The 51,053-nt window shown below is 71.4% G+C and carries 45 protein-coding genes, 1 tRNA gene and 4 pseudogenes; 26 read left to right on the top strand and 24 right to left on the bottom strand.

What is annotated here, in order from left to right; genetic code table 11:
- Positions 1-98 precede the first annotated feature (98 nt).
- Together ABZS97_RS20930 and ABZS97_RS20925 are read right to left on the bottom strand one after the other, a co-directional pair.
- A pseudogene (locus ABZS97_RS20930) lies at positions 99-2,624 on the bottom strand (FtsX-like permease family protein); the annotation flags it as partial.
- A 78-nt stretch (positions 2,625-2,702) separates the two neighbouring features.
- Positions 2,703-3,473, bottom strand: a complete 771-nt coding sequence (locus ABZS97_RS20925) for an ABC transporter ATP-binding protein (protein ID WP_356139773.1) — start codon at positions 3,471-3,473, stop codon at positions 2,703-2,705.
- 390 nt (positions 3,474-3,863) lie between these two features.
- On the opposite strand from ABZS97_RS20925, the gene ABZS97_RS20920 reads away from it, so the two are divergent.
- From ABZS97_RS20920 to ABZS97_RS20910, 3 genes are all read left to right on the top strand, one after another.
- A tRNA-Leu gene (locus ABZS97_RS20920) sits at positions 3,864-3,946 on the top strand.
- A 177-nt stretch (positions 3,947-4,123) separates the two neighbouring features.
- Complete coding sequence (locus ABZS97_RS20915) at positions 4,124-5,299, top strand: 4-hydroxybenzoate 3-monooxygenase (protein ID WP_356139772.1); 1,176 nt, start codon at positions 4,124-4,126, stop codon at positions 5,297-5,299.
- 211 nt (positions 5,300-5,510) lie between these two features.
- Positions 5,511-6,410, top strand: coding sequence for a Bax inhibitor-1/YccA family protein (locus tag ABZS97_RS20910; RefSeq protein ID WP_356139771.1), 900 nt, complete (start codon positions 5,511-5,513; stop codon positions 6,408-6,410).
- Between the two features lie 90 nt (positions 6,411-6,500).
- Here the strand turns inward: ABZS97_RS20910 and ABZS97_RS20905 are convergent, their stop codons facing one another.
- Positions 6,501-6,731 (bottom strand): DUF4287 domain-containing protein, encoded by a 231-nt coding sequence (locus tag ABZS97_RS20905; protein WP_026178224.1) that lies wholly within the window; start codon positions 6,729-6,731, stop codon positions 6,501-6,503.
- Positions 6,732-6,831: 100 nt separating this feature from the next.
- Between ABZS97_RS20905 and ABZS97_RS20900 the strand changes: the two genes are divergently transcribed.
- Positions 6,832-7,143: a hypothetical protein gene (locus ABZS97_RS20900; protein WP_356139770.1), complete on the top strand. Its 312-nt coding sequence runs from the start codon at positions 6,832-6,834 to the stop codon at positions 7,141-7,143.
- Between the two features lie 57 nt (positions 7,144-7,200).
- Here ABZS97_RS20900 and ABZS97_RS20895 read toward each other — a convergent pair whose 3' ends face one another.
- From ABZS97_RS20895 to ABZS97_RS20885, 3 genes are all read right to left on the bottom strand, one after another.
- A complete protein-coding gene (locus ABZS97_RS20895) occupies positions 7,201-7,983 on the bottom strand; it encodes a hypothetical protein (RefSeq protein ID WP_356139769.1) in 783 nt (260 codons plus the stop codon).
- A 320-nt stretch (positions 7,984-8,303) separates the two neighbouring features.
- Positions 8,304-9,524, bottom strand: coding sequence for an acetyl-CoA C-acetyltransferase (locus ABZS97_RS20890; protein WP_356139768.1), 1,221 nt, complete (start codon positions 9,522-9,524; stop codon positions 8,304-8,306).
- A 236-nt stretch (positions 9,525-9,760) separates the two neighbouring features.
- Entirely contained in the window at positions 9,761-10,783 is a 1,023-nt protein-coding gene (locus tag ABZS97_RS20885; protein WP_356139767.1) for an SGNH/GDSL hydrolase family protein, read from the bottom strand.
- A 142-nt stretch (positions 10,784-10,925) separates the two neighbouring features.
- Here ABZS97_RS20885 and ABZS97_RS20880 point away from each other — a divergent pair, with 142 nt between their 5' ends.
- Positions 10,926-12,320 (top strand): cystathionine beta-synthase, encoded by a 1,395-nt coding sequence (locus tag ABZS97_RS20880; RefSeq protein WP_356139766.1) that lies wholly within the window; start codon positions 10,926-10,928, stop codon positions 12,318-12,320.
- A gap of 432 nt (positions 12,321-12,752) precedes the next feature.
- On the opposite strand, the gene ABZS97_RS20875 is transcribed toward ABZS97_RS20880, so the two are convergent.
- Complete coding sequence (locus tag ABZS97_RS20875; protein WP_356139765.1) at positions 12,753-13,583, bottom strand: helix-turn-helix transcriptional regulator; 831 nt, start codon at positions 13,581-13,583, stop codon at positions 12,753-12,755.
- Positions 13,584-13,729: 146 nt separating this feature from the next.
- Here ABZS97_RS20875 and ABZS97_RS20870 point away from each other — a divergent pair, with 146 nt between their 5' ends.
- Positions 13,730-14,491 carry an SDR family oxidoreductase gene (locus tag ABZS97_RS20870; protein WP_356139764.1) on the top strand — a complete coding sequence of 254 codons (762 nt, stop codon included), beginning with the start codon at positions 13,730-13,732 and terminating at the stop codon, positions 14,489-14,491.
- A gap of 30 nt (positions 14,492-14,521) precedes the next feature.
- Here ABZS97_RS20870 and ABZS97_RS20865 read toward each other — a convergent pair whose 3' ends face one another.
- From ABZS97_RS20865 to ABZS97_RS20845, 5 genes are all read right to left on the bottom strand, one after another.
- Positions 14,522-14,950: a hypothetical protein gene (locus ABZS97_RS20865; RefSeq protein ID WP_356139778.1), complete on the bottom strand. Its 429-nt coding sequence runs from the start codon at positions 14,948-14,950 to the stop codon at positions 14,522-14,524.
- Between the two features lie 96 nt (positions 14,951-15,046).
- Complete coding sequence (locus ABZS97_RS20860) at positions 15,047-15,982, bottom strand: ABC transporter substrate-binding protein (protein WP_356139763.1); 936 nt, start codon at positions 15,980-15,982, stop codon at positions 15,047-15,049.
- 13 nt (positions 15,983-15,995) lie between these two features.
- Complete coding sequence (locus ABZS97_RS20855; protein WP_356139777.1) at positions 15,996-16,658, bottom strand: ABC transporter permease; 663 nt, start codon at positions 16,656-16,658, stop codon at positions 15,996-15,998.
- Positions 16,658-17,299, bottom strand: a complete 642-nt coding sequence (locus tag ABZS97_RS20850; protein WP_356139762.1) for an ABC transporter permease — start codon at positions 17,297-17,299, stop codon at positions 16,658-16,660. The genes ABZS97_RS20855 and ABZS97_RS20850 overlap by 1 nt, the downstream gene beginning before the upstream one ends.
- A complete protein-coding gene (locus ABZS97_RS20845) occupies positions 17,296-18,330 on the bottom strand; it encodes an ABC transporter ATP-binding protein (protein ID WP_356139776.1) in 1,035 nt (344 codons plus the stop codon). The genes ABZS97_RS20850 and ABZS97_RS20845 overlap by 4 nt, the downstream gene beginning before the upstream one ends.
- A gap of 168 nt (positions 18,331-18,498) precedes the next feature.
- On the opposite strand from ABZS97_RS20845, the gene ABZS97_RS20840 reads away from it, so the two are divergent.
- The 3 genes from ABZS97_RS20840 (at position 18,499) to ABZS97_RS20830 (ending at position 21,604) form a co-directional block, all read left to right on the top strand.
- Complete coding sequence (locus ABZS97_RS20840) at positions 18,499-20,007, top strand: aromatic amino acid ammonia-lyase (RefSeq protein WP_356139761.1); 1,509 nt, start codon at positions 18,499-18,501, stop codon at positions 20,005-20,007.
- Complete coding sequence (locus ABZS97_RS20835; protein WP_356139760.1) at positions 20,004-20,876, top strand: MurR/RpiR family transcriptional regulator; 873 nt, start codon at positions 20,004-20,006, stop codon at positions 20,874-20,876. Before ABZS97_RS20840 ends, ABZS97_RS20835 begins: the two co-directional genes overlap by 4 nt.
- A 143-nt stretch (positions 20,877-21,019) precedes the next feature.
- Positions 21,020-21,604, top strand: a complete 585-nt coding sequence (locus tag ABZS97_RS20830) for a hypothetical protein (protein ID WP_356139759.1) — start codon at positions 21,020-21,022, stop codon at positions 21,602-21,604.
- A 21-nt stretch (positions 21,605-21,625) separates the two neighbouring features.
- On the opposite strand, the gene ABZS97_RS20825 is transcribed toward ABZS97_RS20830, so the two are convergent.
- From ABZS97_RS20825 to ABZS97_RS20805, 5 genes and pseudogenes are all read right to left on the bottom strand, one after another.
- Positions 21,626-22,000 carry a hypothetical protein gene (locus tag ABZS97_RS20825; protein WP_356139758.1) on the bottom strand — a complete coding sequence of 125 codons (375 nt, stop codon included), beginning with the start codon at positions 21,998-22,000 and terminating at the stop codon, positions 21,626-21,628.
- Positions 22,001-22,016: 16 nt separating this feature from the next.
- Complete coding sequence (locus ABZS97_RS20820) at positions 22,017-22,589, bottom strand: roadblock/LC7 domain-containing protein (protein WP_356139757.1); 573 nt, start codon at positions 22,587-22,589, stop codon at positions 22,017-22,019.
- 962 nt (positions 22,590-23,551) lie between these two features.
- Positions 23,552-24,259: pseudogene (locus ABZS97_RS20815) on the bottom strand (hypothetical protein); the annotation flags it as partial.
- Positions 24,256-24,654 carry a hypothetical protein gene (locus ABZS97_RS20810; RefSeq protein ID WP_356139756.1) on the bottom strand — a complete coding sequence of 133 codons (399 nt, stop codon included), beginning with the start codon at positions 24,652-24,654 and terminating at the stop codon, positions 24,256-24,258. The gene ABZS97_RS20810 and the pseudogene ABZS97_RS20815, both read right to left, overlap by 4 nt.
- A 189-nt stretch (positions 24,655-24,843) precedes the next feature.
- The gene (locus tag ABZS97_RS20805; protein ID WP_356139755.1) at positions 24,844-26,274 is read right to left on the bottom strand and encodes a diaminopimelate decarboxylase; all 1,431 of its coding nucleotides are present in this window, start codon (positions 26,272-26,274) and stop codon (positions 24,844-24,846) included.
- A gap of 116 nt (positions 26,275-26,390) precedes the next feature.
- Here ABZS97_RS20805 and hutU point away from each other — a divergent pair, with 116 nt between their 5' ends.
- Genes hutU through hutI form a run of 4 tightly spaced genes read left to right on the top strand, consistent with a single transcriptional unit; the run spans position 26,391 to position 31,880 of the window.
- Complete coding sequence (gene hutU / locus ABZS97_RS20800; protein WP_356139754.1) at positions 26,391-28,055, top strand: urocanate hydratase; 1,665 nt, start codon at positions 26,391-26,393, stop codon at positions 28,053-28,055.
- Complete coding sequence (locus ABZS97_RS20795) at positions 28,052-29,269, top strand: allantoate amidohydrolase (protein ID WP_356139753.1); 1,218 nt, start codon at positions 28,052-28,054, stop codon at positions 29,267-29,269. The genes hutU and ABZS97_RS20795 overlap by 4 nt, the downstream gene beginning before the upstream one ends.
- Positions 29,266-30,627 carry a formimidoylglutamate deiminase gene (locus ABZS97_RS20790; RefSeq protein WP_356139752.1) on the top strand — a complete coding sequence of 454 codons (1,362 nt, stop codon included), beginning with the start codon at positions 29,266-29,268 and terminating at the stop codon, positions 30,625-30,627. The genes ABZS97_RS20795 and ABZS97_RS20790 overlap by 4 nt, the downstream gene beginning before the upstream one ends.
- Before the next feature lie 35 nt (positions 30,628-30,662).
- Entirely contained in the window at positions 30,663-31,880 is a 1,218-nt protein-coding gene (gene hutI / locus ABZS97_RS20785) for an imidazolonepropionase (RefSeq protein WP_356139751.1), read from the top strand.
- Here hutI and ABZS97_RS20780 read toward each other — a convergent pair.
- Entirely contained in the window at positions 31,822-33,429 is a 1,608-nt protein-coding gene (locus ABZS97_RS20780; RefSeq protein ID WP_356139750.1) for an RICIN domain-containing protein, read from the bottom strand. The genes hutI and ABZS97_RS20780 overlap by 59 nt on opposite strands.
- Positions 33,430-33,689: 260 nt before the next feature.
- Positions 33,690-34,619, bottom strand: coding sequence for an RNA polymerase sigma factor SigF (locus ABZS97_RS20775; protein WP_356139749.1), 930 nt, complete (start codon positions 34,617-34,619; stop codon positions 33,690-33,692).
- Positions 34,620-34,857: 238 nt separating this feature from the next.
- Here ABZS97_RS20775 and ABZS97_RS20770 point away from each other — a divergent pair, with 238 nt between their 5' ends.
- The 6 genes from ABZS97_RS20770 (at position 34,858) to ABZS97_RS20745 (ending at position 40,502) form a co-directional block, all read left to right on the top strand.
- A complete protein-coding gene (locus ABZS97_RS20770; RefSeq protein ID WP_356139748.1) occupies positions 34,858-35,226 on the top strand; it encodes an STAS domain-containing protein in 369 nt (122 codons plus the stop codon).
- Positions 35,227-35,517: 291 nt separating this feature from the next.
- Positions 35,518-36,072 carry an ATP-binding protein gene (locus ABZS97_RS20765; protein WP_356139747.1) on the top strand — a complete coding sequence of 185 codons (555 nt, stop codon included), beginning with the start codon at positions 35,518-35,520 and terminating at the stop codon, positions 36,070-36,072.
- A gap of 181 nt (positions 36,073-36,253) precedes the next feature.
- Positions 36,254-36,955, top strand: a complete 702-nt coding sequence (locus ABZS97_RS20760) for an LPXTG cell wall anchor domain-containing protein (protein ID WP_356139746.1) — start codon at positions 36,254-36,256, stop codon at positions 36,953-36,955.
- A gap of 48 nt (positions 36,956-37,003) precedes the next feature.
- Positions 37,004-37,951: a hypothetical protein gene (locus ABZS97_RS20755; RefSeq protein WP_356139745.1), complete on the top strand. Its 948-nt coding sequence runs from the start codon at positions 37,004-37,006 to the stop codon at positions 37,949-37,951.
- A gap of 53 nt (positions 37,952-38,004) precedes the next feature.
- Positions 38,005-39,186, top strand: a complete 1,182-nt coding sequence (locus ABZS97_RS20750; RefSeq protein WP_356139775.1) for a hypothetical protein — start codon at positions 38,005-38,007, stop codon at positions 39,184-39,186.
- A gap of 38 nt (positions 39,187-39,224) precedes the next feature.
- Positions 39,225-40,502: a hypothetical protein gene (locus ABZS97_RS20745; protein ID WP_356139774.1), complete on the top strand. Its 1,278-nt coding sequence runs from the start codon at positions 39,225-39,227 to the stop codon at positions 40,500-40,502.
- 73 nt (positions 40,503-40,575) lie between these two features.
- Here the strand turns inward: ABZS97_RS20745 and ABZS97_RS20740 are convergent, their stop codons facing one another.
- Positions 40,576-42,072, bottom strand: coding sequence for an oligopeptide:H+ symporter (locus ABZS97_RS20740; protein WP_356139744.1), 1,497 nt, complete (start codon positions 42,070-42,072; stop codon positions 40,576-40,578).
- 524 nt (positions 42,073-42,596) lie between these two features.
- Here ABZS97_RS20740 and ABZS97_RS20735 point away from each other — a divergent pair.
- Both ABZS97_RS20735 and ABZS97_RS20730 read left to right on the top strand, forming a co-directional pair.
- Positions 42,597-43,274 carry a response regulator transcription factor gene (locus tag ABZS97_RS20735; protein ID WP_107905766.1) on the top strand — a complete coding sequence of 226 codons (678 nt, stop codon included), beginning with the start codon at positions 42,597-42,599 and terminating at the stop codon, positions 43,272-43,274.
- A gap of 50 nt (positions 43,275-43,324) precedes the next feature.
- On the top strand, positions 43,325-44,599 hold the full coding sequence (locus ABZS97_RS20730; protein WP_356139743.1) for an ATP-binding protein: 1,275 nt from the start codon (positions 43,325-43,327) through the stop codon (positions 44,597-44,599).
- A 114-nt stretch (positions 44,600-44,713) separates the two neighbouring features.
- Here the strand turns inward: ABZS97_RS20730 and ABZS97_RS20725 are convergent, their stop codons facing one another.
- Positions 44,714-45,250: a GtrA family protein gene (locus ABZS97_RS20725; protein ID WP_356139742.1), complete on the bottom strand. Its 537-nt coding sequence runs from the start codon at positions 45,248-45,250 to the stop codon at positions 44,714-44,716.
- A gap of 197 nt (positions 45,251-45,447) precedes the next feature.
- On the opposite strand from ABZS97_RS20725, the gene ABZS97_RS20720 reads away from it, so the two are divergent.
- The 4 genes from ABZS97_RS20720 to ABZS97_RS20705 all read left to right on the top strand — a co-directional run bounded on the left by ABZS97_RS20720 (position 45,448) and on the right by ABZS97_RS20705 (position 49,569).
- On the top strand, positions 45,448-46,599 hold the full coding sequence (locus tag ABZS97_RS20720) for a 5-(carboxyamino)imidazole ribonucleotide synthase (protein WP_356139741.1): 1,152 nt from the start codon (positions 45,448-45,450) through the stop codon (positions 46,597-46,599).
- Positions 46,596-47,120 carry a 5-(carboxyamino)imidazole ribonucleotide mutase gene (gene purE, locus ABZS97_RS20715; RefSeq protein ID WP_356139740.1) on the top strand — a complete coding sequence of 175 codons (525 nt, stop codon included), beginning with the start codon at positions 46,596-46,598 and terminating at the stop codon, positions 47,118-47,120. The genes ABZS97_RS20720 and purE overlap by 4 nt, the downstream gene beginning before the upstream one ends.
- A 5-nt stretch (positions 47,121-47,125) precedes the next feature.
- On the top strand, positions 47,126-48,304 hold the full coding sequence (locus ABZS97_RS20710) for a dipeptidase (protein WP_356139739.1): 1,179 nt from the start codon (positions 47,126-47,128) through the stop codon (positions 48,302-48,304).
- A 131-nt stretch (positions 48,305-48,435) separates the two neighbouring features.
- Complete coding sequence (locus tag ABZS97_RS20705) at positions 48,436-49,569, top strand: dipeptidase (protein WP_356139738.1); 1,134 nt, start codon at positions 48,436-48,438, stop codon at positions 49,567-49,569.
- 19 nt (positions 49,570-49,588) lie between these two features.
- Here ABZS97_RS20705 and ABZS97_RS20700 read toward each other — a convergent pair whose 3' ends face one another.
- A complete protein-coding gene (locus tag ABZS97_RS20700; protein WP_356139737.1) occupies positions 49,589-49,984 on the bottom strand; it encodes a VOC family protein in 396 nt (131 codons plus the stop codon).
- Positions 49,985-50,048: 64 nt separating this feature from the next.
- Positions 50,049-50,408, bottom strand: a complete 360-nt coding sequence (locus ABZS97_RS20695; RefSeq protein WP_356139736.1) for a VOC family protein — start codon at positions 50,406-50,408, stop codon at positions 50,049-50,051.
- Positions 50,409-50,516: 108 nt separating this feature from the next.
- Here ABZS97_RS20695 and ABZS97_RS20690 point away from each other — a divergent pair.
- Positions 50,517-50,960 (top strand): annotated as a pseudogene (locus ABZS97_RS20690) (CGNR zinc finger domain-containing protein); the annotation flags it as partial.
- Here ABZS97_RS20690 and ABZS97_RS20685 read toward each other — a convergent pair.
- Positions 50,958-51,053, bottom strand: a pseudogene (locus ABZS97_RS20685) (class F sortase); the annotation flags it as partial. The pseudogenes ABZS97_RS20690 and ABZS97_RS20685 overlap by 3 nt on opposite strands.

Here is a 51,053-nt window from a genome sequence, read left to right as displayed (position 1 = left end):
GCCGCGTCGCACATCAGCAGCAGCTCGACGAGATGTTCCTGCACGGGCTTGACCAGCGGCTGTACGAGGAACACATCACGCTCGCGGCAGTTGGCATACTCCGACTTGATCGCCGTCAGCATGTTCAGCCGGGCCGCCCGCCGCGCCGGCCACAGCGCCGCCAGCACGCCGACCGTGGCCGCCAGGAGCAGGAAGACGCCCATCCTGGCCCAGGGCAGGACCAGTTCGTACGTCGCCATCCTGCTGCCCAGCAGCTCACCGGCCGCCCAGCCGAAGAACACGCCCAGGCCGATACCGAGCACACCGCCGAAGAGCGAGATGACCAGCGACTCCAGGCGGACCATCCGCTTGATGCCCTTGCGGTCGAGGCCGATCGCGCGGAGCATCCCGATCTCCTGCGAGCGCTCGAACACCGACATGGCCAGGGTGTTGATGACGCCGAGGACGGCGACGACGACGGCCATGGCGAGCAGGCCGTAGAGCATGTTCAGCATCAGCGTGAACATCTTCGCGATCTCGTTGGAGAGGTCCTTCTTGTCCTGGACCTTGATCGCGGGGTTGTCGCCGAGGGCCTTCTCCAGCTTGTCCTTGGCCGCGTCGGAGGTGCCGCCCGACGTCTTCAGCATGACCTGCATGTCGGCGGCGTCGCTCTCGTGCGGCGCGAGGGTGGCGGTGTCCAGCATGATGCCCTGGATCAGCTCGTTGCTCTCGTAGACCCCGGCCACGGTCAGCTGCTGCTTCTTGCCGTCCTCGTAGGCGACGGTGAAGTGCGAACCGGCCTTCCAGCCATGGGACTTGGCCGTCCCGTCGTCCACGACGACCTGTGTGCCGCCGACCTTGAAGGCGCCGCTGTCCACGGTGAGGTCGGTGAGCTTGCCGATGGCGTTGCCGTTGACGCCCGTCAGGTACTCGGTCGTACGGTCGATGCGCGAGGGCGCGTTGCGCAGCGGGCTCGTGTCGGTGACGCCGTCGACGTTCGCGAGCTTCTTCTCGACGTCCGGCGAGAGCGAGTTCCCGTTCGCCATCGACACGATGTAGTCCGCCTTGATCGCCGAACCGGCCATCTTGTCGATCGACTTCTGCAGGCTGCCCGCCATCACCGTCATACCGGTGATCAGGGTCAGGCCGATCATCAGCGCCGAGGCGGTCGCGGCGGTGCGGCGCGGGTTGCGCACGGAGTTCTGCCGGGCGAGCTTCCCGGAGATCCCGAAGACGCGCAGCAGCGGGGCCGCGGCCGCGATCAGCGGGCGGGACAGCAGCGGGGTGAGGACGAAGACGCCGATGATCAGCAGGACCGCGCCGAGGCCCATCGGGGCCTGCCCGTCCGAGCCGTTCATCGTGGTCGCGTAGAGGACGACGGCGACGCCCGCTCCCGCGAAGAGGGCGCCGATCGTGTTCCGTACGACGAGGGACTTCGTGGTCGCCTTGGCGTGCACGCTGCTCATCGCGGCGACCGGCGGGATCTTCGCCGCCCGGCGGCCCGGCAGCCACGCGGCGAGCATGGTGATGACGATGCCGACGAGAAGGGCAGTGGCGACGGTCCCCGGCGAGATCACCAGCGGGCCGTCCGGCACGGTGGCGCCCAGCGAGCCCATCAGCGAGCGCATTGCGGCGCCGATGCCGATCCCGGCGACCAGACCGGTGACCGCCGCGACCGCACCGACGAGGAAGGCCTCGAGGAGTACGGACCGGGTGACCTGACGGCGGGAGGCGCCGACCGCGCGCAGCAGTGCCAGTTCCCTGGTGCGCTGGGCGACCAGCATGGTGAAGGTGTTGGCGATGATGAACGTGCCGACGAAGAGCGCGATGCCCGCGAAGACCAGCAGGCCGGTGCGCATACCGCTGGTGGCCGTGGCGATCTGCTCGGCCTGGTCGTCGGCGAGCTGCCGGCCGGTGGTCGTGTACGTGGTGTCCTTCGGGAGGACCTTGTCGAGCGCGCCGCGCAGCGCGCTCTGGCTGGTGCCGGCCGCCGCCTTCACATCGATCTCGTCGTACTCGCCGACCCGGTCGAACAGTTTCTGCGCGGTCGCCGTGTCGAAGAGGGTGAGGCTGCCGCCGGCCGCGACATTGCCGTCGTCGGTGGTGAAGGTGCCGGTGACGGTCGGGGCGAGGACGGGGCCGTCGACGGACATGCGGACGGTGTCGCCGACCTTGTACCCGGCGCGCCTCGCGGTCTCCGCGTCGAGGGCGACCTCGTTCGCGCCGTGCGGTGCGCGGCCGCTCTTGAGCGGGTACCGCGGGTCCTTGTCCCCCCAGTAGTTGCCGCCCTGCGACTGGAAGCCGCCGCCGATCAGCTTGCCGTCCTTGTCGGCGACGGCGGTGAAGCCGGAGACGACGCCGATGGCGGAGGCGGCACCGGGAGCCTTCGCCGCCTTGTCCAGCAGCGGCTCGGTCAGCTTGCCCGTCCTGCCGATCGTGTCGCCCTTGTCCTCCTGGCTCTCCGGCCGGACGGCGACGTCGACCTGGTCGAAGCCCTTGGCGGAGCTCTTCTGGTAGGCGTCGGAGATCGTGTTGGTGAAGACCAGGGTGCCGGACACGAACGCGACGCCGAGCATCACGGCGAGCACGGTCATCATCAACCTGGCCTTGTGCGCAAGGACGTTGCGCAAGGCGGTACGGAACATGGGTTTCTCAGTCCAGGGAGAGTGGAGTCGGACGACGGAGGGCGGACGACGCAGGGCGGACCGGCGCAGGGCGCCGGGTCAGCTGGTGCGGCCCTTGGCGTCGAACTGCTTCATGCGGTCCAGGACCGAGTCGGCGGTCGGCCCGTACACCTCGTCGACCAGGCGGCCGTCGGCCAGGAAGACCACGCGGTCCGCGTACGCGGCGGCCACCGGGTCATGCGTGACCATGACGACGGTCTGGCCCAACTCCCGTACGGAGTTGCGCAGAAAGCCCAGCACCTCCGCGCCGGAGCGCGAGTCGAGGTTCCCGGTCGGCTCGTCGCCGAAGATGATGTCGGGCCGGGAGGCGAGGGCGCGGGCGACGGCGACGCGCTGCTGCTGGCCGCCGGAGAGCTGCGAGGGGCGGTGGCCGAGCCGGTCGGCGAGGCCGATCATCCTGATGACCGAGTCCAGCCACTCCTTGTCGGGCTTGCGGCCCGCGATGTCCATCGGGAGCGTGATGTTCTCCAGGGCCGTCAGGGTCGGCAGCAGGTTGAACGCCTGGAAGATGAAGCCGATCTTGTCCCGCCGGAGCTGGGTGAGCTGCTTGTCCTTGAGGGAGCCGAGCTCGGTCTCGCCGAGGCGTACAGAACCGGACGAGAACGTGTCCAGGCCCGCCACACAGTGCATCAAGGTCGACTTGCCCGACCCCGAGGGGCCCATGATCGCGGTGAACTCGGCCTGCCGGAAGTCGATGGTGACCCGGTCCAGGGCGACCACCTGGGTCTCGCCCTGTCCGTAGATCTTCGACAGTTCGGTGGCACGAGCGGCCACGGCGGTGGCCCGGCCGGCGAGAGGGGTGGTGGTCACGGGAGGGTGCTCCTGTCGGGACGACGACGCTGCGGGGGACTTGTTCCATCGTCGTGGCCGGTCGGGCCCGTGTAGTCAGCCGCTGATCCGGTTCCGGGGGCAGCCTCGAGTCGGACCGCGAACGCCCGCGTCATACCTGGGGATGACGGCCGTCCCTGAGGGGCGGGGAGCCGTGAGCCGGCGGAGGCGCTCGTTCGGACGGTGAAATTCCGTCATTCCGTATACGCGCCCGTGACTTAGCCGAAAGGCTATTGGCAAGTGCGGATGGCCCGTACCGGGGGCTGATGCACCCTCAGACGTCCATAAAATAAGACAACATCGGTCCGCCCGCCCGCTGTTCGGGGGACGCGCCCCGATAGGCTCGTAACCTCGACGCGGAGCCCATGGCCTGCCCGGATGGTGGAATGCAGACACGGCGAGCTTAAACCTCGCTGCCCCTCGCGGGCGTACCGGTTCAAGTCCGGTTCCGGGCACCTCCGACCCTTTCCTCCCTTCGCATTCGCTGCGCCCTTCATTGAAGACTTCACCGTCGACCGTTGACAGCAAGCGCATACGGTCGGAGACTCGCGTCAGAGGTTAGTGAAGTAAATTTCACTAGGCGAACATTAAGGAACATGGGCGAGCACAGAGGAACGCGAAGGGGCGTGCCGATGCGTACCACCGTCGGGATCATCGGGGCCGGACCGGCCGGACTGCTGCTGGCGCGGCTGCTGCACAACGCCGGGATCGACTCCGTCGTACTGGAGAGCCGGGACCGGGCGTACGTGGAGCAGCGCCAGCGGGCCGGGATCCTGGAGCAGGGGACCGTCGACGTCCTGCGGGCCGCCGGAGCCGCGGAGCGGATGGACCGCGAAGGGCTGCGGCACGACGGCATCGAGCTCCGCTTCGCCCGCACCCGCCACCGCGTCGACTTCCCCGCGCTCACCGGCGGCAGCTCCGTGATGGTGTACGCGCAGACCGAGGTGTGCAAGGACCTCATCGCACTCCAGCTCAAGGAGGGCGGGCCGCTGCTCTTCGAGGCAGAGGCGCTGGCGGTCGAGGACGCGGAGAGCGACAGCCCGCGCGTGCGCTTCCGGCACGAGGGGCGTGAGGACGTCCTGGAGTGCGACTACGTCGTCGGCTGCGACGGCTTCTGGGGCGTGGCCCGGCAGGCGGTGCCCGCCGGCATCTCGCAGGTCTTCGAGCGCACGTACCCCTTCGGCTGGCTCGGCATCCTCGCCGATGTGGCCCCCTCGCACGACGAACTCGTCTACGCCCGCCACGAGCGCGGGTTCGCCCTGCTCAGCATGCGCTCGCCCAGCGTCTCCCGCCTCTACCTCCAGGTACCCGACGGCACCGCGGCCGAGACCTGGGCGGACGAGGAGATCTGGGACGAGCTGGAGCGGCGCCTGGAGACGGACGACGACTGGCGGCTGGAGCGCGGCCCCATCACCCAGAAGTCCGTCACGCCCATGCGCAGCTACGTCCACGAGCCCATGCGCCACGGCCGCCTCTTCCTGGCCGGCGACGCCGCGCACATCGTGCCGCCGACCGGCGCCAAGGGGCTCAACCTCGCGGTCGGCGACGTCGTCACCTTCGCGCGGGCACTGGCGTACGAGAAGGAGACCGGCTCGGCGGAACGCCTCGACGCGTACTCCGAGACCTGCCTGCGCCGCGTCTGGCAGGCCGAGCGGTTCTCGTACGACATGACGACGCTGCTGCACCGCGCCCCCGACGCCACTGCTTTCGAGGACCGCGTCCAGCTGGCCCGGCTGCGCCGGATCGCCGGCTCGCGGGCGGCCGGGACCGACCTCGCGGAGGGGTACACGGGGTTTCCCCTCGACTGAGCGAGGTACTGACCCACGAGCCGCCCGCGCCGACCACCTAAGACCCGGCTAAGTGGCCGGTTACGGCTTCGTACCAGTGCTCGCAGGGCATCGGTCGCACGCGTACGGTGGCAGCACAAGGGAAAGATCCTCCCCAAGCAGTAGGGTCAATCCTTTGCCTACCTATTACTCTTGAGCCCAAGGCCACGCGAGGTGGCCATGGAGGAGTGAAATGAGGAGCAGCAACCCGGTCTTCTCGCGACGGGGCTTCAGCCGCGACAACGGCTACGCGGGGTTCAACGCGGCGCCGCAGGCCGGGGGACCCGCTGTCGGAACCCAGGGCAGCCCGTACGCGCAGGGCAACCCGTACGCCCAGCAGGGCGGCAACCCCTACGCGCAGAACCCGTACGCGCAGCAGGACCTTCAGAACGGCGCTCCGCCGCAGGCCCCGGCCACCACCGGCCGTATGACGATGGACGACGTCGTCATGCGCTCGGCCATGACGCTCGGCACCGTCGCCGTCGGCGCCGTCCTGGCGTGGGCGCTGCTGCCGGTGACCAGCACCAGCTACGGCCTCGCCATCGGCGCCGCCCTCGTCGCCTTCGTGCTGGCGATGGTGCAGTCGTTCAAGCGGACGGCCTCGCCCGCGCTGATCCTCGGTTACGCCGCCTTCGAAGGCGTCTTCCTCGGGGTCATCAGCGAGATGTACAACAGCCGGTGGTCGGGCGCGCCCTTCCAGGCCGTCCTCGGCACCATGGCGGTCACCGGCGCCACCCTGCTCGTCTACAAGGCGGGCTGGATCCGTGTCACCGCACGGTACGCACGCATCGGCATGGCCATCGCCATCGCCTTCGTGCTGACCATGGCGGTCAACCTGCTGCTCGTCGTCCTCAACGTCGCTCCCGACGGCGGACTGCGCAGCATGGGCCCGCTCGGTGCGGTCGTCGGCATCATCGCGATCCTCATCGGCGCGTTCTTCCTGACCCTCGACTTCAAGCAGATCGAGGACGGCATCGCGTACGGCGCCCCGCGCGAGGAGGCGTGGCTGGCCGCGTTCGGCCTGACCATGACCATCGTGTGGATCTACGTCGAGATGCTGCGACTGGTCGCGATCTTCAGCGGCGACGACTAGAAGCACGGTGACGACCGAAGGGCCCGCGAACCAGAGGCTGGTTCGCGGGCCCTTTGTCGTCGGATGCGTGGTCGTCTCGGTGGTGCGCGCTCAGAGCAGTTTGCGCGCGGCCCTCCTCAGGTCGTACTCGTGGATGATTGCCTTGGCGTGGCCGTACGCGAGGTCGTGTTCGGCGCGGAGCCAGCTGACCTTCTCCTCGAAGCGGAAGAGGGCGGGGCCTTCGTCTACCGTGCGCAGCCAGTCGGATACTTCACGACCGGTGCAGTGGGGGATGCGGGCGAGCAGATTGCGATGGGTCTCCTGGGAGAAGACTTGGGACATCGGCGCCTCCGGACGCGTGCGATGCGGTCGCTCTTCACGTCACCGTGCCTGAGGGTTGGCCCGTTGGCAACAGTCCAGGATGGACGCGTAGGGTCGCGTCGTGCTTGATACGACGCCGTTGACCCGTGCCGTGGACCACTTCGCCGACCGGTTGCGGGCCGCGCCGCAGAGCCGCCTGCAGCGGAGCGCGGCAGCCGAGGCACTGGGGCTGGCCAGGGAGTTGGCACTGCGTGCCCAGCGGCTGGAGGACCCGTCGGGCGAGCCGCGGGAGATGCCCGACGCGGGGATGTTCGCCGCCGCCGACCAAATCACTGTCGCCGCGCACGATTTGGCGCTCGTACTGAAGAACGAGGGCGACCTCGACGACGCGGTGCGCCTCGTGGTGGAGGCACAGCAGCGCGCCGGGGTCTGATCCGTTCGACCGACTCTTCGGGTGGGTTCCCGGCGCTTCCTACAGCTCCTACGGCTCCTACAGCGACGCTATGACGCGGTCCGCCAGGATGTACACGTTCTCCTCGCCGCACGCGAACGTCAGCGCGTACGCGCCCGAGACGCCGGAGCCGCCGAGCAGGACCGGGGTCTCGCCCGACCGCAGGGCCGCGGCCAGCCGCTCCGCGGTCTCGCGGTGGCCCGGGGTCATGCACAGGGTCGTACCGTCCGCGAAGACGTAGACGTCGAGGGTGCCCAGCGGGCCCGGGCGGACGTCGGCCAGCGCCGTGCGGGACTCGGCGAGTTCCTCAAGACAGGTCACCGTGCGCTCGTGGTCGTTCACGACAGGTGACTGGACCGGGACGAAGTCCGGGTGCGAGGGGTGGCGGCGGCGGGCCGCGGCCAGTTCGGCGGAGTCCCCGGCGAACTCGTCGGCCTCCAGGCCGGGCTCGGTCACCGGCTCCAGGTGCTCCAGGCCCGCGAAGTCCGACTGGCGCGGCAGAAACAGTTCGCTGTCGGGCAGGCCGAGCAGGGACGGGGTGTCAGAGGCGTCACGCGCCTCCTGGGCGGCCCAGAAGGCCCGCGCCTCGGCGAGCTCCCGCTCCCGCTCCTCGGCGAGCGCCTCGGCGACGGCAGCGCGTATCTCCTCCGCGTCAGCGGCGCCGCGGGCGGCCGGTACGAGGCCGCGCGCGGCCTCGGCGCGGCTCTGGGTGATGTCGTCGTGCAGGGCAGCGACCTGCTTGCGCAGCACCAGCAGGGTGCGCAGAACGGCGACGCCCACGGCCGCGGTGGCGGCGGTGGTGAGCAGTAGAGCAAAAGGCATGGCGCTCACTGACGTACTCCCGGTTCAAAGTCGACCCCCGACTTCCTACATCAGCTTGAAGGGCGGACTAACCAACTGTCAGTGCGTAACGTCACGAATAGGACAGGACTTTGGGCCCGGGGTTTACTCGTGGAACGGCTCTGACCTGCGCAAATTGCTCTCGCAAGGGAGATAGGTCACATCCTGGGGGAGATTGGATCACAAATCGGCCCGGAGTCCCCGGGGTTACCGGGATCCGGGCCGATTCGGTCACGCTGGGTCCAACTCCGGTTACTCATCCGGTCATTCGCGACAGGACCGTGACGGGTCCGTGCGAGATGTCAGCTGAGGCGCTCGATGACCATCGCCATGCCCTGGCCGCCGCCGACGCACATCGTCTCCAGGCCGAACTGCTTGTCGTGGAACTGGAGGCTGTTGATGAGCGTGCCGGTGATGCGGGCGCCCGTCATGCCGAAGGGGTGGCCGACGGCGATGGCGCCGCCGTTCACGTTCAGCTTGTCCAGCGGGATGTTCAGGTCGCGGTAGGACGGGATCACCTGGGCGGCGAAGGCCTCGTTGATCTCGAAGAGGTCGATGTCGTCGACGGTCAGACCCGCGCGCTTGAGGGCCTGCTTCGAGGCCTCCACCGGGCCGAGGCCCATGATCTCGGGCGAGAGGCCGGTGACGCCGGTGGACACGATCCGGGCGAGCGGAGTGAGGCCCAGCTCGCGGGCCTTCGTGTCGGACATGATCACGAGGGCGGCGGCGCCGTCGTTCAGCGGGCAGCAGTTGCCGGCCGTGACCAGGCCGTCGGGGCGGAAGACCGGCTTGAGGCCCTGCACGCCTTCCAGGGTGACGCCGGCGCGGGGGCCGTCGTCCTTGCTGACGACCGTGCCGTCCGGGGTCGTGACCGGGGTGATCTCGCGCTCCCAGAAGCCGTTCTTGATGGCTTCCTCGGCGAGGTTCTGCGAGCGGACGCCGAACTCGTCCATGTCCTGGCGGGTGACGCCCTTGATGCGGGCCAGGTTCTCGGCAGTCTGGCCCATCGCGATGTACGCGTCCGGGATCAGACCGTCCGCACGCGGGTCGTGCCACGTCGAGCCCTCGGTCTGCGCGACGGCGGCCGTGCGGGCCTCCGCCTCGGCGAAGAGGGGGTTGTGCGTGTCCGGCAGGCTGTCGCTGTTGCCCTTGATGCTGCGCGACACCATCTCGACACCGGCCGAGATGAAGACGTCGCCCTCGCCGGCCTTGATGGCGTGCAGGGCCATGCGGCTGGTCTGCAGGGAGGAGGAGCAGTAGCGGGTGATGGTGCAGCCCGGGAGGTGGTCCATTCCCATCTGTACGGCCACGATGCGGCCGAGGTTGTGGCCCTGCTCGCCGCCGGGGAGGCCGCAGCCGAGCATCAGGTCGTCGATGTCCCTCGGGTCCAGCTCGGGGACCTTGGCGAGGGCGGCCTGGATGATCGTGGCGGTCAGGTCATCGGGGCGCACGTCCTTGAGGGAGCCCTTGAAGGCGCGGCCGATGGGGGAGCGGGCGGCTGAGACGATCACGGCTTCGGGCATCACGGCTCCATTGGCGTACGGGGGGTGAAGCTACTGGCAGGGCTGGTTGGGAAGTTACCCGTACGTACCGTCGACTTCACCGCTATGGGCGTGTGACTCCGGCCGCACTTTCTAAGCGCTTGCTTTTTTCTGGCGGGGGGCGCCTTGGGAGAAGAGGGGTATCCAGCCCGTCCGGCGTTTGAGGACGAGGCCGTTCAGGCCGATGCGGGGGTGTGGGGGCGGCAGCCCCCAGGCTGTCAGGTGGAGCCCGCCGGAGCCGGGTCCGTGGCGGGCAGGCGCCGCCGGCGGCGGCGCTTGAGGAGGGCCCAGGGGCCGCGCAGGCCCGTGGGCATGGCAGCGGCCACCTCCGTGCCGGGCTCGGACGCGGCCTCCGCGGCGGCCCGGGCGACCGGAAGGAAACCCTCGCGACGGGAGACGTCCGGGCGCTCCTCCTCCGCCGGCCAGAGGCCGAGCGCCGCGCAGACCGTGGGGAGGACCGCCATCGCGGCCGTCGCGTACCCCTCCGCGGAGGGGTGGTAGTTGTCCGGTCCGAACAGCTCACGCGGGTTCGCCTCGAACTCCGGGCCCAGCAGGTCGCCCAGCGACACGGTGCGGCCGCCCTGCTCGACCGTTCCGATCGTCTGGGCGGCCGCCAGCTGGCGGGAGGCCCGCCGGGCGAGCCAGCGCAGCGGCTGCTGCACCTGCTCGACCGTGCCCAGGTCAGGGCACGTCCCGACCACCACCTCCGCCCCCGCGGTACGCAGCCGCCGTACCGCCGAGGACAGGTGCCGCACCGAGCGGGTCGGCGGCATCCGGTGGGTCACGTCGTTCGCGCCGATCATGATCACGCACACGTCCGGCACCTGGGCCGGATCCGCGAGGGCGAGCACCACCTGCCGGTCGAGGTCGTCGGACTGGGCCCCGGGCAGCGCCACGTTCCGCAGCCGGACCGGGCGCTCGGCCACCGCGGCCAGCCCCGAGGCGATGAGCGCCCCCGGCGTCTGGCGGGCCCGGTGCACGCCCTGGCCCGCCGCCGTGGAGTCACCCAGCATCAGCAGGCGCAGTGGAGGTTCGGCGATCCCGGCGTACGCGTACCCGTACAGGCCGTCGGCGCTCGGCGCATGCGGACTGCGCCCGTTGCCCACATGCCGCTTCGCCATCCGTACCTCGGCCAGCACCACACCCACGGCTGCCGCGCCCACCAGCCCGACCCCACCGCCGCCGTACGCGGCGCCCGCCGCGATGCGGCGGGCCACCCTCGCCCTCGACAAGCTCGTCATCCGACGCCGCCACCTCCTCGTAGCCGTACACCCACTGCTTGCCCCGTGGAGGCGGTCGGCCAATCTCAACGGCGAGTGAACGCCCACCTGGGGCCTTAGGCTGGCGGAACCATCCCTCAGACAGACAGCTCCGGAGACAACGGTGCAATTCCACGACTCGATGATCAGCCTCGTCGGCAACACCCCGCTGTTGAGGCTCAACAACGTGACCGCGGGCATCCAGGCGACCGTCCTGGCGAAGGTTGAGTACTTCAACCCCGGCGGGTCCGTGAAGGACCGCATCGCCCTGCGCATGATCGAGGCCGCGGAGGAGAGCGGCGCCCTCAAGCCCGGGGGCACGATTGTCGAGCCGACCAGCGGGAACACCGGCGTCGGGCTCGCGATCGTCGCCCAGCAGAAGGGGTACAAGTGCATCTTCGTGTGCCCCGACAAGGTCAGCACCGACAAGATCAACGTGCTGAGGGCCTACGGGGCCGAGGTCGTCGTCTGCCCGACGGCCGTTGACCCCGAGCACCCCGACTCGTACTACAACGTCTCCGACCGGCTCGTGCGCGAGACGCCCGGCGCCTGGAAGCCCGACCAGTACTCCAACCCCAACAACCCCCTCTCGCACTATCACTCCACCGGCCCCGAGCTGTGGGAGCAGACGGACGGGCGGATCACCCACTTCGTGGCAGGTGTGGGGACCGGCGGCACCATCTCCGGGACCGGGCGCTACCTGAAGGACGCCAGCGACGGCAAGGTCCAGGTCATCGGCGCCGACCCCGAGGGATCGGTGTACTCCGGCGGATCCGGGCGGCCGTACCTCGTCGAGGGCGTCGGTGAGGACTTCTGGCCGACCGCGTACGACCGGACCGTCGCCGACGAGATCGTCGCCGTGTCCGACAAGGACTCCTTCCAGATGACCCGTCGGCTGGCGAAGGAGGAGGGGCTGCTCGTCGGCGGCTCCTGCGGCATGGCCGTGGTGGCCGCGCTGCGCGTCGCCGAGCGCCTCGGGCCCGACGACGTCGTCGTCGTCCTGCTGCCGGACAGCGGACGCGGCTACCTCAGCAAGATCTTCAACGACGAGTGGATGGCCGACTACGGCTTCCTGGAGGACACCGGCCCGAGCGCCCGCGTCGGTGACGTGCTGAACGACAAGGAGCACGGCTCCATCCCCTCCCTGGTGCACATGCACCCGGAGGAGACCGTCGGCGAGGCGATCGAGGTGCTGCGCGAGTACGGCGTCTCGCAGATGCCCATCGTCAAGCCCGGCGCCGGCCACCCCGACGTGATGGCCGCCGAGGTCATCGGCTCGGTCGTCGAACGCGAGCTGCTCGGTGCGCTCTTCACCCAGCAGGCCTCCCTGCAGGACCCGCTGGAGAAGCACATGTCCGCGCCGCTGCCGCAGGTCGGCTCCGGCGAGCCGGTCGGCGACCTGATGTCCGTGCTGGGCACCGCCGACGCGGCGATCGTCCTCGTCGAGGGCAAGCCCACCGGGGTCGTCAGCCGTCAGGACCTGCTCGCCTTCCTCGCCAAGGGCGGCGCAAAGCAGTAGTCCTCCCTCAGCGGTCCAAGCGGTCCAGCGGTCCAGCAGTCCCGCAGGAGGAACTCCTGTTCGGTTCCCCGTCGTCGACGGATCTTCCGGCTCTTTCGGCGGGGAACTTCGCAGAAGTGGTACGAGCGCGTCACGTCCGCGCAGCACCCGCTTAACACAGGTCCGGCACATTAGTGGGTGTCGGCAGGGCGGGAGCGGCTCCCCGCCCCACCGGCACCGAAAACGGCGTCAAGGACCTCCGGAGCGGCTCCCGGACCTCCATGGACGCCCAGGACGCGCAGACCTGGCCCTGACCCGGCGCGCGTCCCTCGCGGGGACCGCCGTCGTCCCGCCCCCCGTCACACGGGGGTGCGGCGGTCCCCGCCAAGCTTTTTTCCGGCGCCTTGGCAGTGCCTTCTCAGTGCCTCTTCAGTGCTCTTCGGCCCGCAGACCTCACGTCCGCGCCGTGGCCCAACTCCCCAGCAGCGCCAGGCGCTCCGCCGTCTCCGACCCCGGTTCCGGTGTGTACGCCACGATCGTCTGGTCCGGCTCCGACGGCACCGTCAGGGTCTCGTACGGGAGGGTCAGCAGGCCCGCCACCGGGTGCCGTACGCGCTTGACGCCGTACGCGCACACCGCCACCTGGTGGTCCGCCCACAGCCGGCGGAAGTCCTCGTCCTTGAGGGAGAGTTCGCCGACGAGGGCGCACAGCTCCTGGTCGTCCGGGTGCAGGCCCGCGTCGATGCGCAGGTTGGCGATCGTCTGGGCGGCGACCGCGTGCCACTCGGGGTAGAAGTCGCGGGCGACCGGGTCGAGGAAGACATGGCGCGGGATGTTGCGGGTGGCGGGATCCATGCGGCTGAAGCCGCCCACCGCGTCGCCGAGCGCGTTCCACGCCAGTACGTCCATACGGCGGCCCAGGACGAACGCCGGGGTGCGCTCCATGCTGTCCAGCAGCAACTGGACGCCGGGGCGTACGCGGGGTGCGGCCGGGCGGCGGCGCTGCCGCTCCTTGCGCGGGCGGGCCACCGTACGCAGGTACGCCTGCTCCGTCTCGTCCATCCGCAGCACGCGGGCGATCGCGTCAAGGACCGCGTCCGAGACGCTCGGGCCGCGCCCCTGTTCGAGCCGGATGTAGTAGTCGACGCTCACACCGGCCAGCTGCGCCACCTCCTCGCGGCGCAGGCCCGGTACGCGACGGCGCCCGTGCGAGGGCAGACCGACTTCGTCGGGAGTGATGCGTGCGCGGCGTGAGCGCAGGAAGTCTCCGAGGTCCCCGTCCATGGGTTCGATCCTAGGCGGGATGCGCGCGGCGAACCTGGTACTGCCAGACCCAGGAAAAGCGCATCCCTGGGTAGGACCGGCGGGAGCGCCGAGTGTGGTTCTCGTCGCCGGATCGACCGGCGGCCACCACCACCTCGGGAGTTTCCATGTCGTACGAGAACCTGGCCGGACGTACCGCCGTCGTCACCGGAGCCGCCAGCGGCATCGGCGAGGCCATCGCCGTGCAGCTCGCCGGGCAGGGAGCGCGGGTCGCGCTGCTGGCCCGGCGCGGGGAGCGGCTGGCGGAGCTGGCCGCGAAGATCGAGGCCGACGGCGGGCAGGCGCTCGCCGTGGTCGTGGACGTCACCGACGACGCGTCCGTCGAGGCGGCCGCCGCCCGCATCCACGAGACGTACGGGCCCGTCGACCTGGTCGTCAACTCGGCGGGCGTCATGCTGCCGAACCCCGTCGACGACGGACGCATCGACGAGTGGCAGCGGATGCTCGACACCAACGTGACCGGCGTACTGCGTGTCATCCGCGCCTTCACCGGCGACCTGGTGGCCGTCGCCGCCGAGGGCCGCACCGCGGACCTGGTGAACATCTCCTCCATCGGCGCGCACATCACGTTCCCCAACTACGCGGTGTACGGGGCGACGAAGGCCGCCGTCACCTACCTCTCGCAGTCCCTGCGCACCGAACTCGGCCCGCGTTCCGTGCGGGTCACCAATGTCGAACCGGGGCTCACGGAGACCGAGTTGGGCAGCCACATCGACAACGCGGAGCTGTCGGGGCAGCTGGACGGCATGTTCGGCGCGCTGGAGGGGCTGTCGTCCGAGGACGTCGCGGACGCGGTGGCGTACGCGACGAGCCGGCCGCGCCGGGTCAACCTGCGCCAGATCATGGTGCTGCCGACCCAGCAGGCGTGAGCGCGGGAGCGGGTCGTGACCGGCGGGCGGTCAGTCCTCCCAGTCGCTGTCCTGGGAGGACCTGCGGCGACGCCCGAACAGGCCGGGATTGAGACGGACGGCCTGGACGACGTTGACGCCGACGATGCCGCCCCAGGCGACGAAGAGGCCGGGGAGGCCCGAGATCCCGCCGCCGATCGCGGACAACGGGACCGCCAGCACCAGCGAGACGATCCCGAAGCCGAACCGCTCCCCGAAGGAGTCGCTCGACTGGGGCGAGCGCGCGCCGCGGGCCACCACCATCTGCTGCTCGGCGACCTGGCGGCGCACCTGGCGCTCGACCGCGGTCTCGACGCGCTGCTCGATCTTCTCCAGGAAGGAGTCGATCAGCGCGGACTCGTAGTCGTCACCCAGTTCCTTGCGCGCGTGCAGGGTGGCGTCGAGTTCCTTCTTGAGTTCGGTGTCGTGGCGGGCTTCCATACCGGTCATGGGGTCCACCGTAGGGAATCCGAGCCCCGGTTGGCACTGGGGATAGCCCCCCTGTCGGAACTGCGCCGCGCCCCCGGGGCCACCACGTCACTTCGTCAGCCCGTGCTGCTTGGCATAGGCGTTCGCGACGTCCTCCGGGTCCTTCTTGTCCTTGTCGACCTGGCGGTTGAGCTCGGTGAGCTGGGCGGTGGTGAGGATGTTGCCGAGGCGGGCGAGGGCCTTGCGGACCGTCGAGTCGGCCTTGCGGTCGGCGATGAGCGGAACGATGTGCTGGCTGGGGATGAGGTTCTTGGGGTCGGCCAGGATCACCCAGTCATGGGACTCGATGTCGGTGTCGGTGGTGAAGAGGTTCGCCACGTCCACGTCGCCCTTCTTCAGGGCGCCCTTGACCAGCGGCCCGTCGGAGTCGAGGGACTTGAACTCCTTGAACTCGACGCCGTACACGTCCTTCAGTCCTACGGCACCGACCTGGCGCTTCTTCACCTCGGCGGCGGCGCCGATGACCAGCTTGCCGTTCTGCTTCGCCAGGTCGGCGAGGGTGGTCAGGCCGTACTTCCTGGCGGTCTCGCGGGTGACGACGAAGGCGTCGGAGTCCTCCGCGATGCCGTACGGCAGGACCTCCAGGCCGGCCGGCAGAGCGAGGGTGAGGGCGTTCTGCATCGCGCCCTCCTCCGCGGCCGTGGCCTTCGGGTCGAGGTAGTTGAGCAGGGCGCCCTGGTACTCGGGCAGGAGGTCGATGTCGCCGCCCTTGAGGGCGGGGATCACGATCTCGCGGGTGCCGAGGTTGGGACGGACCTTCGTCTTGACGCCAGCCGCCTCCAGGACGGCCGCGTAGAGGTAGCCCAGCACCTGGTTCTCCGTGAAGTTGGCGGTGCCGATGGTGACGCCGCCCTTGCTGGAGCCGCCGCCGGAACCGGCATTGCCGCCGCCGTCGAGCGAGGTGACGCCGCTGCTGCAGGCGGCGAGGGCGGGGACGGAGACGGCGGCTCCCGCAAGAGCGCCGAGGAGGGTACGACGATTCATTTCGGTGGTTTCCCTACGCGGTGCGGTGGCGGAAGAGGAAGCGCTGCAGGCCCGACAGGGCGAGGTCCAGGACGACGGCCACCGCTGCGACGAGCACGGCGCCGCCGAGTACCTGCACGAGATCGCGCTGCGCGAGACCGTCGAAGACATAGCGGCCGAGGCCCCCGAAGGAGACGTACGCGGCGATCGTCGCCGTCGCCACCACCTGGATCAGTGCGAGGCGCACGCCCGTCATGATCAGGGGGAGCGCGAGGGGCAGCTCGACCTGGAACAGGACCTGGTGCCAGCGCATCCCCTGGCCGCGCGCCGCGTCCTTCACGTCCGGGTCGACGGCGGTCATCCCGGCGTAGGTGTTGGTGACGATCGAGGGGACGGCGAGGGCGACCAGCGCGATGTAGACCGGCCACATCGACAGGCCGCTGGCCAGGAAGACGAGCACCACCAGGCCGACGGTGGGCAGGGCCCGCCCGAAGGACGCGAGGTTGATGGCGAGGAACGCGCCCCTGCCGGTGTGCCCGATCAGCAGGCCGACGGGCAGGGCGATCACGGCGGCCACGAGGGTCGCGAGCAGGGAGTACTGGAGGTGCTCGGCGAGGCGGTGCGCGATGCCGTCGGTGCCGGACCACTGGGCGGAGCTGGTCAGCCACGTGCCGAGGTTCTTGAAGAGTTCGTACATCAGGCTCGCCGCCTCGTCCACGGGGTGAGTACGTACTGCACGGCGACCAGGAGCGCGTCCGCGACCAGTGCAAGGAGCAGGGTCAGGACGACGCCCACGATCACCGGCGTCGGGAAGTCGCGCTGGAAGCCGTCGGTGAAGAGCTGGCCGAGTCCGCCGTCGCCGATGTACGTCGCCACGGAGACCAGCGAGATCGACATGACCGTCGCGATGCGGACACCCGCCATGATCACCGGGAGGGCGAGCGGGAGTTCGACGGTGAGGAGCGTGCGCAGCGGGCGCGTGCCCATCGCCTTCGCGGCCTCCTTCGTCTTGGCGGGGACCGAGTCGAGGCCCTCGACGGTGTTCCGCAGCAGGACGACGAGGGTGTAGATCGTCAGGCCGATCACGGTCGTGGTGCGGGTGAGGCCGCTCACCGGGAGCAGCAACACGAAGATCGCGATCGACGGGATCGTGAAGAGCACGTTCGACAGCCCGAGCAGCAGGCCGCGCAGGGGGCGCACCCGGTGGGCGATCACGGCCAGCGGGAGGGAGATCAGCAGCCCGAAGAAGACCGCGGAGAGCGCGGCTTCGAGGTGGGAGACGGTGAGGGTGGTGAGGTCGTCGGTGTGGTCGCCGATCCACGACCAGTCGATGGTCATGCGGTGACGCCCGCTGCGGTGTGCGCACGGCCCGCGTGCTCGTGGATGTCGTCGCGGGAGGAGACGCCGGTGAGGACGCCGTCCGCGTCGACGCGGGCTATCAGTCCGCCGGGCGAGGCGATCGACTCGTTGAGCGCGGCCAGCAGGGAGTCGGTGTCCTTGAGCGGCCGCACGGGGAGTTCGGCGTCCTTGGCGGCCCAGTGCAGGGGCTTGCGCGCCGCGTCGAGTGCGAGCGTCCAGGTGCCGCCCACGGGGGCCGGGGCCTGCGGCACGTCGGCGAGGGTGGTGAGCGAGAGGAGCTTCAGGCCGCGCTCGGCGCCGAGGAAGTCCGCGACGAAGTCGTCCGCGGGGCGGGCCAGGAGTTCGGCGGGCGGGGCGCACTGCACGAGATGGCCGCCGGTGCGGAAGATGGCGATCCGGTCGCCGAGCCGGACCGCCTCGTCGACGTCGTGCGTGACGAAGACGATGGTCTTGTTCAACTCCTTCTGCAGGCGCAGCAGTTCGTCCTGGAGCTGGGTGCGGACGACCGGGTCGACGGCGCCGAACGGCTCGTCCATGAGGAGCACGGGCGGGTCGGCGGCGAGCGCGCGGGCGACTCCGACGCGCTGCTGCTGACCGCCGGAGAGCTGGTGCGGGTACCGCTTGCCGGCGTCGGCGGCGAGGCCGACGGTCTCAAGGAGTTCGGCGGCCCTGGCCCGGCTCTTCCTGCGGCCCCAGCCGAGGAGGAGCGGCACGGTCGCGATGTTGTCGAGCACCGTGCGGTGCGGGAAGAGGCCCGACTGCTGGATGACGTAACCGATGGAGCGGCGCAGTTCGGCGGCGTCCTGCCGTGTCACGTCCTTGCCGCCGACGCGGATGGTGCCGGAGGTCGGATCGACCATCCGGTTGATCATCCGCAGGGTGGTCGTCTTACCGCAACCGGAAGATCCCACGAGGACGGTCACGCCGCCTTCAGGCATTTCCAGGGAGAGATCGTGGACCGCTGTGGTGCCGTTGGGGAAGCGCTTGTGGACCGCGTCGAACTGGATCATGAGGTGTCCCTTGCCCGGCCTGTATATCGTCATGCAGAGTTCTCGGTGTCTGAATAGATTGTCAATGGGCTGGTGTTAATCGCTGGTTACTTATGACCGGCAGGCAAGATCCAATGCCCTGTTTGAGGGGAGCGTGGACGGTATGTCGTCTCACATCGTGGGCGGGTCGTGGGCGCGTTGAAGGCCGTGACGACGGGCCTCGTCATCCTCGACGGGAGCGGCATCGGCGTCGACGACGTCGTCCGCCTCGCCGACGGTGCCGCGCGCCCGGTCGCCGGCACCGAGGCGATGAAGCGCGTCGAGGAGTCCTGGGACGCCGCCCGGCGGATCGCCGCGACGGGCCGCGTCTACGGCCGCTCCACCGGCGTCGGCGCCAACCGGAACGAGGACGTGCCCACCGAGGCCGCCGCCGGCCACGGCCTGCGCCTGCTGCGCAGCCACGCGGGCGCCATCGGCGAGGAACTCCCCGCCCGCCAGGTCCGCGCCATGCTCGCCGTCCGCGCAAACCAACTCCTGGCGGGCGGCGCGGGCCTGCGCCCCACCGTCGTCACCGCCCTCTGCGAAGCCCTGGAGAGCGGGGCCCACCCCGTCGTCAACGAGTTCGGCTCGGTCGGCACCGGTGACATCGCGGCGCTGGCCCAGATGGGACTGGCGCTGGCGGGGGAGCACCCCTGGCGGATGTCCGAGGGCGGTGCCGAAGCCGCCCCCGAGGCCCAGCCCCTCGACAACAACGACGCCCTCGCGCTCATCAGCAGCAACGCCCTCACGCTCGGGCAGTCCGCGCTCGCCCTGCACGAACTGCGCGGGCTGATCGCCGCCACCCAGGTCGTCGCCGCGCTCTCGCTGCTCGCCGTCGACGGGTCGCACGAGGCGTACGCCGCGCCCGTGCACCTCGCGCGGCCGCACCGCGGGTCCGCCGAAGTGGCCCGCAGAATGCGGGAGTTGATCGGTGCGGCGGACCGGCCCACACCACCGCTCGGGCGGATCCAGGACCCGTACGGCTTCCGCTGCATCCCGCAGATCCACGGCCCCGCGCACGACGCCGCAGACGCACTCGACCAGGTCCTCGCCGTCGAGATCAACGCCGCCGCCGAGAACCCCCTGATCTCCCCCGAGGACATGGCCGCCTACCACCACGGCGGCTTCTACCAGGCCCAACTCGCCCTGGCACTGGACCACTTCAGGCTCGCCGTCACCCAGGTGGCCCGGCTGTCGACGTCGCGACTGTCGACCCTGAACGAGCCCGCCTACACCCGCCTGCGGCCCTTCCTCGCCGACCCCGAGCCCGCGTCCTCCGGCGTGATGATCCTGGAGTACGCCGCCGGAGCCGCCCTCGGCGACCTGCGGGCCTTCTCCGCCCCCGCCTCGCTCGGGCACGCTGTACTCTCCCGTGGCGTCGAGGAGCAGGCCAGCTTCGCCTCGCTCGCCGCACGTCAGACGCTGCGGGCGTGCGGCGCGTACCGTCTCGTCGTCGGCTGCGAGCTCGTCGCCGCCGTGCGGGCGCTGCGCCAGCGCGACCTGCGGCCCGACCCGGACCTGCCGGTCGGCCGGGCGCTGGAGCTCGCCGAGTCGGTGCTTGCGGCGGACCAGGCCGACCGGCCGCTCACGGACGACGTGAGCGCGGCGGCCGCACTGCTCGACCGGTTCACGGAGATCTGGAGGGGGAGCACGTCATGAGCGTGGACAGGAGCGTGGACAGGAGCATGGGTGTGACGGACAGTCCCGCCGCACGGCTGCAGGCCCTCTTCGAGGGGCACCGGCTCACGCCGACCCAGCGGCGCATCGCGCACAGCATGGTGCGCCGTGCCGCCGACGTACCGTTCCTGTCGAGCGTCGAGCTCGCCGAACTCGCCGGTGTCAGCCAGCCGTCCGTCACCCGCTTCGCGGTCGCGCTCGGCTTCGACGGCTACCCGGCGCTCCGCCGCCACCTGCGCGAGGTCGCGCCCGCGGAAGCGGCCGCGGACACCACCGCGTACAACGAGTACCAGCAGGCCGTCGAGGCCGAGATCGAGAACCTCAAGCACCTGGCGGAGGTGCTCGCCGACCCGCGGCCCGTGCAGCGGGCGGGCCGGCTGCTGGCCGCGAGCCGCCCGCTCCCGGTGCTCGGCCTGCGCGCCGCCGCCTCCCAGGCGTACGGCTTCGCGTACTTCGCCGCCAAGGTCCACCCCGACGTACGGCTGCTGCACGAGGGCGGCACGATGCTGCACGACCGCATCGACGCCGCCGTCCGCGCCGGGGCCACCGCCTTGCTCTGCTTCGCGCTGCCGCGCCACCCGCGCGAGGTCGTGGACTCGCTCACCTACGCCAAGGAGGCCGGGCTCGCGGTGGTGACCGTCGCCGACTCCGCGTTCGCGCCCGTGGCCAAGTGCTCCGACCTGCTGCTGCCGGCCGCCGTCGGCACCGGCCTCGCCTTCGACACGGCGTGCGCCCCGATGCTGCTCGGCCGGGTGCTGCTGGAGGCGATGTGCGACGACCTGCCGGACGCGCAGGCACGGCTGGAGGAGTTCGACGCGCGGGCGGCGACACGGGGCCTGTTCGTGGAGTAGGACGTAGACCGGAAGCCTTTCTCGGGGCCGTGCTGGTCCGGGCTGGGCCGGAGCGGGGCGGGGCGGGGCTTCTCAGATTCGTCTCACGTTGCCTCGCTAGCCTGCGCGCCCGAGACGCTGTGGCTGAAGCGAGGAGGCGGAACGTGGCGCGCGGAGGACAGGGACTGGCTCGGGTGGCCGTCGTGGTGAGGGCCGGGGCCGCCCCGTTGTGGTGGTGCGGAGTGTTCGCGGCGGGCGTCGGCGTCCTGCCGCCGGGGCTGACCGGGCGCCGGATCGGTGTACTGGCCGGGGCCGCGTCGTTCATCGTCGCGGCCGCCGTGGTGGCCTGCCGGCGGCGCAGGCGGTACGCGGCGCTCGCCGGCAGCGCCGCACACGCGGGCAAGCACGACATGCTCCAGGACCGCGCGGTGACCGTGCGCAACTGGCGCCGCGGGCACCGCTGGTGGCTGCTCGCCGCGTTCGTCGCCGCTCTCGCCTGCGCCTTCGCCGTACCCGCCGCCGGCGGCATGCTGCTCGCCGGGACCGGCGTCGGGCTGTGGCTGAAGGCCGACTGGCTTGGGCGGCGCGAACGGACCGACGAGGCCCTGCTGTGGGTGCGCGTCGACTGGCTCGGCCGGGGCGCCGGCGAACCGGCGGGCAAGCGCGTCAAGGCCTACCGCGCCACCGGCGTCGCGGCGGGCGACGCGGCCCCTGGCGGGGCGCGCCGCCGCACGGACGCGCTCGTCTAGCGCGTCGCCTCCACGGGAGGGTCACACCTCCAGTTCTGCCTCGATCTTCCTCAGCTGGTGGCGGGCCATCGCGAGGTTGGCCTGCTTGGCGTCCAGCACGAGGTAGAGGAAGAGGCCGTTGCCACTGCGCCCGGTGAGCAGCCGGATCAGGTGGTACTGGTTGGTCAGGGTGATCAGGATGTCCTCGATCTCCCCCTTGAGCCCGATGTGCTCCATGGCGCGGAGCTTGGCCCGTACGACATCGGTGTTGCCGGCGGCGGCGACCGTGAGGTCGAAGCTCTTGCTGCCGCCGATCGTGCCCAGCGCCATTCCGCTGTTGTAATCGACGAGGGCGGCGCCGGTCGCGCCCTCGATTGAGGAGAGCGCCTCTTTCAGCGCGGTTTCGGTGTTCGCCATGACGGGGTGGGTCCTTTCAACTTTCCGTGGTGGTGCGCGCGTTCGCGGTGTTCGCGGTGGAACGTGGATTCGCGGGCGCGCGCCCGGTGCGGGTCCGCGCGGTGGCGGACTTGGCAGCGGTCTTGGAGGCGGCGGAGGCCGCCTTCGCGGCGGACTTGGCCGGGGCCTTGGCAGGCGTTTTCGGCGAGGTGGCCCGGGGTGCGGGTTCGGCGCGGGCGGCCGCGGCGTCCACCAGCTCGCCGATGCGGGTGCCCGCGCGGCGCCCTTCCAGGTGCAGGCGGCCGACGTTCACCTGGTCCAGGGCGAGCAGCGTCAGTACGGCCGAGGTGCCCGCCGCGTACGTCGCCACATAGCCGTGCACACCGCGCACGAGCAGCTCGCGGAAGTCCCCCTGCTCGGTGGCGTCCGTCATCCGCACGGCCACGCCCAGCGCGGCGGATGCGAGCGCGGCCAGCCGCTCCGGCTCGACGTCGGGGGTGTCCTGGGCGAGAACGAGACCGTCGACACCGGTGGCGAGCGCACCGGTCAACTGCGGCACGCGCGCCCTCAACCGGCGGAGTTCGTCGAGGACTTCGGCCTCGGCAGCCATCAGCAGTCTCCTCTCGGCACGCTGACGAAGCGCGCGGATCACAGGGCCTCCAGGGCGTCACGGAGCCGACGCAACAGGGCGACTTGGGGGTCGTCCAAGACACGGCCGGGCGGGGCGGTGGCGGATACGGCGGGATCGGTGGGTACGGCAGCGGCGGCGCCGGTTGATGCGCTGGGCGCCCTCCTGGGTGTGAGCGCAGGCGGCCGCTGCTCGGGCACCCTGGGCTGCGCGGCCCGGGACGCCAGACGCGGCACCGCTGAACCCTCGTGCGGGGCTGTGGGGGTGAGACGGGCGGTGGGGGCCCTTCCGGGGGAGGGGGCGGCGCGACGCGGGAGGTCGGGTGCCGACGCGTTCGTGAGGCCGGACGTCGCGCGCGGTGCCGCGGTGTCCTCTCGTGGGGCTGTCGGGGCGGCCCCGATGGCGGAGGTGGGGGCAGGGAGTCGCCGGTTGGGTGGCGTGGGTGTGGCCGTGTGGGACGCCGGGTGCGGGGCCGCTGGCGCCTCGTGCGGGGGTGTCGGGGCGGCCCCGGTGGCGCAGGCGGGGGGTGAGGGTTCGGGGGTGGGGGCAGGGGGTCGCCGGTCGGGTGGCGTGGGTGTGGCCGTGTGGGACGCCGGGTGCGGGGCCGCTGTGCCCTCGTGCGGGGGTGTCGGGGCGGCCCCGGTGGCGCAGGTGGGGAGTGAGGGTTCGGGGGTGGGGGCAGAGGGCCGCCGGGCGGGTGGTGTGGGTGTGGCCGTGTGGGATGCCGTGTGCGGTGCCGCTGGCGCCTCGTGCGGGGTTGTCGGGGCGGGCCCGGTGGTGCAGGCGGGGGGTGAGGGTTCGGGGGTGGGGGCAGGGGTTCGCCGGGCGGGTGGCGTGGTTGCGGCCGTGTGGGACACCTCGCGCAGCGCCGTTCGGGCCTGTGCCGAGATCGACGCGTCGAACTCCTCCCGGAGCGCGGCGGCATCCGGTCGCGGGGCCGTGGTGACGAGCCCGGCGGCTGCCAGTCTGCGCAGGTCGACCAGGGTGTGGAAGGCGGGCCGGCCCAGGGCGCGGGCGATGTCCGCCGCCGTGCGTACTCCGTCCAGCCGGTCGAGGACGGCACGTTGGCGGGCCGTGACGGCCGGGGCGGCGCGACGCTCGGCCCGGACGAGCGGGGCGTCGTCCGTCGCCGGGTCGGGCCAGATACGCCGCAGCAGCTCACGGCGGCGCCGCGTCTCGCGCTCCACCGCGGCCACCGGCACCGGACGCACGGGGCCGAACCAGTGCGCCGCCCCGGTACGGAACCCGGCGGGCGTCCCGCTCGGGCCGAGCACGAAGTACACCGCGTCGTACAGCGCGCCCAGATGGCACAGCTCCAGCGCCCCCAGGCCGATCCGGCCCTGCTCGACCAGGAACCGCCCCACCGCCCGCCGCTCCCCGGCCCGGTCGACCGCCTCCCGCCAGCCCTCAGCGTCCAGCGTGCCGCGCGCGGTGAGCAGTACGTCGAGGCCGGGCGCGGCGGGGCTCTCGGCGTGCACCACCTGACCGTCGCGGAGGTAGAGCGTGCCGCGCTCACGCACCAGGACACCGGTGGCGCGCTCGGCGGCGAGCCGGCCGAGCAGCGGGGCGAGCCCGCCGCGCGGGGCCGCGGCCCCCCGCCGTACGGGCAGCGGGGGCGGCGGAGGCGGCGCGGGTGTCCGTACGGGTGTCATTCGAGCACCAGCCGTCCGGCCATCTCGCCGAGCCGGATGCGGGCGAGTGCGAGGTTGCCGTCCGTGCGGGTCAGCCACAGGTGCAGGAACACACTGCTGTCGAAGCTCGTGGGCACGAACCGCAGCAGGTGGTAGCTGTCCCGGTTGCTGATGATCAGGTCCTCGACGGGGGGCTCCGCCGGGGACAGGCCGGGACCTTCCGCCGCGGCGAACGCCCCGTGCTCGGCGGCGAGCCGGGCCAGCTCGGCGGCCTCGACCGCGGCCGTCTCGTGGTCGCCGCCCGGCGATTCCCCCACGGCGCCCAGCGCGAGCCCGCTGGTCCAGTCGACCACCGCGGCACCCCGCGCGCCGGGCAGCCGCATGGCCTCCAGCAGACACTCGTCGATTCCGGGCACCCCGGCTCCCCTCCCGCCTCGGGTACGGCTGAGTCACGAAGAAACTACGCAACGTGTGCACGAGGGGTGAGGGATCCGGCATTTCCCGGTGGAACATGCCCGACATCACTAAGGTAGGTCAACTGCCCACATTTTCATGTCAGTTGTCGCACCCGCGGCCGGGCGGGCCGAAGCGAGGCCGGCCGCAGGTCACATCGGCGGGACCAGCCCCGTCAGCGCGGCCGCATGCCCGCCGCCCGACTCCGCCACGATCTCCTGCACCGTCTGCGGTTTCCGTACGACCGCGAAGCGCGTGCCGCCCCGCCCGTCCGGGGCGAAGCCGTGAATGCCGGGGCGGACGAGGGAGTTGTAGGCGTAGTGGTGGGCGAAGTAGTACGCGCCGGTGTCCAGGGCGGCCGCGTAGTCGCCCTGTTCGAGGAGGGGGAGCGCGCGGCCCTCGGCGAGGAGGTCCCCGGCGAAGCAGGCGGGGCCCGCGATGTCCTGCACGACGTCGGGGCCCGCCTTGGGGTGCCCCTTCGCGTCGAACGCGGCGATGCGCAGCGGCCAGGACCCCGGCGCGTACACCGTGCGGGCCGCGATCTGCACGCCGGCGTGGGTGACCGCGACGGCCCGCCCCCCGGCGCTCTTCGCGTACTCGACGCGCGCGAGCACCGTCCCGTGCTTGGCGAGCAGTGACCGCCCGAACTCGGTGACCAGCCCGTACCGCCCGTCGAAGAGCCCCGGCACGACCTGCGCGAGCAGCCGGGCGTACTGCGCGTACGTCGGGGTCGTGGCGTCGGAGGTGAAGTCGACCGGCAGGCCGCCGCCGATGTCGATCGTGTCGATCTGCTGCCGCCCGATGCGCCGATTGATCTCCTCGGCGAGGGCGTACGTCTCGGCGACCCCCTGCGTCATCAGCGAGAGCGGGATGCCCTGCGACCCGGAGTGCGCGTGCAGCCGGGTCAGCCAGGGCCGGTCGGCGTAGGCGCGCACGATCCACTCCCGGGCGCCCTCGTCGCGCAGCGCGACCCCGAACTTGGAGGTCGCCGTCGCCGTGGACAGCGCCTCGATGGAACCCCCGCCGACCTGCGGGTTCACCCGCAGTCCGAGCGGGGAGCGGGTGGTCGCGGACCGGACCAGGCCGTCGATGCGGGACAGCTCCTGCGGGTTGTCCGCGTTGACGGCGATGCCCAGCGCCAGCGCCTCGCGCAGCTCGGCGAGGGTCTTGGCCGGCGAGTCGAGGACGGTGTGCGTGGGCGGCACTCCGGCGGCCCGGGCGAGGGCGAGCTCCCCGGGGCTCGCCACCTCGCAGCCGATGCCCTCCTCGCGCAGCAGCCGCAGTACGGGCACGAGCGGGGTCGCCTTCACGGCGAAGGCGTGCAGCACGGGCGTGCCGGGCGCGGTGACCGCCTCGAAGGCGGCGCGCAGGGCGGCCGCCGAGTCCCGGATGCCGGTGACGTCCAGGAGCGCAACGATGGGGGCGGCCGGCCCGAGAAGCCCCTGCTCCACCGCCGCCCGGACCGCTTCGTCGCGCCGCGCGACCCGCTCGGCGTCCCCCTCGATCTTCCCGCCCGCGTCCCCGGCCGCCCTGTCCGCCCCGTCGCCCACCGGTTCCCCCGTCGTGTCGATGTGTGCGCCCATCCATTCAGCCAAACACGCGTAGAGCGCCCCCGCCGACGTACGAACGTATTGACTAGCTCTATTCAAAGAGCCAGGATGTGAATATCCACTGCAACAGTCCGCACAGGAGGCAGACCATGTCAGGACCCCGCCCCGTACGAGCGCCGCGCGGTACGGAACTGAGCGCCCTGGGATGGCAGCAGGAAGCCGCCCTGCGGATGCTGCAGAACAACCTCGACCCCGAGGTCGCCGAGCACCCCGACAAGCTCGTCGTCTACGGCGGCACCGGCAAGGCCGCCCGCGACTGGCGCTCCTTCGACGCCATGGTCCGCACCCTGCGGACCCTGAAGCAGGACGAGACGATGCTCGTCCAGTCCGGCCGCCCCGTCGGCGTCATGCAGACCCACGAGTGGGCCCCGCGCGTCCTCATCGCCAACTCCAACCTGGTCGGCGACTGGGCCAACTGGGAGGAGTTCCGCCGCCTGGAGCAGCTCGGCCTCACCATGTACGGCCAGATGACCGCCGGGTCCTGGATCTACATCGGCACCCAGGGCATCCTCCAGGGCACCTACGAGACCTTCTCCGCCGTCGCCGCGAAGACGTTCAACGGCACTCTCGCGGGCACCATCACCCTCACCGCCGGTCTCGGCGGCATGGGCGGCGCCCAGCCGCTCGCCGTCACCATGAACGACGGCGTCGCGATCTGCATCGACGTGGACCCGCGCGCCATCGAGCGGCGCATCGAGCACCGCTACCTCGACGTGAAGGCCGACAACCTGCGGCACGCGCTGCAACTGGCGGTCGAGGCCCGGGACGCCCGCAAGCCGCTCTCCATCGGCCTGCTCGGCAACGCGGCCGAACTGCTCCCGCAGATGCTCGCCGAGGGCGCCCCCATCGACATCGTCACCGACCAGACCTCGGCCCACGACCCCCTCGCCTACCTCCCCGTCGGTGTCGAGTTCGACGACATGGCCGACCTCGCCGCCAAGGACCCGGCGGGCTTCACCACCCGCGCCCGCGAGTCCATGGCCAAGCACGTCGAGGCCATGGTCGGCTTCATGGACGCCGGCGCGGAGGTCTTCGACTACGGCAACTCGATCCGCGGCGAGGCCCAGCTCGCCGGGTACGAGCGGGCGTTCGCCTTCCCCGGCTTCGTCCCCGCCTACATCCGCCCCCTCTTCTCCGAGGGCAAGGGCCCCTTCCGCTGGGCCGCCCTGTCCGGCGAGGCCTCCGACATCCACAGGACCGACAAGGCGATCCTCGACCTCTTCCCGGAGAACGAGTCCCTGCACCGCTGGATCAAGATGGCCGGCGAACGCGTCCACTTCCAGGGCCTGCCCGCCCGCATCTGCTGGCTCGGCTACGGCGAGCGCGACAAGGCCGGCGAGCGCTTCAACGACATGGTGGCGTCCGGCGAACTGGCCGCCCCCCTGGCCATCGGCCGCGACCACCTCGACTCCGGCTCCGTCGCCTCCCCGTACCGCGAGACCGAGGCCATGCTCGACGGCTCCGACGCGATCGCCGACTGGCCGCTGCTCAACGCCATGGTGAACGTCGCCTCCGGCGCCTCCTGGGTCTCCATCCACCACGGCGGCGGCGTCGGCATGGGCCGCTCCATCCACGCCGGCCAGGTCTGCGTCGCCGACGGCACCGAGCTTGCCGGCGAGAAGCTGCGCCGCGTGCTCACCAACGACCCCGGCATGGGCGTCATCCGGCACGTCGACGCGGGCTACGACATCGCCGAGACCACCGCCGCCGAGCGCGGCGTGCGGATCCCGATGCGTGAGGGCGGCGACGCGTGACCTTCCACAGCATGTGGGCGGAGCTGCTGCCGATCGGCCGCAGCTCCGCCTCCGGCGGCTACCGCCGCTTCGCCTGGACCGGGGCCGACACCGAGTGCCGCACCTGGTTCCGGGAGCAGGCCGAGTCCCGCGGCCTGACGTACGAACTGGACCGCAACGGCAACCAGTGGGCCTGGCTCGGCGACCCCGCAGCGGGGGACGCCGTGGTCACCGGCTCCCATCTGGACTCCGTGCCCGACGGCGGCGCCTTCGACGGGCCCCTCGGAGTCGTCTCCTCCTTCGCCGCTCTCGACGAACTCCGGGCCAGGGGCGCCGAGTTCACCAAGCCCCTCGCCCTCGTCAACTTCGGCGACGAGGAGGGCGCCCGCTTCGGGCTCGCCTGCGTCGGCTCCCGGCTCGCCTCCGGGCAGCTCACCGTCGAGCAGGCGCACCGGCTGAAGGACGCCGACGGAATCAGCCTCCCGCAGGCCATGGCCGCCGCCGGGTATGACGCAGAGGCCATCGGCCCGGACCCGGAGCGGCTCTCCCGCATCGGCGCCTTCGTCGAACTGCACGTCGAACAGGGCCGCGCCCTCGACCTCAGCGGTGACAGCGTCGGCATCGCGAGCACCATCTGGCCGCACGGCCGCTGGCGCTTCGACTTCCGCGGCGAGGCCAACCACGCGGGCACGACCCGGCTGGCCGACCGCCGCGACCCGATGCTGTCGTACGCCGAGACGGTCCTCGCCGCCCGGCAGGAGGCCCAGCTCGCGGGCGCCGTAGCCACCTTCGGCAAGATCGCGGTCGAGCCGAACGGGGTGAACGCCATCCCCTCCCTGGTCCGCGGCTGGCTCGACTCCCGCGCCGCCGACCAGCCGACCCTCGACACCGTCGTCAGCGGCGTCGAGAAGGCGGCCCGCCAGTACGCGGAGGCGCACGGCATCGAACTCGACGTCGTCCGCGAGTCGTTCACCCCCGTCGTCGAGTTCGACCACGCCCTGCGCGACGAGCTCGGCCGCCTCCTCGGCAAGGGGACGGACCTGAAGGTCCCGGTCCTCGGAACCGGCGCCGGACACGACGCCGGAATCCTCTCCGGGACCGTCCCGACCGCCATGCTGTTCGTACGCAACCCCACGGGTGTCTCGCACTCCCCGGCCGAGTACGCCGCCGAGGACGACTGCGTGGCCGGGGTGACCGCACTCGCCGACGTACTCGAAGGGCTGGCCTGCAGGTGACGCAGACGACGTACTGGCTGGAGCACGCCTGGCTCGACACCCACGTCGAGCCGGGCGTGGCCCTCACGGTGTCCACCAACGGCTCCGCCGCGGGGTCGGACGGCCGCATCACCGCCGTCAGCACCGGCGTCGACACCCCGCCGCCCGGCGCCGAGATCCTGCGCGGCCTCACCCTGCCCGGGCTCGCGAACGCCCACTCGCACGCCTTCCACCGCGCCCTGCGCGGCACCGTCCAGGTCGGCTCCGGCACGTTCTGGACGTGGCGCGAGGTCATGTACTCCGTCGCCGACCGGCTCACCCCGGAGGCCTACCGCGCACTCGCCCGCGCCGTGTACGCCGAGATGGCGCTCGCCGGCATCACCGCGGTCGGCGAGTTCCACTACGTGCACCACACCCCCGACGGCACCCCGTACGCCGACCCCAACGCCATGGGCGAGGCGCTCATCGAGGCCGCCGCCGACGCCGGCATCCGCATCACCCTCCTTGACACGGCGTATCTCTCGGCCGGCTTCGGACAGGCTCCGAACCGGCACCAGCTGCGCTTCTCCGACGGCACGGCGGAGGCCTGGGCGGAACGCTGTTCAGTTCTCAAGGACCGTGATCACGCGCGGATCGGTGCCGCCATCCACTCCGTACGGGCCGTACCCGCCGGGCAGTTGGCGACGGTGGCGCGCTGGGCCGAGGAGCGGCGGGCCCCGCTCCATGTGCATCTGTCGGAGCAGACGGCGGAGAACGACGCCTGCCTGGCGGCGCACGGCCGCACCCCCACGCGGCTGCTCGCCGACCACGGCGTCCTCGGCCCGCGCACCACCGGCGTCCACAACACGCACCTCACCGACGAGGACATCGCCCTGCTCGGCGGCTCCTCGACCGGCACCTGCATGTGCCCGACGACCGAACGGGACCTCGCCGACGGCATCGGCCCGGCCCCCGCCCTCCAGCGCGCCGGCTCCCCGCTCTCCCTCGGCTCGGACAGCCACGCCGTGATCGACCTCCTCGAAGAGGCCCGCGCCATGGAGCTGAACGAGCGGCTGCGCTCCCGCACCCGGGGTCACTGGACGGCGGCGGCCCTCCTGCGCGCGGCCTCCGCCGACGGTCACGCGGCCCTCGGCTGGGACGACGCGGGCGACCTCGAAGAGGGCGCGCTCGCCGACTTCACCACGATCGCCCTCGACTCGGTCAGAACGGCCGGACCACTGCCACGGCTCGGCGCCGAGACCGCCGTATTCGCCGCGACCGCAGCGGACGTGCGCCATACGGTCGTGGGCGGCCGGCACGTCGTACGGGACGGGGCGCACACGCTCGTACCGGACGTGCCGTCAGCGCTCGCGGCCGCCGTCGACGCCCTGCGCGGCTGACCCCCGTCCACCGGCCCACAGCGAACAAGGACGCCATGACCACCGTCATCACCAACATCGCCAGCCTGGTCACCAACGATCCCTCCCTTGGTGGGTCCCCGCTCGGTCTGATCCAGGACGCGGCCGTCGTCATCGAGGGCGACCGCGTCGTGTGGACCGGTGAATCAAGCAAAGCACCCGCCACTGACAACCGGGTCGACGCCGGTGGCAGGGCCGTGATCCCGGGCTTCGTGGACTCCCACTCCCACCTGGTCTTCGCGGGCGACCGCACCCAGGAGTTCAACGCCCGTATGTCGGGGCGCTCCTACAGCGCGGGCGGCATCCGCACCACGGTCGCCGCGACCCGCGCCGCGAGCGACGAGCAGCTGGAGGCGAACCTCACCCGCTATCTGAGCGAGGCCCTCCGCCAGGGCACGACCACCTTCGAGACGAAGTCCGGCTACGGCCTGACCGTCGAGGACGAGGCCCGCGCCCTGCGCATCGCCGCCGCCCACACCGACGAGGTCACCTATCTCGGCGCGCACATCGTGTCCCCGGACCTCGCCGACGACCCCGCCGCGTACGTCGCCCTGGTGACCGGCGAGATGCTCGACGCCTGTGCGCCGTACGCCCGTTGGATCGACGTGTTCTGCGAGAAGGGCGCCTTCGACGGCGACCAGGCGCGGGCGATTCTCACCGCGGGCAAGGCCAAGGGCCTGCACCCGCGCATCCACGCCAACCAGCTCTCCCACGGCCCCGGCGTCCAGCTCGCGGTCGAGCTGGACGCGGCCTCCGCCGACCACTGCACCCACCTCACGGACGCCGACGTCGACGCCCTCGCCCACAGCGCGACGGTCGCCACCCTGCTCCCGGGCGCCGAGTTCTCCACCCGCGCCCAGTGGCCCGACGCCCGCCGCCTCCTCGACGCGGGCGCGACCGTCGCCCTGTCCACCGACTGCAACCCGGGCTCGTCGTTCACGTCCTCCGTCCCCTTCTGCATCGCCCTCGCGGTACGGGACATGGGGATGACCCCGGACGAGGCGCTGTGGTCGGCGACGGCGGGCGGTGCGGCGGCCCTGCGCCGTGACGACATCGGCCGCCTCACCCCGGGCGCGTACGCGGACCTGGCCGTCCTCGACGCGCCGAGCCACGTCCACCTGGCCTACCGGCCGGGTGTACCGCTCGTGTCGGAGGTCTGGCGACGCGGAACGCCGGTCAGCCAGCCGTCGAACCCGCCCGCCACCGCTGGTCGTCGCGCCCCTGATCCCAGGTGAGCATCAACCCGTAGCCGTACGGGGTGACCGCGTGGTCCGGAGCGATGGCCGGGCGGATCACGCCGTCACCGTCCACGGTGAAGCGCAGGTTCATGCCGTTGCCGCCGTAGACCGACCGGCACTCCCAGATGCCGACGCCCCGGTCGGTGGAGCCGCGGCTGTCCAGGCAGAAGTCGGGGTCGGCGTACGACTGGAGGACGCCTCGGCCGCTGTCGACGCGCCACATCTGGGTGCGGGACGAGGAGCAGCGGGCTGTGATGACGTCGGTGCCGAGTTCCATGTCGCCGTCGCGGATGTCCAGGCACAGTCCCGAGTCGGCGTTGACGACCTGGGCGTAGGTGCCGTCCGGCGGGTGCGCGGCGGTGCGGGTCGGCGACGGCTTGGGCTTGGGCTTGGGTCTCGCCTTCGTCGGTGTGGCGCTCGGCTTCTTCGACGGTTTCGAACTGTGTGTGGGCTTCGGCGACTTGGAGGCACGGGACGGCGACGGGGTGACGGAGACCGTCGCGGTCACCGTCACCGCCGGCGGCGCCTGCGGAGTGCGCACCGTGCCCGCCGTCCGCTGGGGCTGCGAGCCGTCCGACGACACCAGGAACAGCACGAGCGGGGCCAGCGCGACGCCCAGCGCGACCGACGCGAGCACCAGCCGCCGAGTCGGCAACCAGGCCCACCCGGACCGCGCCGCCCGCCGGGTGCGACCGGCCGCCCGGACCTGTGCGGTCCGCGTCTCGGCGAAACCCCCGGGAACGTACGCGGCGCCGCCCCACGGCAGCAGGCCCTCGGCCAGTGCCGTGCGCGGGGTGTCCCGCAGGGCGGTCAACTCCTCGTGCGCGGCGGCGCAGTGCTCGCAGTGCGTCATGTGGGCGTGCAGATCGGGGCTGTAGCGCGGGTTCTCGGGGTGGACCGCTTCCTCGATCAGCCGCCGGAAGTCCTGGCAGCGGGGGTTGCCGGAGCGGGCGAGACGGGACTTCAGGCAGGTCTGGCGCAGCGCCTGGAACGCCGGCTGCTTCCCGTACGCCACGTCCTGCGGTGTGACGCCCAGGAGCGGGGCCACCACGTCGTCGGGCACCTCCTCCACGACCCCGTACCAGATGAGGGCCTGGACGCGGGGCGGCAGGGACTGGAAGGCCTCCAGCATCGGCGCCGGCGGCAGACCGGCGGAGCCGCACCGGTGCAGCAGGGAGAGCAGGCCCGCTTCGAGCCGGCCGCCGCGCTCGTCCGCGGTCCAGGTGGCAGCCACCCGCCCGCTCAGCAGCAGGAGTTGGTGGCGCCAGGGCCCCGGCGGGTCGATGCCGCGCGCCGTGTCGCGGGCCGCCAGGGCGAACGCCTGGGCCGTGAGCTGCCGTGCCGCGTCCTCGCTCACCGTGCACAGCCGGGCGTACGCGAGGACCGCGGGCCGGTGGCGGGCGCGCAGTTCGCGCAGCGCCGGATACGCCTGCGCGGTTTCGGCGCGCAGCAGGTCGGTCAGCCGCGCGTCGGGCACCGACGTGAGCGGTCCACCCCCGGCCTCGGCATCGTTGTCGTCACCGTCGGTCCGGCCGGCCCGAGCCATCCCGCTGCCTCCTCGCACCCCTTGCTCCGCCCGTCCGGTACGACTCCTGGGCATGTGGACATGCCTACCGGCGGGTAGTGGGGGGACCATAGTGAGGGAACAGGATTCGTGGGGATAGAGGGTTTCCGCGGGTAACCGGGGCCGCTGCCAAGCTGTGACTACACCCGGGGACCGGGGCAGCGCCCGGACAGCGACTGCGCCCGGCACCCGAGGAGTCGGGTGCCGGGCGCGGACGGGCGGCCTGTGTTCCTGGAGGACGCTCACTCCTCCAGCGTCAGCCCCTTGCGCAGCCGAACCAGCGTGCGCGACAGCAGCCGGGAGACATGCATCTGGGAGATGCCGAGTTCGTCGCCGATCTCCGACTGGGTCAGACCCGCGACGAAGCGCAGCGAGAGGATCTTGCGGTCGCGGGGCGGGAGTTCGGCTATCAGCGGCTTGAGGGACTCCACGTACTCGATGCCCTCAAGGCCGTGGTCCTCGTAGCCGATGCGGTCCGCGAGCGCGCCCTCGGAGTCGTCCTCCTCGGGCTGGGCGTCCAGCGAACTGGCCGTGTAGGCGTTCGAGGCGGCCATGCCCTCGACGATCTCGTCCTTGCTCAGCCCGAGGCGTTCCGCCAGCTCTCCCACCGTCGGAGCGCGATCGAGCTGCTGGGCGAGTTCGTCACCCGCCTTGGCCAGGTCGAGACGGAGTTCCTGAAGCCTGCGCGGGACGCGGACCGACCAGCTGGTGTCGCGGAAGAAGCGCTTGATCTCGCCGACGATGGTGGGCATCGCGAAGGTGGGGAACTCGACGCCGCGGCTCAGCTCGAAGCGGTCGATCGCCTTGATCAGGCCTATGGTGCCGACCTGGATGATGTCCTCCATGGGCTCGCTGCGGGAGCGGAACCGGGAGGCGGCGAACTTGACGAGGGCGAGGTTGAGTTCGACCAGGGTGTTGCGAACGTACGAGTAGTCGTGCGTGCCCTCTTCGAGGGACTCCAGTCGCTCGAAGAGCGTCTTGGACAGGGCCCGTGCGTCCACCGGCCCCACCTCGTCGAAAGGCGGGATCTCTGGAAGTCCGTCGAGCCCGTGAAGTGCGTCGAGCGCGGCGTCGGTTGCGACGGGCTCGGGGGCCGGGTGTTCCAGGGGGGATGTCGACGTCGCCCTCTGGGTATGCGATTCGTCGAGCCGGGGTGACATGATGTCCTCCATCGTTCTCGGCATATGGCCGCCGATGCCAATACGTGCACTGCGGTGTGCGGCGCCTCCAAAGCCGGCCGTGTCGGTTAGGTGTCTCTACTAGCCCTACCCGCTTTCGCGAGGTTGCCGCAAGTGCGATCTGATGCTAAATGTCCACTTTATGGTGGTTGTTCAGGTGTCGGAGGTTGTGAGGAAGGCGTAGTGTTCGAGGGCGTAAATCAGCAGTCGCGACGCTCGGGAGAGAGACGGCATGGACCGCGGGACGGTCGGCAGCGCACAGTCGGGCCGGCTTCTGGTCGAGGTGCGGGAAGAGGGCTCAAGCGCCGTCGTGACCCCGGCGGGTGAGTTGGATCACTACACGGCGGATTTGTTGCGTGAGCCACTCGAGGACTGCCTCGAAAAGGGGTTCGCGCGCCTGGTCGTCGACTGCGCGCGCTTGGAGTTCTGTGACTCCACCGGGCTCAATGTGCTCCTCGGCGCCCGGCTGAAGGCCGAGGCCGCGGGGGGCGGGGTCCATCTGGCGGCAATGCTGCCCGTGGTGGCCCGGGTCTTCGAGATCACCGGGGCGGACGCCGTGTTCACGGTGCACGAGACGCTCGAAGCGGCGCTGGAGGAGTAGCGGGGCGTGGGTGGCGGCCGACCGGTCCCCGCCGACGACGCGCTCCGCGCACCGCTCGGTGACGACTCCGTAACCCCTGTCACAGGTTCCTGCCGAATAAGTGGGTGTTCTGACGGTTCGGTCGGGCAGGAGACATCCTGAATATGTCAGCACCAGGGCACCGCACTGTGGCTCTTCGCCCCGGACGAGTAGAAGTGAAGAACGTGTGAAGTACTGAGCACTGAAGCTACGACGTTACGAAGTTACTGAGACTTGAATCGTGAACCGGTGAATCGGTGAGGTGAAGCGCTGATGAGCACCACCCGGCCTTACTCGCCGGGCGACCGCGGCCCGGAGTCGGGCGACGGCGGCGCTTCGGGGGTGGACGGCGCTTCGGGAGCGCCCGTGGACGGTGCGGCCGTGCCCGCGGTGGACGGTGTCGCCGCGCGCCCCGCCGCCGGCCATGCCCGTCGGCTGAGCTTCGCCGGTGAGAGCGGCGTGGTCCCGCTCGCCCGCGACTTCGCCCGCCAGGCGCTGTACGCGTGGGGCTGGCTGCCCGCCGCGAACGCCGACCAGCGGGCCGCCGCCGAGGACGTTCTGCTGGTCGTCTCCGAGCTGGTCACCAACGCCTGTCTGCACGCCGAGGGCCCGGACGAGCTCCGCATCGGCTGCGACAACAAGGTGCTGCGCATCGAGGTCTCCGACCGGGGCGCCGGCCAGCCCGCCCCGCGCACTCCGCACCGCGCCGGACGCCCCGGCGGCCACGGCATGTTCATCGTGCAGCGGCTGTGCCTGGACTGGGGTGTCGTGCGGGCCCCCGGCGTCGCCGGCAAGACCGTATGGGCCGAGGTCGGGGCACCCGCCTGACCCCCGTACGGCCCCCACCACAACCCTCATCTCCGGTTACCCAGGGTTCGGTCTCCACCCGAACCCCTTTTCGTGCGCGTCGGATCACCACACATCCGGCGCGCACTTTGTCTTCCCTCGGCAAGGCCCCGGGCGTACCTTGACGGCCGATCTGATGTTCCGTCAGGAATGAGGCCCCGAGGTGTCGTACCGGACGTACCAGAAACGAACCGCCGCGCTCGCGCTCGGCGCGGCCCTGGCCGGCTCGGCGGTGCTGATGGCCGCCCCCGCAGCCCAGGCCGCCGTCGTGAACGTCAACTACCAGTGCAAGACGCCGATCGGGGACAAGAGCGCCGTCTCGCCCATCGACATCAAGAGCGTCAAGAGCGGCAGCGCCTACAAGCTCACGATGTCCTGGCAGAAGGGCGTCTCCTCCAGCCCGGTGGAACTGGGCAAGGGCGCGATGAGCCCGAGCGCGGTCATCAAGCTGGGTGGCGCGGACAGCGGCACGGTGGCGGTGACGGGCCCCGCCAACGCGGCGGCGATCCCGGCCAACACCCCCATCAAAATCAGCGACTTGAGCGGCACGTACACACCGAAGAAGAGCGGCAGCGTCACCTTCACCGCGGGCGTGCTCACCATCAAGGCGCTCGGCACGACCACCACGTGCACACCCACCAACAGCCCCAAGCCGTCGCTGACCCTCGACGTCAAGGCCGCGGGCGGCGGCTCGGGAACCGGCGGCACGCAGTCCGGCCCGGACTCCGGCAACTCGCTCCCGCAGACCGGCCCCGAGGACTCGGCGATCGCGCTCGGCACGCTCGGCGGCACGGTGCTGCTCGCGGGCGCGGCGGGCGCGCTGTGGCTGACCCGAAGGAACCAGCACCGGGCGGTACGCCGCTGACGCGGGCGCTTCCCGTACGCGCACGAGTACCAGCACCAGGAGCCGCCGATGCCGTCCGCCCTCTCCGCCGCCCGCGTACTGGGCCTGACCTTGGTGTTGCTGAGCACGGCACCGGTGGCCGCGGCCGATGACGACACCTGGACCGTCGTGCCGTCCGGCGACGGGCGGCCGTACTTCTACGCGGAGGGCGCGCCCGGCACGGTGCTGCAGGACACGGTGTCCGTGCGCAACCCGGGCAGCACTCCGCTGACCGTACGGCTGCGCGGCGCCGACGCCGACAACACGGCGGACGGCGGCTTCACCGTGCGCGGGCGGGCGACGGACACGGGGGCGTGGATCGGCTTCGCGCGGCGGACGGCGGAGGGACGCCGGGTGCCGGTGAGCGCGGTCTCCGTGCGGGTGCCCGCGCACACCCGCGCCGACGTGCCCTTCACCGTGAGCGTGCCGGCGGGCGCGGCGCCAGGTGACCACCCCGGCGCGATCGTGGCGAGCGGCGGCGGCCGGTCCGCCGCCGTCCGCATCCAGCTGCGGGTCAGCGGCCCGACGCTGTCCGCGCTCACCGTCGAACACGTCACCGTCGGCGGCGGGCGCATCTCCTACGAGCTGGTCAACCGCGGCACCACCGTGCTGACCCCGAGGCTCGCGGTGCGCGCCGACGGCGTCTTCGGCCGGGTCCTGGACCGCACCCCGCGCACCCTGCCCCTCGAACTGCTCCCGGGCCGCCGCGTCACGCTCACCGAGCCATGGCCCCACGCCCCCGCGCTGGACTTGGTCGACGTACGGCTGACGGTCACGGCGGCGGGCGGCGCGCGCGACGAGGCGGACGCGTCGGTGCGGTTCGTGTCGTGGGGCGCGGTGGCGGGAGGCGCGGGGGGTCTGGCGGCGCTCGGCGCACTCGTGTGCGGCGTCGTACGGCGTCGGCGGCGCCGCACGGTCGACGGCAAGACCGGTGAAGAGCCGTGCAGGGAAGTCGAGTTGACGGGAGCGGTGTCGTGAGGGTGAGCGTCGTCGTGAACTTCGGGGGGCGCCGGGGGCGGATACCTGCGCTGATGACCGTCCTCGTGCTCGCACTTGTCGCGTTCCTGGCTGCCGCGGCGCCGGTGCACGCGGCGGACAAACCGGTCGTGAAACTCTCCAAGTCGCAGGCGGGGACGGGCGGTTCGATCACCGTCACCGGCAGCGGATGGCGGCCGAAGGCGCTGCTGATGATGCTGATCTGCGGTCAGTCCGTGCCCTCCCGGGGGGTGATCGGCGGCACCAACTCGTGCGCCAACGCGGACGGCCGGGCCGTCACCACCGACGCGAAAGGGAAGTTCAGCAAGGAGTTGCCGGTCGCCGAGCCGCCGAAGCCCTGCCCCTGCGTGGTGCACGTCGCCACCGTCACGGGGGAGAAGGCGCAGGCGGACGCCATCTTCATGGTCGCCGGGCACTCGGTGGAGTCGCTGCCGCCGGAGGAGGCCGGCGGGCGCCTGTCGGTGCTCACGGACACCCGGCTCGACGGCGCCGGCGGCCTGCTCACCTGGTTCGGCTCGCCGCCCGCCCGGGAGCTCGTCTTCACCGTCGGCAACACCGGCACCGCCGCCATCAAGAACCCGGTCTTCCAGGTCGGCACCTCCCACGGTGTGTTCGCGCCGCAGTGGGAGGAACAGCAGTGGCGCGGCACGATCGGCCCCGGCAAGAAGGCGCGGATCACCCTCCCGGTCGAGCTGTCGGCCGGGGCGCACGGCGACTACACCGTCTCGCTGAAGTACGCCGGAAAGGTTCTCGCCGAGCAGCCGTGGGGCGTGGGCCGGCCCTGGGGCGTCACCCTCTTCTGGATCCTGGTCGGCGTGGTGGTACCGGCGGCGTTGTTCCGGATCGGGATGGCCGTGGTGGACCGGATCCGGCCGCGCACGTCGGCCGGGCGGCGGCGTTTCGGCTTCGGCACGGGCTCCCTCGGCGGCCGGGCGGGCCGCAGCGGCCCTGTGGGCCCTGGGGGCCGGCACCGGGGCCTGGGCCTCGGCCTGCCCGAACTCGCCTCGCGCATCCCCAAGTTGCACGCACCCGCCGCCCGGTCCTCCTCCTCCGCACCCGCCGCGACCCCTACGACTCCGGCCCTGCCGTGGTTCACCCCGGACACCGATCCGGGGACCACGGCGACCGGTCAGCTCTCCGCACCGCACGACAACAGCCCTACGGCTCAGCCGAGCCGTACGGGACGGACGAGTCGGACCAGAGAGGGAAACACGTGAGCAAGCCGAAGAGAGCGAGCGCGGCCGGGGTCGCGCTCATGCTCGGCGGTGCGGGCATTCTGCTGGGAGTGGCCGCGGGCCCCGCCCAGGCCGCCGAAGTGTCGTACGCCACCAAGTGCGTTCCGCCCGCGGCCTCCGGCCTGGACCCCGTCGAGGGCACCACGAAGGTGGAGATCACCGCGCCTGCCACGGCGAAGGTCGGTGACACGGTCGACGTGGTGTGGAAGTTCGTCCAGGCCGCCTCGAAGAACCCCGACCTCATCGACCTGCCGAAGGACTCGGTCCAGCCGAGCGGCACCCTCAAGGCGTCCGGCGCGCAGACCACCGCCGTTCCCGTGCAGGGGCCGCGCAAGAACCCGGCCATCCCCAAGGGCGGCGCCATGGTGCTGTCCGACATGAAGGGCACGCTGAAGCTGACGGCGCCGGGCGAGGTGACGCTCACCCCCGACGCGTACTCCATCAACGCCTACAGCACGGACACCAAGTGCGCGCCGACCGAGACGGTGAAGTCGGCGGCGACCATCAAGGTGACGCAGGGCGGCGGGAGTTCGCCGACCACGTCACCGGATCCGTCCGCCTCCGTGACGTCCTCCGCCTCCGCCTCGCAGTCGGCGACCGGCACTCCGAGCGACTCCGCCGGTGCGAGCCAGGGCAGCGACACGGGCGGCTCATCGGGCGGTGACGACGGCGGGCAGAGCGACTTCCCGGGCAAGGAGGTCTCCGTCCCGTACGCGTGCAAGACGCCCATCGGGGACAAGAACGCCACCTCACCCGTGCAGATCAACGCCAAGAAGGACGGCGGGAGTTACGGCCTCACGGTCCAGTTCAAGAAGTCGGTGATGGACAGCCCCGCGACGATCCCGGCGGGCTCGGTCAAGCCCTCGATGGAGGTCACCCTCGGCGGCGCCGACAAGGGCACCGTGCACGTCGAGGGCCCGGCCAACGCCAAGGAGATCAAGTCGGGCGACCCGATCGAGATCCCGGACCTCAAGGGCACCTACAAGCCGGGCGGGAGCGGTGAATCCACCCTGTCCCCGGGTGTGCTGATCATCGACGCCCTCGGCACCACGACCACCTGCACCCCGACCACCAGGCTGGTCTCCCTCACCCTGGACACCACCGAGCAGGCGAGCGGCGCCTCGGGCGGCGGCTCGTCCTCCGGCAGCGGCGGTACGTCCTCCGGCGGCAGCGGCGGCCTCGCCGAGACCGGCTCCGACAGCCACGGGACGCTCAAGGCACTCGGCCTGATCGCGGGCACGGTGACCCTGCTGGGCGGCGCGGTGTTCACGTTCATGCCGGGGCGGCGCATGCGCTGAACGCACGGAGGGCCCCCGCACCGACAGCGGTGCGGGGGCCCTCCGTAGGAGTCGAAAGACCGTCAGGCCCGTCTCAGTGGACGTCGCCCATCAGTTCCTTGACCTTCTTGCGGTACATCCACACCGCGACACCGGCGATCACGGCGAGCGTGGCCTCCAGGGCGACGATGCCCGTCTTGTTGAGGTCGACCTCGGCGATGGAGAGCAGGCCCGTCGTGGCGTCACCGGCGGTGACGGCCAGGAACCAGACACCCATCATCTGGGAGGCGTACTTCGCGGGAGCCATCTTCGTCGTGACCGACAGACCCACCGGGGAGACGGTCAGCTCACCGACGGTCTGCACGAAGTAGATCGCGACGAGCCACATCGCGGCGGCCTTCTCACCGTTGTCGGCGATCGCCAGCGGCGCGAGGAAGAGGAAGAAGGACGCACCGATCAGGATCAGACCGGAGGCGAACTTCACCGCCGTGCTGGGCTCCTTGCCGCGCCGGTTCAGCGCCAGCCACGCCCAGGCGAACAGCGGGGCGAGCGCCATGATCATGACCGGGTTGACGGACTGGTACCAGGAGACCGGGAACTCCCAGCCGAAGACGGTGTTCTCGGCGGAGGAGTCGGCGAAGATCGACAGGGTCGAGCCGCCCTGGTCGTAGATCATCCAGAAGACGGCCGCGGCGACGAAGAACCAGATGTACGCGGACATCCTCGACTGCTCGACGCGGTCGAGGTCCTTGTCGCGCTTGATGCGGCCGATGACCATGATCGGGATGATCAGGCCGGCGAGGGTGATCGGGACCAGCAGCCAGTTCAGCGTGTAGTGGCCGGAGAAGCCGACGATCGCGTAGAAGACGACGGCGACGGCGGCCCACATCGCGGACTTGCGCAGCGTGGCGGCCTTCTCCTCGTCGGACAGCCGCGTGGGGACCTCGCTGGAGCGGGCGCTGAGGTGGCGGCTGCCGAGCAGGTACTGGGCGAGGCCCAGGGCCATGCCGAGTGCGGCGAGCGCGAAGCCGAGGTGCCAGTTGACCTTCTCGCCGATGGTGCCGATCGTCAGCGGAGCGGCGAAGGCGCCGAGGTTGATGCCGATGTAGAAGACCGTGAAGCCACCGTCGCGGCGCGGGTCGTCCGGGCCGTCGTAGAGGTGGCCGACCATCGTGGAGATGTTGGCCTTCAGCAGACCGGAACCGATCGCGACGAGGCCGAGGCCCGCGTAGAAGGTGCCGGAGGAGGGCAGGGCCAGCGTGAGGTGGCCCAGCATGATGATCAGGCCCGCGACGGCGACCGTCTTGCGGGGGCCGAGCACGCGGTCGGCGAACCAGCCGCCGGGGAGGGCGAGCAGGTACACCAGCGACAGGTACACCGAGTAGATGGCGGTCGCGGTGGCCGCGCTGAGGTGCAGGCCCCCCGGTGCCACGAGGTACAGCGGGAGCAGAGCCTTCATGCCGTAGTAGGAGAAACGCTCCCACATCTCGGTCATGAAGAGAGTGGCCAGTCCGCGGGGGTGGCCGAAGAAGGTCTTCTCGGATCCGGGGGTGCCCGGGGTGACCGAGTCCTTCGTCAGGCTGGACGCCATGGTCGATCCTTGCTGGTTCGGGACGCGCGGCATGAGCGTTGCGCGCCCGGTGGGGCGGCCGGCACCGGCGGGGTTCGACCGTCCACCCCACGCCCACGGGGAGTCCGCTCCGGGTTGCGAAGCGGTGGACGGCGACCACCGGGATCCACGCCCCTCGCACGTTCAGCGCGCTCGGGGCCCGGCCACAGGTCATTCCTTTCAAGGCCGGCAGCAGCCGACCCGCACACAAAAGAGACCTTCAGCGTCAAGTGCCCGCCAAAGGTCCCCGGTGTTGCTACAGGCGTTTGGGTCACCATACGACACGACACTGCCGGATATGGAAGGACTTGAGATATGGATCACAGGCGATCATGGAACCGCGGACATGCATTCGAAGGTGTTCAGCGAGATCGCATCCCACAGCCGCAGGTTCGAACGTCGGAACCAGAAACTCCGTTTCGCCCGGGCATTCTCGCAGACCCAGGTAAGAATCACGGTCGACGATCACACCCCGGCTCCTGTCCAGGGCGGTCTACCATCAGCTCATGACCCGTGTACTGCTCGCCGAGGACGACGCGTCCATCTCGGAGCCGCTGGCCCGCGCCCTGCGCCGGGAAGGTTACGAGGTCGAGGTGCGCGAAGACGGACCCACCGCGCTCGACGCCGGCATGCAGGGCGGCATCGATCTGGTCGTCCTGGACCTCGGTCTGCCCGGCATGGACGGCCTCGAGGTCGCCCGCCGCCTGCGCGCCGAAGGCCACACCGTGCCCGTCCTCATCCTGACCGCGCGCGCCGACGAGGTGGACACCGTCGTCGGCCTCGACGCGGGCGCCGACGACTACGTCACCAAGCCCTTCCGGCTCGCCGAACTGCTCGCCCGCGTCCGGGCCCTGCTCCGGCGCGGCGCCGCCGAGCCCCAGCAGCCGCCCGCCACGCACGGCGTACGGATCGACGTCGAGTCGCACCGCGCCTGGATGGGCGACGAGGAACTCCAGCTCACCGCCAAGGAGTTCGACCTGCTGCGGGTGCTGGTGCGCGACGCGGGCCGGGTCGTCACCCGCGACCAGCTCATGCGCGAGGTCTGGGACACCACATGGTGGTCGTCCACCAAGACCCTCGACATGCACATCTCCTGGCTGCGCAAGAAGCTCGGCGACGACGCGGCGAACCCCCGCTACATCGCGACGGTACGGGGCGTCGGCTTCCGCTTCGAGAAGAGCTGACCGGCACCGCACCGCCGGGTCCGCCCGAGTTTCCGTACAGGTAAGAGGACATGCGCCGCCGACTGATCCAGTCCACGCTCGCCGTGGTGCTCGTGGTGATCGCCGTCTTCGGCGTCTCCCTCGTCATCGTCGAGACCCGCACGATCGGCAACAGCGCCCAGGAGCGGGTGGACTCCGAGGCGCAGAAGCTGGCGAGCATCGTGGACAGCCGGCTCATCGGCGACGCGCACGTCAGCCGGGAGGTCCTCAAGTCCCAGGTCACGGGCCAGCGGTACGCGATGATCCGGATCCCGGGCAAGGACCCCATCGAGGTCGGCACCAAACCCGGCGGTGACGTCATCCACTCCACGGTCAAGGGCGAGGAGGGCGAGACGGTCACCGTCCAGGAGCCGCGCTCGTCGGTGACCCGGGAAGTCGGCCGTACGCTGCTGATCATCGGCGCGGTCGCGCTGCTCGCCATCGTCGCCGCCGTCCTCCTCGCGGTCCGCCAGGCCAACCGCCTCGCCTCCCCGCTCACCGACCTCGCCGAGACCGCGGAACGGCTCGGCTCCGGCGACCCCCGGCCGCGCCACAAGCGGTACGGCGTCCCCGAGCTCGACCGTGTCGCGGACGTCCTCGACGGCAGCGCGGAACGGATCGCGCGCATGCTCACCGCCGAGCGCCGCCTCGCCGCCGACGCCTCCCACCAGCTCCGTACGCCGCTGACGGCCCTGTCCATGCGCCTGGAGGAGATCACCCTCACCGACGACCCGGACACGGTGAAGGAGGAGGCGACCATCGCGCTGACGCAGGTCGAGCGGCTCACGGACGTCGTGGAGCGGCTGCTCACCAACTCGCGCGACCCGCGTACGGGCTCCGCCGTCACCTTCGACCTGGACGAGGTCATCAAGCAGCAGCTGGAGGAGTGGCGCCCGGCCTACCGCAGCGCGGGCCGCGCCATCGTCAGCTCGGGCAAGCGCCACCTGAGGGCCGTCGGCACGCCGGGCGCGGTCGCCCAGGTCCTGGCGGCCCTCATCGAGAACTCCCTCATGCACGGCGGCGGCACCGTCGCCCTGCGCACCCGCGTCATCGGCAACCAGGCCGTCGTCGAGGTCACCGACGAGGGCCCCGGCGTCCCGGCCGACCTCGGGGCCCGCATCTTCGAGCGCACGATCAGCGGCCGCAACTCCACGGGCATCGGCCTCGCGGTCGCCCGCGACCTCGCCGAGGCCGACGGCGGCCGCCTGGAGATGCTCCAGGCCCAGCCCCCGGTCTTCGGCCTGTTCCTGTCGAGGACACCGATGAAGCGACCGCAGCCGACGGAGGAGGAGCCGACGGTTCGGTGAGGGGGACGGACGGGTTTTCAGCCCGTCCGGCGTTTGAGAGCGAGGCCGTCAGGCCGACAGCGGGGGCCCGGGGGCGGCAGCCCCCAGCAAGGCCCGCACCACCCCAGGGTGCCGTCAGCTGACCCGCTGAGCAGGCCGCTCGGTCGACCCCGCCTCCAGGAACGATTCCGCACTGGCGACGGCCTCACGCGCGGGCAACGTACGGAACACCCACGTCCGGTACGACCAGAACCGGAACATCGTCGCGATTCCGATGCCGAGCACCTTGAAGACGTTCCGCTGCAGCGAGCTGTCCCAGCCGAAGCCGTAGATCGCCGCGTACAGAATCCCGTTCTCGATCACCAGACCGACCGCGCTGAACGCCAGGAACAGCGTCAGTTCCTTCGTGCGGGCACTGCGGTCCCGGTCACGGTAGGTGAAGTAGCGGAAGCCCAGGTAGTTGCAGAAGATCGCGACGACGGTGGCGATGATGTTGGCTCGCACGGCCTGCAGGCTCGTGGTGTGCCACAGGAAATTCGAGACGCCGAAGTTGACGACGGTGCCCAGGGCCCCCACGGCACCGAACTTCACGACCTCGCGCGCGAGCAGGTCGAAGCGCTCGCGCAGTGTGCTGCGGGGCCCCGCCCGCAGCCCCGAGGAACCAGTGCCCATGGTGTCGCCAGCCCCCGTCAGTCGGATACGTCAACCAAGCCATGCTAACCAGCGGCCCCCCGCTGGTGCCTGTGGACCGCTTCACGGAGGCGCAAAGACAAGCCCATGGCCGCCCGCCAGGACCCCCCGACAACGGGCAAAGCGCTGGAAAAAGGGACGGAAACCGGCCACTGTGGCGTGGCCGATACTCTTGGAGCGTGACGTTCCCGGTAGTCGGCATGGTCGGCGGCGGTCAGCTCGCTCGTATGACACACGAGTCAGGTATCCCGCTCGGCATCAGATTCAAGCTCCTCAGTGACACCCCTCAGGATTCCGCGGCGCAGGTCGTCGGCGATGTCGTCATCGGCGACTATCGCGACCTCGACACGCTGCGTGACTTCGCGCGGGGCTGCGACGTGATCACCTTCGATCACGAACACGTACCCACCGAGCACCTCAGAGCCCTGGAGGCGGACGGCATCCCCGTCCGCCCCGGCCCCGACGCGCTCGTGCACGCCCAGGACAAGGGGGTGATGCGCGCCAAGCTCGACGAGATCGGTGTGCCGTGTCCCCGGCACCGGATCGTGCGCGACGTCGAGGACGTGGCGGCGTTCGCGGCGGAGGGCGACGGGTTCCCCGTGATCCTCAAGACCGTGCGCGGCGGATACGACGGCAAGGGGGTGTGGTTCGTCCGCTCCCTCGAAGAGGCGGCCGACCCCTTCCGCGCGGGCGTCCCCGTCCTCGCCGAGGAGAAGGTCGACTTCGTACGGGAGCTGGCGGCGAACGTCGTACGCTCGCCGCACGGCCAGGCCGTCGCGTACCCGGTGGTCGAGTCCCAGCAGGTCGACGGCGTCTGCGACACCGTGATCGCCCCCGCGCCCGGCATAGCGGACGAGCTCGCCCTGCGCGCCGAGGAACTGGCCCTGCGCATCGCCAAGGAACTCGGAGTCGTCGGCCACCTCGCCGTGGAGCTCTTCGAGACCCGCGGACCCGACGGGAAGCCCGGCATCCTCGTCAACGAACTGGCGATGCGCCCGCACAACTCGGGCCACTGGACCCAGGACGGCGCGATCACCTCGCAGTTCGCCAACCACGTCCGTGCGGTCCTCGACCTGCCCCTCGGCGACCCGCGCCCGCGCGCCAGGTGGACCGTCATGGTCAACGTCCTCGGCGGCGACTACCCCGACATGTACTCCGCGTACCTGCACTGCATGGCCCGCGACCCCCAGCTCAAGATCCACATGTACGGCAAGGACGTGAAGCCCGGACGCAAGGTCGGCCACGTCAACACCTACGGCGACGACCTGGACGACGTCCTTGAGCGCGCCCGGCACGCAGCCGGTTACCTGAGAGGCACGATCACCGAATGAGCCCTGTTGTAGGCATCGTCATGGGGTCGGACTCCGACTGGCCCGTCATGGAGGCCGCCGCGCAGGCCCTCGACGAGTTCGAGATCCCCTACGAGGTGGACGTCGTCTCCGCGCACCGGATGCCGCACGAGATGATCGCGTACGGCGAGCAGGCCGCCGAGCGCGGTCTCAAGGCGATCATCGCGGGCGCCGGGGGTGCGGCCCACCTTCCCGGCATGCTCGCCTCCGTCACCCCGCTGCCGGTCATCGGCGTCCCCGTGCCCCTCAAGTACCTGGACGGCATGGACTCGCTGCTGTCGATCGTGCAGATGCCGGCCGGTGTCCCCGTCGCGACCGTCTCGGTCGGCGGCGCGCGCAACGCGGGCCTGCTCGCCGCCCGGATCCTCGCCGCGCACGACGAGGAACTCCTCGGCCGGATGCGGGAGTTCCAGCAGGATCTGAACGACCAGGCCACGGAGAAGGGCAAGCGGCTGCGCGCCAAGGTCGAGGGCGCGGCCGGCGGCTTCGGCTTCGGGAAGTGACGCGCGTGTCCTCTCTCGATCAGGCTCGCGCACTCCTCGCCGAGTTCCCCGTCGTCGACGGGCACAACGACCTGCCCTGGGCACTGCGCGAGCAGGTCCGCTACGACCTCGGCGCCCGCGACATCGCCACCGACCAGAGCGCCCACCTGCACACCGACCTGGCACGGCTGCGCGCCGGCGCCGTCGGCGCGCAGTTCTGGTCGGTGTACGTCCGCTCGGACCAGCCGGACGCGGTGCCCGCCACGCTCGAACAGATCGACTGCGTACGGCAGTTGATCGCGCGCTATCCCAAGGACCTGCGCGGCGCGCTGACCGCCGCCGACATGGAGGCGGCCCGCGCCGAGGGCCGCATCGCCTCCCTCATGGGCGCGGAGGGCGGCCACTCGATCGCCAACTCCCTCGCCACGCTACGGGCGTTGTACGCACTCGGGGTCCGCTACATGACCCTCACGCACAACGACAACAACGCGTGGGCGGACTCGGCGACCGACGAGCCGGGCGTCGGCGGTCTGTCGGCCTTCGGCCGCGCGGTCGTGGCGGAGATGAACCGCGAGGGCATGCTCGTCGACCTCTCCCACGTGGCGGCGACGACGATGCGCGACGCCCTCGACGCCACCTCCGCACCCGTGATCTTCTCCCACTCCTCCTCGCGCGCGGTGTGCGACCACCCGCGCAACATCCCGGACGACGTCCTGGAGCGGCTGCCCGCCAACGGGGGAGTGGCGATGGTGACGTTCGTGCCGAAGTTCGTGCTCCAGGCCGCCGTCGACTGGACGGCGGCCGCCGACGAGAACATGCGCGCCCACGGTTTCCACCACCTCGCCACCACCCCGGAGGCGATGAAGGTCCACCGCGCCTTCGAGGAGACCAACCCGCGCCCCCTCGCCACGGTGTCGACCGTCGCCGACCACCTGGACCACATGCGCGAGGTGGCCGGCATCGACCACCTGGGCATCGGCGGCGACTACGACGGCACGGCGTTCACCCCGGACGGACTCGGCGACGTCTCCGGATACCCGAACCTGATCGCGGAACTGCTCGACCGCGGCTGGTCCGGGACCGACCTGGCCAAGCTGACCTGGCAGAACGCGGTACGGGTGCTGGGCGCGGCCGAGGACGTCGCCCGCGAGCTCCGGACCACGCGAGGGCCCTCGAACGCGACCCTGGAGCAGCTGGACGGCTGACACCCCGGACCTCCGCAGGAGGGTGGGGCGTACCTGGGGCGTACCCCCAAACGCCCCGCCCACCAGGAAGCCCCGGAAGCTCCGTGCGACGGTGACCGTACTGCGATCACGTTGACTTACGGAGCCCCGCCATGGCCGACCTCCAGGACGAACTGCACACCACCGCCGAGGTGGGCGAGCTGGACGAACGGCCCGCCGTCCGGCCGGAGCCTCCCGTCGAAGCGGAACTCCCCGCAACGACGGCACCGACCCCGGACGGGGACCCGCTCGCGCGGGCGCACGCCTTCCTCGCCGCCCACCCCGTCGCCGACGGCTACAGCGGTCTGCCCTGGGCGCTGCGCCACCTCCCCTGGTTCGACCTGGAGCTGGGCGAGAGCGCCGTGGACACGGATGTGCCGCGGATGCGCCGGGGGCACGTGGGCGCACTGTTCTGGTCGCTGCACCTGCCCGAGGGGCTGACCGGGGACCGGGCCGTCGGCGCGACCCTGGAGCAGCTCGACCTCGTCAAAACGGTCGTCCAGACCCACCCCGAGGGCCTGCGGCTGGCGTGCAGCGCCGGGCAGACCACCGACGCCCGCAACTGCGGCCGCGTCGCCGTCGTCCTCGGCCCCGCCGGAGCGAGCGCGCTCGGCGACTCGATGGGCATCCTGCGCGCCCTGCACTCCCTCGGCCTGCGCGCACTCACCCTCTCGGGCGTCTCCTGGGCGAGCGAGGCGGGCCTGACCCGCTTCGGCGAGGAGGTCCTCCGCGAGATGAACCGGATCGGTGTCGTGGCCGACCTCTCCGGCGCCTCCGAGGCCACGATCCGCCGCTCCCTCGCCGTGTCCAAGGCGCCGGTGCTGTTCACCCGCTCCGCGGCCCGCGCCCTGCGCCCCCACCCGGCCAACCTCCCCGACGACCTGCTCCGGGAGCTGGCCGCCGCCAAGGGCCTGTGCCTGGTCCCGCTCACCGCCGAGCAGACGGGCCCGTCCGTCCGGGACGTCGCCGACCACCTCGACCACGTCCGTACGATCGCGGGCCCGGAGGGCGTCGGACTGTCGGGCACCTTCGACTCCGGATCCGCGCACCCCCAGGACCTCCCCGACGCGTCCGGCTACCCGCGCCTGATCGCCGAACTCCTCGACCGCGGCTGGACCGAGTCCGACCTCGCCCTGCTCACCTGGGGCAATGTCCAACGGGTGCTGCGCAGCGCGGACTTCACGGCCCGCGCCGCCCAGCAGCGCCGCGAGCCGTCCATGGCGAAGATCGCGGAACTGGACGGATGACGGCGCGGTTCACCTCGTCCTACGCGTGATCGATCCGGCAGAGGCAGAAGGGATGCCCTGCCGGATCGGCGTACACCCGCCAGTCCTGCTTGCCGTCCCGGTCGTCGAGATCCAGCGGCCGGGCACCCAGCGCGAGGACCTTCTCCTGGGCGGCGTCGATCTCCTCCCAGGTGCTGCCCGCGTCGAAGTCGACGTGGAACTGCTGCGAGTTGCGATCGGCCCGCGGCCACTCCGGGGGGACGAATCCCGCCGCCCGCTGGAACGCCAGCCGCGGACCCTCCGGAATCCGAAGGACGACCCAGTCGTCGTCCTCCGCCTCGGGAGTGCCGCCCGCGACCTTCGCGTAGAAGTCGGCGAGTGCGCGCGGGTCGGGACAGTCCAGAACGACGGAACGGAAACGTGCCACAGGTGCCATGAGGTCCTCCTCGGTCGGTCGGGTTTCCTGGGCCGGCGGACGCAGAGATCCGCGGACGCGGCGGTCAGCAGGCGCAGAGGCAGAACGGGTGCCCCGCCGGGTCCGCGTACACACGCCAGGTACGCGACCGGTCCTCCGCGTCCAGGACCTTCGCCCCGAGCGCGAGCACGCCCTTCTCTGCCACGTCCAGGTCCTCGACGGTCAGGTCCAGATGGAACTGCTGCGAGTCGTCCGGCGCGGGCCACTTCGGCGGTACGTGGCCGGGCGCGGCCTGGAACGCCAGCGACGCTCCGCCGGGCACCCGCAGGTCGACCCAGTCGCCCTCGCCCTCGACCGTGCCGCCGAGCACCTCGGCGTAGAACCCGGCGAGCACTCCCGGGTCGGGACAGTCCAGGACGACGACACCCAGCTTGGCGAGAGCCATGACCATTCCTCCAGTTACCGGTAGAAGCCCCTAAGGGGTAACGGTTACTGCATGCTCCCGCATTGGAGGTAACGTCGCAACCATGTTGTGCTTTCTCGGGGGGCAGCCATGAGCGACAGGGCGCCCGCTCCCGGCGGCCTGGCCCTGATCCAGTCCCTGGTGAACACCCTCGACATCGAGTCGGGCGCCGACTCCCTGGACACGGCGGAAGGGCGCGCGCCCTTCGCCCTCGCGCAGGAGGACGTGGCGGCGGCCCGTGAACTGCGCGAATCGCTGCGCGTGGCATGCCTGGCCCACGCCGGCCACCCGCCGCACGAAACCGTCACCCCGCTCGGCGTGCTCCTCGCGCGGGCACCCCTGCTGGTGACGGTGGACGAGGACAACGGCGCCGCCGCCCTCGCCCCGGCCCCGCCCGCACCACTCGCCGCACAGGTGGCGGCGGCGATCGCCCAGGCCCTGGTCGAAGGGACCTGGCTGCGCCTGAAGGCCTGCGAGACCTCGACCTGCCACTGGGCGTACTACGACCGCAGCCCGGCGGGCCGCGGCCGCTGGCACCTGCACACTGCCGTCCGGCGCCAGCCCCAGCCGGATGACCGGGGTGTCGACCTCGATGGCCGGGATCCGCAGCCGGACCGGAGCCGAACG

Source organism: Streptomyces sp. NPDC005485 (assembly GCF_040606085.1).
Taxonomy (GTDB): Bacteria; Actinomycetota; Actinomycetes; order Streptomycetales; family Streptomycetaceae; genus Streptomyces.
The sequence above is the reverse complement of the archived record's forward strand: the minus strand, read 5'-3'. Positions and strand labels throughout refer to the sequence as shown.

Coding starts and splice junctions, on each gene's coding strand:
- ABZS97_RS20745 (WP_356139774.1), top strand. CDS start 39,225: ATGCTCGGCGGTGCGGGCATTCTGCTGGGAGTGGCCGCGGGCCCCGCC.
- ABZS97_RS20820 (WP_356139757.1), bottom strand. CDS start 22,589: ATGGCTGCCGAGGCCGAAGTCCTCGACGAACTCCGCCGGTTGAGGGCG.
- ABZS97_RS20725 (WP_356139742.1), bottom strand. CDS start 45,250: ATGGGCACTGGTTCCTCGGGGCTGCGGGCGGGGCCCCGCAGCACACTG.
- ABZS97_RS20855 (WP_356139777.1), bottom strand. CDS start 16,658: ATGTACGAACTCTTCAAGAACCTCGGCACGTGGCTGACCAGCTCCGCC.
- ABZS97_RS20700 (WP_356139737.1), bottom strand. CDS start 49,984: ATGGCACCTGTGGCACGTTTCCGTTCCGTCGTTCTGGACTGTCCCGAC.
- ABZS97_RS20860 (WP_356139763.1), bottom strand. CDS start 15,982: ATGAATCGTCGTACCCTCCTCGGCGCTCTTGCGGGAGCCGCCGTCTCC.
- hutI (WP_356139751.1), top strand. CDS start 30,663: ATGACCACCGTCATCACCAACATCGCCAGCCTGGTCACCAACGATCCC.
- ABZS97_RS20730 (WP_356139743.1), top strand. CDS start 43,325: ATGCGCCGCCGACTGATCCAGTCCACGCTCGCCGTGGTGCTCGTGGTG.
- ABZS97_RS20865 (WP_356139778.1), bottom strand. CDS start 14,950: ATGGAAGCCCGCCACGACACCGAACTCAAGAAGGAACTCGACGCCACC.
- ABZS97_RS20910 (WP_356139771.1), top strand. CDS start 5,511: ATGAGGAGCAGCAACCCGGTCTTCTCGCGACGGGGCTTCAGCCGCGAC.
- ABZS97_RS20705 (WP_356139738.1), top strand. CDS start 48,436: ATGGCCGACCTCCAGGACGAACTGCACACCACCGCCGAGGTGGGCGAG.
- ABZS97_RS20735 (WP_107905766.1), top strand. CDS start 42,597: ATGACCCGTGTACTGCTCGCCGAGGACGACGCGTCCATCTCGGAGCCG.
- purE (WP_356139740.1), top strand. CDS start 46,596: ATGAGCCCTGTTGTAGGCATCGTCATGGGGTCGGACTCCGACTGGCCC.
- ABZS97_RS20775 (WP_356139749.1), bottom strand. CDS start 34,619: ATGGAGGACATCATGTCACCCCGGCTCGACGAATCGCATACCCAGAGG.
- ABZS97_RS20805 (WP_356139755.1), bottom strand. CDS start 26,274: ATGGGCGCACACATCGACACGACGGGGGAACCGGTGGGCGACGGGGCG.
- ABZS97_RS20755 (WP_356139745.1), top strand. CDS start 37,004: ATGCCGTCCGCCCTCTCCGCCGCCCGCGTACTGGGCCTGACCTTGGTG.
- ABZS97_RS20695 (WP_356139736.1), bottom strand. CDS start 50,408: ATGGCTCTCGCCAAGCTGGGTGTCGTCGTCCTGGACTGTCCCGACCCG.
- hutU (WP_356139754.1), top strand. CDS start 26,391: ATGTCAGGACCCCGCCCCGTACGAGCGCCGCGCGGTACGGAACTGAGC.
- ABZS97_RS20890 (WP_356139768.1), bottom strand. CDS start 9,524: ATGCCCGAAGCCGTGATCGTCTCAGCCGCCCGCTCCCCCATCGGCCGC.
- ABZS97_RS20780 (WP_356139750.1), bottom strand. CDS start 33,429: ATGGCTCGGGCCGGCCGGACCGACGGTGACGACAACGATGCCGAGGCC.
- ABZS97_RS20850 (WP_356139762.1), bottom strand. CDS start 17,299: ATGACCATCGACTGGTCGTGGATCGGCGACCACACCGACGACCTCACC.
- ABZS97_RS20905 (WP_026178224.1), bottom strand. CDS start 6,731: ATGTCCCAAGTCTTCTCCCAGGAGACCCATCGCAATCTGCTCGCCCGC.
- ABZS97_RS20845 (WP_356139776.1), bottom strand. CDS start 18,330: ATGATCCAGTTCGACGCGGTCCACAAGCGCTTCCCCAACGGCACCACA.
- ABZS97_RS20895 (WP_356139769.1), bottom strand. CDS start 7,983: ATGCCTTTTGCTCTACTGCTCACCACCGCCGCCACCGCGGCCGTGGGC.
- ABZS97_RS20870 (WP_356139764.1), top strand. CDS start 13,730: ATGTCGTACGAGAACCTGGCCGGACGTACCGCCGTCGTCACCGGAGCC.
- ABZS97_RS20750 (WP_356139775.1), top strand. CDS start 38,005: ATGACCGTCCTCGTGCTCGCACTTGTCGCGTTCCTGGCTGCCGCGGCG.
- ABZS97_RS20770 (WP_356139748.1), top strand. CDS start 34,858: ATGGACCGCGGGACGGTCGGCAGCGCACAGTCGGGCCGGCTTCTGGTC.
- ABZS97_RS20825 (WP_356139758.1), bottom strand. CDS start 22,000: ATGGCGAACACCGAAACCGCGCTGAAAGAGGCGCTCTCCTCAATCGAG.
- ABZS97_RS20875 (WP_356139765.1), bottom strand. CDS start 13,583: ATGGACGGGGACCTCGGAGACTTCCTGCGCTCACGCCGCGCACGCATC.
- ABZS97_RS20765 (WP_356139747.1), top strand. CDS start 35,518: ATGAGCACCACCCGGCCTTACTCGCCGGGCGACCGCGGCCCGGAGTCG.
- ABZS97_RS20740 (WP_356139744.1), bottom strand. CDS start 42,072: ATGGCGTCCAGCCTGACGAAGGACTCGGTCACCCCGGGCACCCCCGGA.
- ABZS97_RS20915 (WP_356139772.1), top strand. CDS start 4,124: ATGCGTACCACCGTCGGGATCATCGGGGCCGGACCGGCCGGACTGCTG.
- ABZS97_RS20885 (WP_356139767.1), bottom strand. CDS start 10,783: ATGACGAGCTTGTCGAGGGCGAGGGTGGCCCGCCGCATCGCGGCGGGC.
- ABZS97_RS20835 (WP_356139760.1), top strand. CDS start 20,004: ATGAGCGTGGACAGGAGCGTGGACAGGAGCATGGGTGTGACGGACAGT.